Source organism: Colwellia demingiae (genome assembly GCF_007954275.1).
GTDB classification, from domain to species: Bacteria; Pseudomonadota; Gammaproteobacteria; order Enterobacterales; family Alteromonadaceae; genus Colwellia; species Colwellia demingiae.
Map to the genome: position 1 here is coordinate 1 of NZ_VOLT01000017.1, position 50,169 is coordinate 50,169.

41 protein-coding genes, 2 rRNA genes and 1 pseudogene are annotated in these 50,169 nt (G+C 39.2%); 22 read left to right on the forward strand and 22 right to left on the reverse strand.

The window, feature by feature from the left end:
• The 7 genes from ESZ36_RS21440 to nrdD all read left to right on the forward strand — a co-directional run.
• The coding region (locus tag ESZ36_RS21440; RefSeq protein ID WP_146791683.1) for an aldehyde dehydrogenase family protein at nucleotides 1-890 on the forward strand (890 nt) is incomplete at its 5' end.
• 87 nt (nucleotides 891-977) lie between these two features.
• Nucleotides 978-1,760, forward strand: coding sequence for a cupin domain-containing protein (locus ESZ36_RS21445; protein ID WP_146791685.1), 783 nt, complete (start codon nucleotides 978-980; stop codon nucleotides 1,758-1,760).
• A gap of 56 nt (nucleotides 1,761-1,816) precedes the next feature.
• Entirely contained in the window at nucleotides 1,817-3,292 is a 1,476-nt protein-coding gene (locus ESZ36_RS21450; RefSeq protein WP_146791687.1) for an aldehyde dehydrogenase family protein, read from the forward strand.
• A 57-nt stretch (nucleotides 3,293-3,349) separates the two neighbouring features.
• Nucleotides 3,350-4,759: an NAD(P)/FAD-dependent oxidoreductase gene (locus ESZ36_RS21455; protein WP_246129209.1), complete on the forward strand. Its 1,410-nt coding sequence runs from the start codon at nucleotides 3,350-3,352 to the stop codon at nucleotides 4,757-4,759.
• A 70-nt stretch (nucleotides 4,760-4,829) separates the two neighbouring features.
• Nucleotides 4,830-5,798, forward strand: coding sequence for a DMT family transporter (locus ESZ36_RS21460; RefSeq protein ID WP_146791691.1), 969 nt, complete (start codon nucleotides 4,830-4,832; stop codon nucleotides 5,796-5,798).
• A 306-nt stretch (nucleotides 5,799-6,104) separates the two neighbouring features.
• Nucleotides 6,105-6,725, forward strand: a complete 621-nt coding sequence (gene nrdG, locus ESZ36_RS21465) for an anaerobic ribonucleoside-triphosphate reductase activating protein (RefSeq protein WP_146791693.1) — start codon at nucleotides 6,105-6,107, stop codon at nucleotides 6,723-6,725.
• On the forward strand, nucleotides 6,712-8,493 hold the full coding sequence (gene nrdD, locus ESZ36_RS21470; RefSeq protein WP_146791695.1) for an anaerobic ribonucleoside-triphosphate reductase: 1,782 nt from the start codon (nucleotides 6,712-6,714) through the stop codon (nucleotides 8,491-8,493). Before nrdG ends, nrdD begins: the two co-directional genes overlap by 14 nt.
• Before the next feature lie 190 nt (nucleotides 8,494-8,683).
• On the opposite strand, the gene ESZ36_RS21475 is transcribed toward nrdD, so the two are convergent.
• Nucleotides 8,684-9,301, reverse strand: coding sequence for a helix-turn-helix transcriptional regulator (locus ESZ36_RS21475; RefSeq protein ID WP_146791750.1), 618 nt, complete (start codon nucleotides 9,299-9,301; stop codon nucleotides 8,684-8,686).
• A 169-nt stretch (nucleotides 9,302-9,470) separates the two neighbouring features.
• Here ESZ36_RS21475 and ESZ36_RS21480 point away from each other — a divergent pair, with 169 nt between their 5' ends.
• The 5 genes from ESZ36_RS21480 (at nucleotide 9,471) to ESZ36_RS21500 (ending at nucleotide 15,900) form a co-directional block, all read left to right on the forward strand.
• Nucleotides 9,471-10,103 (forward strand): NAD(P)H-dependent oxidoreductase, encoded by a 633-nt coding sequence (locus ESZ36_RS21480; RefSeq protein WP_146791697.1) that lies wholly within the window; start codon nucleotides 9,471-9,473, stop codon nucleotides 10,101-10,103.
• Between the two features lie 39 nt (nucleotides 10,104-10,142).
• A complete protein-coding gene (locus tag ESZ36_RS21485) occupies nucleotides 10,143-10,553 on the forward strand; it encodes a VOC family protein (RefSeq protein WP_146791699.1) in 411 nt (136 codons plus the stop codon).
• Nucleotides 10,554-10,608: 55 nt separating this feature from the next.
• Entirely contained in the window at nucleotides 10,609-11,025 is a 417-nt protein-coding gene (locus ESZ36_RS21490; protein ID WP_146791701.1) for a VOC family protein, read from the forward strand.
• Nucleotides 11,026-11,142: 117 nt separating this feature from the next.
• Nucleotides 11,143-13,530, forward strand: a complete 2,388-nt coding sequence (locus ESZ36_RS21495; RefSeq protein WP_146791703.1) for a fatty acid cis/trans isomerase — start codon at nucleotides 11,143-11,145, stop codon at nucleotides 13,528-13,530.
• A 198-nt stretch (nucleotides 13,531-13,728) separates the two neighbouring features.
• On the forward strand, nucleotides 13,729-15,900 hold the full coding sequence (locus ESZ36_RS21500) for a prolyl oligopeptidase family serine peptidase (protein ID WP_146791705.1): 2,172 nt from the start codon (nucleotides 13,729-13,731) through the stop codon (nucleotides 15,898-15,900).
• A gap of 619 nt (nucleotides 15,901-16,519) precedes the next feature.
• Here ESZ36_RS21500 and recQ read toward each other — a convergent pair.
• Nucleotides 16,520-18,367: a DNA helicase RecQ gene (gene recQ / locus ESZ36_RS21505; protein ID WP_211357843.1), complete on the reverse strand. Its 1,848-nt coding sequence runs from the start codon at nucleotides 18,365-18,367 to the stop codon at nucleotides 16,520-16,522.
• Nucleotides 18,368-18,649: 282 nt separating this feature from the next.
• On the opposite strand from recQ, the gene rarD reads away from it, so the two are divergent.
• The gene (rarD, locus tag ESZ36_RS21510; protein ID WP_146791707.1) at nucleotides 18,650-19,552 is read left to right on the forward strand and encodes an EamA family transporter RarD; all 903 of its coding nucleotides are present in this window, start codon (nucleotides 18,650-18,652) and stop codon (nucleotides 19,550-19,552) included.
• Between the two features lie 118 nt (nucleotides 19,553-19,670).
• Here the strand turns inward: rarD and ESZ36_RS21515 are convergent, their stop codons facing one another.
• From ESZ36_RS21515 to lptM, 6 genes are all read right to left on the reverse strand, one after another.
• Complete coding sequence (locus ESZ36_RS21515) at nucleotides 19,671-20,933, reverse strand: diguanylate cyclase (RefSeq protein ID WP_246129206.1); 1,263 nt, start codon at nucleotides 20,931-20,933, stop codon at nucleotides 19,671-19,673.
• 97 nt (nucleotides 20,934-21,030) lie between these two features.
• A complete protein-coding gene (gene uvrD, locus ESZ36_RS21520) occupies nucleotides 21,031-23,205 on the reverse strand; it encodes a DNA helicase II (RefSeq protein WP_146791709.1) in 2,175 nt (724 codons plus the stop codon).
• A gap of 158 nt (nucleotides 23,206-23,363) precedes the next feature.
• Nucleotides 23,364-24,137, reverse strand: coding sequence for an HAD-IA family hydrolase (locus ESZ36_RS21525; protein WP_146791711.1), 774 nt, complete (start codon nucleotides 24,135-24,137; stop codon nucleotides 23,364-23,366).
• Nucleotides 24,138-24,237: 100 nt separating this feature from the next.
• Nucleotides 24,238-24,951: a DUF484 family protein gene (locus tag ESZ36_RS21530; protein ID WP_246129207.1), complete on the reverse strand. Its 714-nt coding sequence runs from the start codon at nucleotides 24,949-24,951 to the stop codon at nucleotides 24,238-24,240.
• Nucleotides 24,952-24,995: 44 nt separating this feature from the next.
• Nucleotides 24,996-25,826: a diaminopimelate epimerase gene (dapF, locus tag ESZ36_RS21535; protein WP_146791713.1), complete on the reverse strand. Its 831-nt coding sequence runs from the start codon at nucleotides 25,824-25,826 to the stop codon at nucleotides 24,996-24,998.
• Nucleotides 25,826-26,164: an LPS translocon maturation chaperone LptM gene (gene lptM / locus ESZ36_RS21540; protein ID WP_146791715.1), complete on the reverse strand. Its 339-nt coding sequence runs from the start codon at nucleotides 26,162-26,164 to the stop codon at nucleotides 25,826-25,828. Before lptM ends, dapF begins: the two co-directional genes overlap by 1 nt.
• Nucleotides 26,165-26,318: 154 nt before the next feature.
• Here lptM and cyaY point away from each other — a divergent pair, with 154 nt between their 5' ends.
• From cyaY to ESZ36_RS21565, 5 genes are all read left to right on the forward strand, one after another.
• Nucleotides 26,319-26,639, forward strand: coding sequence for an iron donor protein CyaY (gene cyaY, locus ESZ36_RS21545; RefSeq protein WP_146791717.1), 321 nt, complete (start codon nucleotides 26,319-26,321; stop codon nucleotides 26,637-26,639).
• 97 nt (nucleotides 26,640-26,736) lie between these two features.
• The gene (hemC, locus tag ESZ36_RS21550) at nucleotides 26,737-27,690 is read left to right on the forward strand and encodes a hydroxymethylbilane synthase (protein ID WP_146791719.1); all 954 of its coding nucleotides are present in this window, start codon (nucleotides 26,737-26,739) and stop codon (nucleotides 27,688-27,690) included.
• The gene (locus ESZ36_RS21555; RefSeq protein ID WP_246129208.1) at nucleotides 27,671-28,516 is read left to right on the forward strand and encodes a uroporphyrinogen-III synthase; all 846 of its coding nucleotides are present in this window, start codon (nucleotides 27,671-27,673) and stop codon (nucleotides 28,514-28,516) included. Before hemC ends, ESZ36_RS21555 begins: the two co-directional genes overlap by 20 nt.
• A gap of 23 nt (nucleotides 28,517-28,539) precedes the next feature.
• Complete coding sequence (locus ESZ36_RS21560) at nucleotides 28,540-29,958, forward strand: uroporphyrinogen-III C-methyltransferase (protein ID WP_146791721.1); 1,419 nt, start codon at nucleotides 28,540-28,542, stop codon at nucleotides 29,956-29,958.
• The gene (locus tag ESZ36_RS21565; RefSeq protein WP_146791723.1) at nucleotides 29,955-31,166 is read left to right on the forward strand and encodes a heme biosynthesis protein HemY; all 1,212 of its coding nucleotides are present in this window, start codon (nucleotides 29,955-29,957) and stop codon (nucleotides 31,164-31,166) included. The genes ESZ36_RS21560 and ESZ36_RS21565 overlap by 4 nt, the downstream gene beginning before the upstream one ends.
• A 59-nt stretch (nucleotides 31,167-31,225) precedes the next feature.
• Here ESZ36_RS21565 and ESZ36_RS21570 read toward each other — a convergent pair whose 3' ends face one another.
• From ESZ36_RS21570 to ESZ36_RS23230, 3 genes and pseudogenes are all read right to left on the reverse strand, one after another.
• Entirely contained in the window at nucleotides 31,226-31,432 is a 207-nt protein-coding gene (locus ESZ36_RS21570) for a DUF3565 domain-containing protein (RefSeq protein WP_146791724.1), read from the reverse strand.
• Nucleotides 31,433-31,467: 35 nt separating this feature from the next.
• Nucleotides 31,468-33,003: an FG-GAP repeat domain-containing protein gene (locus ESZ36_RS21575; RefSeq protein WP_146791726.1), complete on the reverse strand. Its 1,536-nt coding sequence runs from the start codon at nucleotides 33,001-33,003 to the stop codon at nucleotides 31,468-31,470.
• Between the two features lie 340 nt (nucleotides 33,004-33,343).
• A pseudogene (locus ESZ36_RS23230) lies at nucleotides 33,344-36,814 on the reverse strand (hybrid sensor histidine kinase/response regulator).
• Nucleotides 36,815-37,426: 612 nt separating this feature from the next.
• Here ESZ36_RS23230 and ESZ36_RS21585 point away from each other — a divergent pair.
• From ESZ36_RS21585 to ESZ36_RS21600, 4 genes are all read left to right on the forward strand, one after another.
• Entirely contained in the window at nucleotides 37,427-39,580 is a 2,154-nt protein-coding gene (locus ESZ36_RS21585; RefSeq protein WP_146791728.1) for a TonB-dependent receptor, read from the forward strand.
• Between the two features lie 63 nt (nucleotides 39,581-39,643).
• Nucleotides 39,644-39,910, forward strand: a complete 267-nt coding sequence (locus ESZ36_RS21590) for a hypothetical protein (RefSeq protein ID WP_146791730.1) — start codon at nucleotides 39,644-39,646, stop codon at nucleotides 39,908-39,910.
• Nucleotides 39,910-40,563 carry a nicotinamide riboside transporter PnuC gene (gene pnuC / locus ESZ36_RS21595; RefSeq protein WP_146791732.1) on the forward strand — a complete coding sequence of 218 codons (654 nt, stop codon included), beginning with the start codon at nucleotides 39,910-39,912 and terminating at the stop codon, nucleotides 40,561-40,563. The genes ESZ36_RS21590 and pnuC overlap by 1 nt, the downstream gene beginning before the upstream one ends.
• A 4-nt stretch (nucleotides 40,564-40,567) precedes the next feature.
• A complete protein-coding gene (locus tag ESZ36_RS21600; protein WP_146791734.1) occupies nucleotides 40,568-41,479 on the forward strand; it encodes a phosphotransferase in 912 nt (303 codons plus the stop codon).
• 200 nt (nucleotides 41,480-41,679) lie between these two features.
• Here ESZ36_RS21600 and ESZ36_RS21605 read toward each other — a convergent pair whose 3' ends face one another.
• The 11 genes from ESZ36_RS21605 to ESZ36_RS21655 form a co-directional block, all read right to left on the reverse strand.
• Nucleotides 41,680-42,102, reverse strand: a complete 423-nt coding sequence (locus ESZ36_RS21605) for a F0F1 ATP synthase subunit epsilon (RefSeq protein WP_146791736.1) — start codon at nucleotides 42,100-42,102, stop codon at nucleotides 41,680-41,682.
• Nucleotides 42,103-42,160: 58 nt separating this feature from the next.
• Complete coding sequence (gene atpD, locus ESZ36_RS21610; RefSeq protein ID WP_146791738.1) at nucleotides 42,161-43,546, reverse strand: F0F1 ATP synthase subunit beta; 1,386 nt, start codon at nucleotides 43,544-43,546, stop codon at nucleotides 42,161-42,163.
• Nucleotides 43,547-43,648: 102 nt separating this feature from the next.
• Nucleotides 43,649-44,512, reverse strand: coding sequence for a F0F1 ATP synthase subunit gamma (gene atpG, locus ESZ36_RS21615; protein ID WP_146791740.1), 864 nt, complete (start codon nucleotides 44,510-44,512; stop codon nucleotides 43,649-43,651).
• A 37-nt stretch (nucleotides 44,513-44,549) separates the two neighbouring features.
• Nucleotides 44,550-46,091, reverse strand: a complete 1,542-nt coding sequence (gene atpA, locus ESZ36_RS21620) for a F0F1 ATP synthase subunit alpha (RefSeq protein ID WP_146791742.1) — start codon at nucleotides 46,089-46,091, stop codon at nucleotides 44,550-44,552.
• 15 nt (nucleotides 46,092-46,106) lie between these two features.
• Entirely contained in the window at nucleotides 46,107-46,640 is a 534-nt protein-coding gene (gene atpH / locus ESZ36_RS21625) for a F0F1 ATP synthase subunit delta (protein WP_146791744.1), read from the reverse strand.
• 12 nt (nucleotides 46,641-46,652) lie between these two features.
• Nucleotides 46,653-47,123, reverse strand: a complete 471-nt coding sequence (atpF, locus tag ESZ36_RS21630; protein WP_146791746.1) for a F0F1 ATP synthase subunit B — start codon at nucleotides 47,121-47,123, stop codon at nucleotides 46,653-46,655.
• Between the two features lie 47 nt (nucleotides 47,124-47,170).
• Entirely contained in the window at nucleotides 47,171-47,407 is a 237-nt protein-coding gene (gene atpE / locus ESZ36_RS21635) for a F0F1 ATP synthase subunit C (RefSeq protein WP_011040932.1), read from the reverse strand.
• 98 nt (nucleotides 47,408-47,505) lie between these two features.
• Nucleotides 47,506-48,291 carry a F0F1 ATP synthase subunit A gene (atpB, locus tag ESZ36_RS21640; RefSeq protein ID WP_011040931.1) on the reverse strand — a complete coding sequence of 262 codons (786 nt, stop codon included), beginning with the start codon at nucleotides 48,289-48,291 and terminating at the stop codon, nucleotides 47,506-47,508.
• A 43-nt stretch (nucleotides 48,292-48,334) separates the two neighbouring features.
• Complete coding sequence (locus ESZ36_RS21645; protein WP_146791748.1) at nucleotides 48,335-48,721, reverse strand: ATP synthase subunit I; 387 nt, start codon at nucleotides 48,719-48,721, stop codon at nucleotides 48,335-48,337.
• Between the two features lie 1,080 nt (nucleotides 48,722-49,801).
• Nucleotides 49,802-49,916, reverse strand: a 5S ribosomal RNA gene (rrf, locus tag ESZ36_RS21650).
• 150 nt (nucleotides 49,917-50,066) lie between these two features.
• Nucleotides 50,067-50,169: ribosomal RNA gene (locus tag ESZ36_RS21655) — 23S ribosomal RNA — on the reverse strand; the annotation flags it as partial.

Genomic DNA, 50,169 nt, shown 5'->3' on the forward strand with positions numbered 1-50,169 from the left:
TCGTTAACGGTGATAAAGAAGCGGTTGATGTGTTATTAAGTGACGAACGCATTAAAGCGGTTAGTTTTGTTGGCTCAACACCGATTGCTGAGTACATTTACACCACAGCGAATGCGAATGGCAAACGCTGTCAGGCACTGGGCGGCGCGAAAAATCACGCCATCATTATGCCTGATGCAGACATGGACAACGCGGTAAATCAATTGTTGGGTGCAGCCTTTGGCTCCTCTGGAGAGCGTTGTATGGCGTTATCTGTCGCTGTTGCTGTAGGCGACGAAGCGGCGGATGCCTTAGTGGAAAAAATGACGGTAGCGATGAAAAACCTCAGTGTTGGCGCTCATGACGATGCCAGTAATGATTTTGGCCCCGTCATTACACAAGCACACAAAGAAAAAGTAGAAGGTTACATCACCAGCGCGCAAAATCAGGGAGCAACAATTGTTGTCGATGGTCGCCAGCCACACGTTAAGGGTTATGAAAACGGCTTCTTTGTTGGCGCAACCTTAATTGATGGTGTTACGCCTGAAATGGACAGTTACGTTGCTGAAATCTTTGGTCCAGTATTGCAAGTCATGCGCGTTAAAACCATGCAAGAAGCAATGCAGTTAATTAACGACCATGAGTACGGCAATGGTACCTGTATCTTTACCCGTGATGGTGAAGCGGCGCGTTATTTCTCTGATAACATTCAAGTGGGTATGGTTGGCATTAATGTACCACTACCTGTGCCTGTTGCTTATCATAGCTTTGGTGGCTGGAAGCGTTCATTATTTGGCGATTTACATGCTTATGGTCCTGATGGCGTTCGTTTTTACACCAAGCGTAAAACCATCACCCAACGCTGGCCTTCAAGCGGTGTGCGTGAAGGAGCAAGCTTCGCGTTTGCTTAGTTAACTTGGCGGAAGCAATATAAAACAAAGAGCGGCGGAATATTTCAGCGCCGCCCTTTGCAACTCACCAACAAGAGAATACAAGTTATGTCGAACCAAAAAGTTACTAGATTAAGTCCTAATCCTCAAGGCTTTGGCCATGTTCGTGACGAATTAGATCCCCAAATGTTCGCTTCAGCATTACCGGTTCAGCATACTCATGTTTATTATGAAGACGATAAGCTAGGTCTTTATATTGGTGTATGGGATACCTCAACAATGGTCGAAGCCGCTGGCCCCTATCCTTGTGACGAATTTATGTATTTACTTGAGGGTGAAGTAGAGATAAAGAATAGTAAAACGGGTACGATGGAAAAAGTACAAGCAGGCGAAGCTTTTGTTATTCCTAAAGGTTACGATTGTCAGTGGCATCAGACTGGTTATCTGCGCAAATTTTTCGTAATTTCAGAGCATCCAAAAGAAGAAATCCCCGCTACACCCGTTGTTGAGTGCATCATTAAGCCTCAAGTTAATAGTTCTACTCAGACAATCATTCAGAATAGTGCTGGGATTGAGATTGAAGAAACGGAAATACCTTTTGTGATCAAAGGAAACGAACCAGTGCAAAAATATCTGCCTTATTATAAAGATCATACTGGAAAATTCATTGCTGGCAGCTGGCAGAGTGAAGCATTCGAGACTGAAATTCAGCCCTTCCCACGCAATGAGTTTGTTTATTTACAATCAGGCTCAATAGTCATTACTGAACAAGAAGGTGATGAGCAGGAGTTTAAAGCTGGCGATGCTTTTTTTGTCCCTCAGGGCGTTTTATGCAGCTGGAAAGCAACAGGTGACGTGCGTACATTTTATGCGATTTTACAATCAATCTAAAAGCAATCGGACTTATCACATATTAAAAATATTTAGCATCAAGGTGTATTTCAACAATGAATAATAAACATTATATCAATGGGACATGGGTTTCACAGGCTTCAAGTGAAACATTTTCGGTGATTAACCCTGCCACTGAAGCACTAATTGCTGAGATTCCAGCAGGGAACAGCGTTGATATTGATGCCGCTGTGAAAGCTGCTCGAACAGCATTCGATCAGGGGCCATGGCCTCGTTTAAGTGGCGCTGAACGCGCAGTATATCTCAGAAAAATTGCTAATATTATTACCAGACGTTTAGATGAGTTAGCCAAACTAGAAGTACTCGATAATGGTAAGCCCTATCCTGAAGCCAAATGGGATATTGAGGATACCGCCGCTACCTTTGAATTTTACGCTGGTTTAGCCGAACAACTCGATAACACATCAGAGCAAACCATTGAATTACCAGTGTCGGGCTTTAGCTCAAAAGCAATAAAAGAGCCGCTTGGCGTGGCAGGAGCTATCATTCCTTGGAATTTCCCAATGTTGATGGCGGCATGGAAAGTTGCTCCTGCACTGGCAGCAGGTTGTTCCATCATCCTAAAACCCTCTGAAATAACGCCGCTCACAGCATTAGCGCTGGCAGAGATTGCTGATGAAGCTCAGCTCCCTGCTGGTGTGTTAAACATAGTAACAGGTTTGGGTAAAGATGCCGGACAGGCGTTAGTTGAGCACCCTGACGTTGATAAGTTGGCCTTTACCGGTTCGATACCAACAGGATCAAAAATTATGGCTACGGCCGCCAGAGATATCAAAAATATCAGTCTAGAACTTGGCGGAAAATCCCCTTTTGTTATTTTTGAAGATAGTGATATTGAAAAAGCCGTAGAATGGATCATGTTCGGTATTTTCTGGAACCAGGGCCAGGTTTGCTCAGCAACATCGCGTGTTTTAGTGGCAAAAGAAATATATCCAGCGCTGCTTGAGCGCTTGGTTGAAGAAACGAAAAAAATCACTATCGGCCCGGGGGATCAAGATGGCGTATTACTGGGGCCTCTGGTAAATAGCGATCAATACGAAAAGGTAATAGCAGCAATTGAGCGGGGCGTTAGCGATGGAGCAACGCTAGTGACAGGCGGTCGAAGACCTCCAGGGCTAAATGTTGGTTATTATCTTGAACCAACAATATTGACCGATATCGATGAAAATAGCTGGGTATGGAACGAAGAAATATTTGGTCCTGTTGTATGTATAAAACCATTTAACTCTGAAAGCGAAGCTATTCGTTTAGCCAATGATTCACGTTTTGGACTCGCTGCTGCGGTGATGTCTAAAGATGAAGAACGCTGTGAGCGAGTGGCCAGAGCCTTTCGCGCTGGAATAGTTTGGGTTAACTGTTCACAACCTACCTTTGTTGAAGCGCCATGGGGTGGCTACAAACAATCAGGTATCGGTCGAGAACTCGGTCAATGGGGATTAAATAACTACCTTGAAACCAAACAAATTACCCGCTTTGACAGCAGAGAACCCTGGGGATGGTATATCAAATAATACTATGATTTGACGTACAGACTCCAAAATATAACAAAATTCTTATGAGAGTGAATGATGAAACAGCACCTTGATGCATTAAAAGATTCGAAATATTGTCCCCTTTGGCATGATCAGGATATTCGACCAGAAACTTTACCAGCCTTGTCAGCAGATACAAGCTGCGAGCTATTAATTGTTGGTGGTGGTTTTACCGGTCTGTGGGCCGCCCTTCAAGCCAAAGAACGCCAGCCCGACGCAAATATTATCTTGATCGAGAAAACAACAATATCCGACGGTGCTTCCGGACGGAACGGTGGGTTTTTAAGTTCGAGCCTGGCCCACGGAGAAACCAATACCGACCATCAATTCCCCGGCGAGGCGGATAAACTACATCAATTGGGACAACAAAATCTCAAAGAATTTATCGAGACACTTGAACGTTATAATATTGATGCCCGTTATGAAAAAGTTGGTGAGACTTCAGTTGCAACTGACCAACCATCAGTAGATGCACTGCGTGCAACTTACGAGTCAGAAAAAGAGAAAGGCGAGGATGTTGTCTGGTTTAACCAAGATGAAATGCAGGCACAGGTAAATTCACCAACCTATTTAGCCGGTTTATGGTATCGCGGAGGACAAGACGGCGTAGTAGACCCTGCCCGTTTATGTTGGGGATTAAAGCGAGTTATCCTAGAGCTTGGCGTGCGTATTTATGAAGAAACACCACTAACAAGCCTTAAAAAACTGGGCCGAGATAAAATGGAAGTCACCTGCTCTGACGTCGTGATTGTTAGCGATAAAGTGTTGATGGCGACCAATGCTTACCGTAACCCAATAGGTCAAGCTCGTCGGTCAATCATTCCAGTATGGGATTACCAAATTGCAACCCAGCCACTAAGCCAAGAACAGCTGGACTCTATTGGCTGGCACAAGTCTCGCCATGCAATCTCTAATCATGCCAACATGTTCCACTATTATCGATTCACTAAAGATAATCGTATTACCTGGGGTGGAGGTGGCGCTGTTCGATATTATTTTAATAACGGCATAGACCAAAGTTATGCTGACGTTCCTGAACGTTTTGCGCAATTGTCCCAAGAGTTCTTTGAAACTTTCCCTCAACTTAAAGGCGTTAAATTTACTCATCGCTGGAGCGGTATTATTGCAACCTCCACTCGTTTTTGTGTGGTGCCTGGGGTAGCTTATGATGGGCGCGTTGCATGGGCTATCGGTTACACCGGTTTGGGGGTTGGCGCTTCTCGATTTGGTGCCAGAATAGGTATCGAACTACTGGGCTATAAGCCAAGTGAAATCCTCGATATGCAATTTGTGAAAAAGAAACCAATACCATGGGCACCAGAGCCACTTCGTTGGATTGGTGTATACCTGACTCATAAGGCGCTAGAAAAAGCTGATGCTAATGGTGGTAAACGTGGATTATGGCTTAAACTTTTAGATATGCTTAACCTAGGCTTCACTTGTTAAATGCCCAATTTTGTATAATATACGGCCCTCAATTTATATGCTCCTAAGTGGGAGCAAAAAGAGCTTATCTATGACAGTTATATCACCTCGTATTGCAACCCTGTTGCTGCTTATAGTCTGCTTTATTTGGGGGGTAGAATTTGTCCCCATTGATCTCGCTATTGAAGTTATGCCAACGAATACCTTCAATGCTATCCGTTTTGCTGTTGCGACACTTTCGATGCTACCTCTGCTTTGGTTTGTGCAAAAGAAAGGTAAAGGTACTGATAAGCCTATCGACTATGTCCTATTAATAAGATCGGGTATGTTGCTGGGATTTTTTCTCTTTATTGGTTTCTATACCCAGACTGAAGGAATGCGTTTTACCACGGTGACTAATGCTGGTTTTATTACCGGTCTGTGTGTGCCTCTTGTTCCTGTATTAGGTTTTTTAATATTTCGAAATGTTGTTCCTAAGTCGGTATGGATAGGCGTTGTTACCGCAACGGCGGGTCTCTATATGTTAACCGTTGGAGACAAGTTGGTCTTTAATAAAGGCGATATTCTAGTGTTGATCTGCGCCTTTGGTTTTGCCGGGCACATCATTATGACCGATCGCTTCGTCGATAACTTACCCATCATTCCATTAAGTATTGTACAAATTTTTGCGGTATCACTTTATAGTACGATAGCTATATTTATTGGCCCTGATCCTGCTTTTTATTATCAAAATGCCGAACCCGTTAGTTGGCATCAGCAATTGTTTACCCCCTTGATGATGTTTGCCATTTTAGTTTCTGGGATCTTGGGTACTGCTTACGCTTTCTGGGCTCAATCGGTAAGCCAGAGATTGCTCAAACCCCATAAAGTAGCGCTTATCTTTGCTGCAGAACCCGTCTTCGCTTGCATTGCCGCTTGGGTATTTTTGGACGAAGTTCTTGGTGAAAAAGGCATGATTGGTGCGGGGTTAATTCTTGCTGGAATGCTTGTCTCAGAGTTAGGTGATCGGAAAAAACAACCAGAACTCAGACCGCTTGATCAGACAGCGGCACTGAAATAGAAAAATCTAAAATCTAAAATCTAAAATCTAAAATCAATGGGTACTAAAGATACTATTTTTTATGCCCATTAATTTCCCTTACTTCTGATAATAACTCTGACCTTTATTCACTAATCATTAGCTGAATCTGCACTGTAAACCTGTCACCAATAACTATATATTGATCTAACACCTAAAAAAAACACTACATATTGTGCTTAATTATTTCAGTACCACAAGTTATTGTGATCTAAATCAACAAAGCCACCCCCTGAAATACTATATATTGTGTTTATTAAAACAATAACATCTATATATAGGTGACCCATGAATTTTAACTGTATTACTCCGAGTGTGGTCTTCCAAGAAGTGCCTAATGAAATTAGCCTGTGCTTTAGTATTACTGGTTGTAAGGTCGGCTGCAAAGGCTGCCACAGTACTGAGTTATGGCATGAAGATAATGGCATGTCGCTCACCAACACTAACTTCATCCAGTGGCTTAAAAAGTATCAAGGCTTAATCAGTTGCGTGGTTTTTTTTGGTGGCGAATGGCAACCCAACGCTTTAATTGAAAAGCTGATCATCGCTAAAAATCATGGTCTTAAAACTTGCCTCTACTCAGGTGAAAAACATATTGATATAAAGATTTCTCAACACCTTAATTTTTTAAAAACGGGTGCTTGGCATGAAGCTTTAGGTGGCCTAAATAGCCCGATAACCAATCAAGTTTTTCGTGATGTCATTTCAGCAGAGAAATTAAACCATTTATTTATCAAAGATATCGATGCGAATACCTTCAATGCTAACACCGTCGATGCTGATCATTCCCAAACTACTATTTTAGAGAGTAATCCTTTAAAGGCTAATGCTTTAGAGATTAGTGCTTTTGAAATTAGTACTTTCAAACCTTATCAATTTAATCAAGGAGCTAACAATGTTGCGGCTTAACGAAGAACAAATCACTAATAAAAAAGATTTTATCAAACAATATTTTTCAGCAAAAAATGCAGCTGACGGCTCAAAAATGGATGCCAATGCCAACGTCAGTCATAAAAACATTGCGACGTTAGAAGCTGAGTTATTAAAAGATTGTTTTGTACAAATTAATCGCGCGTTAGTACATGACAAAATACGTGATACTTTTGATGCTGATTTGGCCAAAGAGTATTTACGCCAAATTGAAGATCATGAAATTTATGTGCACGATGAGACCAGTTTAAAGCCATATTGCACCTCAATTAGCATGTATCCCTTTTTATTAGACGGATTAACTAAGCTAGGCGGTGAGTCTAAAGCACCTAAGCATTTAGAATCTTTCTGCGGTTCTTTTGTTAATTTGATTTTTGCTATATCGGCTCAATTTGCCGGTGCCGTTGCAACTGTTGAGTTTCTCACCTATTTTGATTACTTTGCCCGCCTTGAATACGGTAATGACTATCTAAGTACGCATAAATCTGAGATAGAAAATCACTTACAACATGTGGTCTATGCTATTAACCAACCAGCGGCTGCTCGTGGATACCAGAGTGTATTTTGGAATATTTCACTATTTGATCAACATTACTTTGCTTCAATGTTTGGTGAATTTGTTTTCCCTGATTTTAGTAAGCCTAATTGGCAGACCGTTGACCAGTTACAACAATTTTTCCTCGGTTGGATCAATAAAGAGCGTGAACAAGCAGTACTTACCTTCCCCGTAGTTACCGCTGCAATGCTAACTGCAAATGGCCAATGTAAAGACTTGGATTTTGCTCGAAAGCTCGCTCAACAAAAAGCTGAGGGCAATTCCTTTTTTATCTACTTATCTGATAGTGCAGATTCACTAGCCTCATGTTGTCGATTACGTAATGAAATTTCTGATAATACTTTTTCTTATACCTTGGGCGCTGGTGGTGTAGCCACTGGCTCGATTAATGTAATCACGGTTAATATGAACCGTTTAGTGCAAGACGGTCGAGACTTGAAAACAGAAATTGAAAAAGTGCAAAAATACCAAGTAGCCTATCGAAAGCTTATGGAAGACTATCAAGCACAAGGAGCATTATCCGTTTACGACGCAGGGTTTATCTCACTTGATAAGCAATTTCTTACCATAGGTATTAATGGTATGGCTGAAGCTGCTGAGTTTGCCCAAATTAAAGTCGGCAATAATGAAGAATATAAGCAGTTTGTTAGTAAACAATTAAAAGTCATTTACCAAGCTAACCAAGCCGCTAAGAAAGAATTTGGTTATATGTTTAATACCGAATTTGTGCCTGCTGAAAATCTCGGCATTAAAAATGCGAAATGGGATAAGAAAGACGGTTACCAAGTAAGCCGCGAGTGTTATAACTCTTATTTTTATGTCGTGGAAGACGAAGAAACTAACCATATCGATAAGTTTGTCATGCACGGTCAAGAAATGACGCAATACCTTGATGGTGGTTCAGCACTGCATTTAAATTTAGATGAATCGCTTTCTACTGATGCATACCTGAAACTATTCAATGTAGCTGCAGCTACAGGGTGTAATTATTTTTGTATCAATGTGAAGATTACGATTTGTAATGAATGTGACAAAATCGATAAGCGCACTTTACATCTCTGTTCGAGTTGCGGCAGTGAAAACATTGATCACGGAACGCGCGTTATTGGTTATTTAAAACGAGTTACGGCCTTTAGTCAGGGCCGCCAAAAGGAACATGCTCTGCGTCACTATCATAAAGAAAGTGCTTAATAAGCAGAGTTTTTTTAAGTACGAAATAACTCCCATTATTTCGTACTTTGTTTATTCTTACATCCTGTTCAAGTAGCTTAAAGCTTTAAGCTGTATGCCTCAATGAAAAGGAAAAAGCACGGAGTTGATGACTATCAATGAATACTTTTGACGAATTCATTGAGATTTACCGCGACAAGGTTTATTGCTACTAAACAGGCATGACTTTATAAGCGCAACGCCTTGCTCCATCAATAATATGCTCTTCTCTGCTCACTTCAGCAATGTCCTTCATTAGTGTTTGAAACATTTGTAATTCTGAACGACAAAAACTCAAACATTTACTTGCTGCAGCACAGATTGGGCAATGATTTTCCATTAACCAAAAAATGCCATCATGCTCTTCAACGCTTGCCATGTAACCTTCATCACTACGCAATTTAGCTAAGGTTTGTAGTTTTTCTTCCACACCATAACGATCGGCTAACGCTAAGGTATAGTTTGTCATCGCTGTTTCTTCTCGGTGACTGATCAGCTTTTCCATACCATCGTCACCAAAGAGTGTGATAACAGAGTCGAGTAGCTGCACGGTTAATTCATCGTGACGATCAGCAAAACGGCTATTGCCTTTATCAGTTAATGACCAATATCGGGTAGGTCTGCCTCGAGCCGCTTTTTCATCTTTAAAAACCACATCTCCAGAATCTTCCAGCCCTTGTACATGCTGGCGAATTCCCATTGTCGTTAGACCCAATTCACTTGCCAGTATTTTTGCTGTTAAAGGCCCTTGAGTCTTTAATAACTGAATTATTTTTTCATGTGTCTTCATTAAATCTCCGGCAGGAAAAAGGGGTATACCCTTATTATTACGCATTTTTATCGCTGAGACTAATATTTAGTAAAGTTTTTTGTTTATATTTAACTTGACCTTATTAAGTAAAGCATTTACCTTACTTAATAAGTAAAACGCTTTACTAAAGAAAACGACGGGAAATATTATGAATTTACTCATTATCAGTGCTAGTCAACGAACCGAATCACAAAGTGCAAAAGTCGCTGACTACTTGGCTAACAGCAGTAGTCAATTTAGTAAAACTAGTCATATTGAATTATGTAAACAGCGATTACCACTATGGGACGGCGATGATAGTAGTAAGCAAAATGACAATAGTGACTGGTTGGCCATCAATACCCAATTACAAACAATGGATGCATTAATACTTATCACCCCAGAATGGGGCGGGACCGCTTCGCCATTATTGAAAAATTTATTAATGATGTCTGAGGCTGCCGATATTGGTCACAAACCCGTGTTATTAGTTTCTGTAGTCAATGGCATTAGCGGTGCTTATCCCATTGCAGAATTAAGAATGAATGCCTTTTCAAATAACAAATTAGTCGCTATACCCGATCACCTTATTATTAGAAATGTTGAAGAGATTCTAAATACAGCCAATGAGAACAACCTCCAGCATGATAATGCCATAACTCGTCGTGATAAACGCATTCGTCATCGCATTGGTTATAGCTTACATACCTTATTGCATTATGGCCAAGCGATGAAATCTTTACGTGAAACCTTGCAGGTCAGCACGTATAACAATGAACACTTATATCAATACGGTATGTAAGCACACTGCAGACCTAAGTTAAGTAAACGAGGCAATATTATGAATTTAAATCAAGTCACCCTTACCGTCATTAACATGGATGAAAGTACCGATTTTTATCGTCGTTTAGGTTTTTTACAGATTGTAGATACGCCACATTATGCACGCTTCGCCTGTCCTGATGAGGGCGCTACTTTTTCATTAAGCTTAGCTGAAACTGAATCGCTAACTAATACACAAAATAAACTGAGATCTGGCACAACCATCTATTTTGAGCATGAAAAACTAGATGACTGGGTAAAAACAGTCCAAAGCCGTGGTATTGAATTTGAACAGCTGCCTATTTCACAATCTTACCTATGGCGTGAAGCAATATTAACGGACCCTAGCGGCAACAAAATAAAACTCTATTGGGCTGGAGAGAATCGCTTAAATCCACCTTGGCGAGTTGAGAAAAAATACCACGAGTAAAAAAGACTACACTACTATTGATAGATACGTTTTTAAAACGTACAGGAGAGCACTTATGATTACTTTAGAACACATTAATTTAGTCGTTAAAGACATAGAAAAAAGCTTAGAATTTTACCGCGCAGCTTTTCCACATTGGCATGTACGAGGCGGTGATAAAGGTGAATGGTCTGGAAAACCGAGAAATTGGTTACACTTTGGTGATGATTATCAATATATCGCCTTTGCCGATAATGGCGTCGGTGACAATAGAGATTTAACTGGTCATCAAGTAGGTTTGGCGCATTTTGCTTATGTTACCAGCGATCTTAAAGGCACTATAGCCCGTATAACACAAGCAGGCTTCGCTATTCACAAAGAGGGTATGCCAGATAAGTATAGAGATAATATCTATTTTCTTGATGCTGATGGTTATGAAGTGGAATTTGTTCAGTACCACACTGACTTGCCTGAACTAAGAAATCGATATTAATTATCAATGATAGCCACTTCAATGTTGAAGAAAACTGGGTAAGAACGCATGGTAACTTTACAGTATTCATCAACATAGCTTAAACTTAGCGGGCTATCCCCCAATTTAAGGACTCTCATGGTTAAGTTTCAATGGCTATTTATTTTTCTATTTCTCTCAGGTTGTGCCACGTTAGGGGTTATGGAATTCGACAAGCTTTATGGTCCAAGCAATGTTGAAAATAGATTAGCTCAAGTTAAAGCGACTACAGCAGAAGCCATTCATTTTAATAGACAGATACAACCAATTATTGAAAACCGCTGTGTTGTTTGTCACGGTTGTTACGATGCCCCTTGCCAGTTGAAAATGGAAAGTCGCGCAGGTATTGAACGTGGTGCTAATAAAACCATGGTTTACAATGGTGAGCGCCTACTTACTGCTAATATCAGTGCAAGCCTTAGCAAATTAACTGAATTGAAACGGGATAACTTAGAGCCACTTCGCCAGCAAGGATATTTTCCGGTACTTAATGAGCGCCAGCAAACAGAGCAAGCCAATACCCAGAGCAGCTTGTTCTATCAAATGTTACAACTCAAAAAGCAACACCCTTTACCCAGTGAGCCAATACTTAATGAGAGTTTTGATGTCGCACTCGATAGAAGCCAACAATGCCCAACAATAGAAGAGTTTGAGCAATATAAGGATAAGTACCCTCTTGGGGGCATGCCCTATGCACTGCCGGCACTCTCAACAACTGAGCATGATCAATTAACTGATTGGATAGCCCAGGGTGCAATCATGCCCGATGCCTTACCACCCAATGCTAAAGAACAACAAATGATCACCCGTTGGGAAAAGTTACTTAATGGTAGCTCTGCTAAAGAACAGTTGATTGCCCGTTATTTATTTGAACACTTATACTTAGCCAATTTATATTTTGATAAAGCACGATCTAGTTACTTTAAATTGGTGCGTTCGAGCACGCCTAGTGGTGAAAAAATAGCGGTGATTACTACCCGTCGTCCTTTTGATTCACCTTATGCAGATGGCAGCACTGATGCCATTGTCGATAAGCCGCAAGTGTACTATCGATTAATTAAGCACAACGACACCATTATTGCCAAGCGCCATATGCCCTACCCGTTTGGTGAAGCTAAATTGGCGCGTATTTCAGCGCTTTTCTATCAACCTGATTACACAGTAACTACCTTGCCTGATTACCAATTAGCAAACGCCTCTAATCCCTTTAAGACTTTTCAGGCGATTCCAGATAAAGCACGCTATCAGTTTTTATTAGACCAAGCGCAGTTCTCTATTATGAACTTTATTAAAGGTCCTGTTTGTCGAGGTCAAATTGCGCTGAATGTGATTGAAGATAATTTTTGGGTATTTTTCCTCAGTCCTGATAATTTTGATCATTACCCCAGTGAAAAATTCATTAAAGCTAATGCAGAATTATTACAATTACCGGCTGGAACGAGTGATAAAACCCTATCATTACTTTACTGGCGACAATATGCGAAAAGTCAGCAAGAATACGTAAAAAATAAATTAGCTTATGTGGAGGAGCTTAACTTACAGCCCAATCAACTAAACCTTGATTTGATTTGGTCGGGTAAAGGAAACCCAAATGCTAGCCTTACCGTATTCAGACACTTTGATAGTGCTTCTGTATTGCAAGGTTTTGTTGGTCCTACTCCTAAAACAGCATGGTTAATTAGCTATCCATTATTAGAACGAATTCATTACTTATTAGTGGCTGGTTTTGATGTTTATGGCAGTGTGGGTCATCAATTAAAAACACGTTTATATATGGATTTTTTACGGATGGAAGCCGAAAGTAATTTCATTAGCTTTTTACCTAAAGATGAACGAAAAGCAATACACGAGTATTGGTATCGTGATACCAGTGACGACATTAAAGATTATATTTTCTCTGATGATTTTTATCAGTTACCCGAAACAGGTATTAACTATCAAAGCAGTAATCATCAAGAGGAACTGTTTCAATTGGTTGGCCAACATACCAAAAATACCAATGTTAGCCAGTTTAACCTCAATTCATTAGCACAAAACAGTGCCGACAAAGTCATTGCAAACATCAGCCAGTTACCTAATGAAAGCGTCACTCTGTTACCACAAGTGAGTTATATCATGGTATCAAATGGCGATAAAAACCAAGTCTATAGCTTAATTAACAACTCCGCACACAGTAATGTTGCCCATTTATTTTCAGAAGCAAATAGACGCCTCCCCAAAGAAGATGATTTAGCCATTTTACGCGGAGTCGTGGGTACTTACCCCAATGCCTTTTTTAAAGTAGATCAAGCGCAACTCAGTGAGTTTGTCAGTAGCTTGAACGCAATAAAAACCGAGCAAGATTACCGTAAACTTAAAGACCGGTTTGCCATTCGCCGCACAAATCCTAAATTCTGGACTTTTGCAGATGAATTACACGCTTGGTATAAAACCAATCAACCTAAATCAGCGGGCTTACTTGATTTTAATCGCTTGGAAAATCGTTAGACTCTTAACTGAATAGCGATTGGTAATACCCTGTAACAAAATACTGCCGCTTACCTCAATACTCAATGAGGTAAGCCATAGTCTTGCTAAACCCTCTTCTGATACACTGCAGAACGATTTGTAAAATAAATGTAAATACTTAGTACGAATCTAAATGAATTCACTAACCTAATAGTCACTTCAACAAGCGAGACTCAAATGAAGAAACAAAGCCTTTTCTTGACCAGTATCTTGGTCACTAGCGTATTAGCCGGTTGTACTGGTAATAGTGTTGAGCAAACATCAGAACCTATGGCTTCAGCTCAACAGCAAGCACAAAAAATCAATTATCCTGTGACAGCAAAAGGTGACGTAGTTGATAATTTCTTTGGTACTGATGTTGCGGACCCTTACCGTTGGTTAGAAGATGATCGCAGTGAAGAAACAGGCGCTTGGGTTAAGGCAGAAAACAAGGTGACATTCGATTACTTGTCACAAATTCCGTATCGTGGACAACTTAAGTCGCGTCTAGCCGAATTATGGAACTACGAAAAAGTAGGCGCGCCTTTTAAAGAGGGTGATTATTCCTACTTTTACAAAAATGATGGTCTACAAAATCAATATGTTGTTTATCGTCAAAAAGAAGGCGGCACTGCTGAGTTGTTTTTAGATCCAAATACCTTTAGTGAAGATGGCACCACCTCAATGGGACAGCTAAGCTTCTCAAAAGATGGCTCTATTGCCGCTTATGCTATTTCTGAAGGTGGTAGTGATTGGCGTAAAATCATCATCATCGATGTAGAAACTAAGAAAGTATTAGAGACACCTCTAGTAGATGTTAAATTCTCAGGTATTTCTTGGTTTAAAAATGAAGGGTTTTACTACTCAAGTTATGACAAACCAGAGGGCAGTGAGTTATCGGCTAAGACTGACCAACATAAACTTTATTACCATGTATTAGGTCAACCACAAAAAGACGATAAAATTATTTTTGGTAATATCGCCGAGCAAAAACGTCGTTATGTAGGAGGTAATGTCACTGAAGATAATCGTTTCTTGCTTATTTCTGGCGCCATTTCAACATCAGGTAATGATCTTTATTTAAAAGATTTAACTAAACCAAATAGCCCACTTATAACAATTACTGATAACTTCGATGCTGATACCTACGTTATTGAAAATGAAGGTGACAAGTTATTTTTAGTGACAAACTTAAATGCGCCAAATAAGAAAATTGTCACGGTAAATGCTAAAGCACCAGCCAGTAAAAACTGGACTGACTTTATTGCAGAAACGGATTATGTGTTAAGCGCTTCAACGGGTGGCGGCTTCTTCTTTACTGAGTATATGGTTGATGCCATTTCTAAAGTTTATCAATATGATTATCAAGGTAAACAAGTACGTGAAATCAACTTACCAGGTGTCGGTAGTTCTTCAGCCCTAGAAGGCGATAAAGACGAAAGTACGTTATATTACTCATTTAGCAACTACAAAACGCCAGGTACTATCTATAGCTACAACATAGATAAAGGTAATAGTGACGTTTACCGTAAGTCAGGCGCTAAATTCGATAGCGATGCTTATGAATCAAAACAAGTATTCTATCCTTCAAAAGATGGTACCAAAGTACCTATGATCATTACCTATAAAAAAGGTATTGAGCTTAATGGTAAAAATCCAACTATTTTATATGGTTACGGTGGCTTCAATATTAGCTTAACACCAAGATTTAGTGTCTCGCGTGCAGTATGGTTAGAACAAGGTGGTATTTATGCTGTTGCTAACTTACGTGGTGGCGGTGAATACGGTAAAACATGGCACAAAGCGGGTACTCAATTAGATAAACAAAATGTTTTTGATGACTTTATTGCTGCCGGTGAATACTTAATTAAGCAAGATTATACTTCTAGTGACTACTTAGCGATTAATGGTGGTTCTAACGGTGGTTTATTAGTAGGCGCAGTTATGACTCAGCGTCCTGATCTTATGCAAGTTGCCTTACCCGCTGTTGGTGTATTAGACATGCTTAGATATCACACCTTCACTGCTGGTGCAGGTTGGGCTTACGATTATGGTACAGCTGAGCAAAGTGAAGAAATGTTCACTTACTTAAAGGGTTATTCACCTGTTCACAATGTTAAAGCCGGTGTTAGTTATCCAGCGACTATGGTTACTACAGGCGATCATGATGACCGTGTTGTGCCAGCACATTCATTTAAGTTTGCTGCTGAGTTACAAGCTAAACAAGCAGGTAACGCTCCAACATTAATTCGTATTGAAACCAATGCAGGTCACGGTGCAGGTACGCCTGTTTCTAAAACTATTGAACAGTACGCTGACATCTATGCCTTTACCTTGTTTAACATGGGTTTTACTTCCTTACCGAAGTAAAACAGTAAAACAACGCGCTAGTTATTTTTGATGTTAACTGAAAAAAGCTGATCTTGATCAAGTACTTGAGTAAATTACTCAGGTACTATTTCAACAAGTTTAATGAATTCAATTTAAATATCTGGAGTAATTTATGGGTTGTTGTGGTGGTTGTGGTGGCGAAGGTCACGATGAGAAAAAAGAGCAAGAACAAGCTCAAGATAAATCTACTGAACAAACTGAAGCTGCTGAAAAAGAGTAATTGATACCAAACGGATTAATTTATTGGTCAGCTTAGAGCTACATTAGCGAGCTTAAAACAAGCAAAATGAGTTAAACATAGTTACTCTATATTTCATTCATTTTGTGATGTTATCAGTTTGCTAATGAGCTCCCGATGGGCGAGTTTAAAAGGTTTACATGCGGCGTTATTGATTTTGACAAGGGAATAACCATTCTCTTCAATCAATGCCTTGCCTCTAAACCTTTTAATTCTCGCTAAGTGATCAATAAATTAGTCCGATTGGTATTACTCTCTATCAACTGTAGTTTGTACAAATGCCGGTCAACTATCCTAGTTAGTTAATCGGCATTTTTTTATGCAAATATTTATTAATTAGTGAGATAACAAACGAACTAATTACTTATGCTCTTTGATTAACGCGAGAAAGGGTTGTCCGTAACGGGATAACTTCACATCTCCGATACCACTAATGCTCAGCATCTCACGCGATGTTTTCGGCTTTACACGTGCCAGCTCAGATAAGGTGGCATCATTGAAGACAATAAAAGGAGCAATGTCTTCACCATCAGCAATGGCTTTACGAAGTTCGCGTAATTTTGCAAATAAAACACGATCATAGCTTTTTTGAGGGCTTTTTTCTTGCCAGTAACTGGCTTTTTGCAGACGAGGGCTAGCTAACATCAAAGGCTCTTGCGCTTTTAATACCACGCCCGACGCCTGTGTTAAGCATAAAATAGATTGTTGTTCGATATCTTGCTGTAAATAACCTAAATGAATTAGCTGTCCAATAATTGAGAACCAGTAACCCACCGTTTTTCCTTTACCGATACCAAAGGTAGAGACTTTATCATGCGCTAGCTGTTTAACTTTTTCAGTAAGTTCACCGCGCAATACGGCAATAACATGATTAATATCACCTTGTTGCTCAATACGATACACGCATGACAATACTTTTTGTGCTTCTATGGTGCCATCAAACTGACTTGGTGGGTCTAAGCAAATATCGCAATTTCCACAGCCTTTTTCGGTATATTCGGCAAAGTAATTCAGTACTACCTGCCGACGACAAGTTTGTGCATCAATAAAAGCATCCATGGCAGCAAAACGTTGCATTTCAACATTCACTCGCTGCGGATTATCGCCTTCACTAATGCGCTTCTTAATACGATTAACATCTTTCTCATCAACCAAAAATAAGGCTTCTGCATTTAAGCCATCTCGACCAGCGCGACCAATTTCTTGATAATAAGACTCTAAAGTACGTGGTGGCTCAAAATGTATGACATAACGCACATTAGGTTTATTGATTCCTAAACCAAAAGCAACAGTAGCAATCACTATTTGAATATTATCTTTGGTGAAACCCTCTTGTACTAGGGAACGAATTTCGTTCTCTAACCCCGCATGGTAAGCAGCACAGTTGATGCCGCTAGCGGCTAAATACTTAGCCAATTTTTCCACTTGCCAACGACTGTTACAATAAATAATACCGCTGTCTTCACCCTTCTTTTTGATATACCCCAACAACTGCTTTTCGCCATTATATTTAGGCGCTAAGGTAAAACGAATATTGGGTCGGTCAAAACTATCAAGGTGAATATAAGGATTTGGTAACGCAAGTTGGTTCAAAATATCTTTACGAGTCGTCACATCTGCCGTCGCAGTTAACGCCATAACGGGCACTGTGGGGAAATTTTGTTTTAAGCATTGTAGCTTGGTGTACGCAGGTCTGAAATCATGGCCCCATTGAGAAATACAGTGCGCTTCATCAATAGCAAATAAGCTTAATGGCAGTTGGTTCAAGCTTTGTAAGAAGTAATAATTAGTTAGGCGTTCAGGGGCAACATAAAGCAGTTTAATTTCACCTCGCCCTAACCGAGCGAAAATATCGCTGATTTCGCTTTGTTCCAAACTTGAATTAATAAAGGCAGCTGAGATTCCTTGCCTAGTTAAGCCATCGACTTGGTCTTTCATTAAGGCAATCAACGGAGATACAACAACCGTAACACCAGGTAACAGTACCGCGGGTAACTGATAACATAAAGATTTACCACCACCCGTAGGCATTAAGACCAATGAGTCTTGCCCTTGTAACAAGCTATTGATAATTTTAGCTTGTCCCTCACGAAAGCTATCATAGCCAAAATAGTGCTTTAAAGTATCGAGCAGTAAGGCATTATTTTCAGTACTGAGTTCTGTACTAATTTCGGCACTGTTTTGGTCATTGGCAACGGAAGAATTCAAGAAGGTGTCGACTAATTTTCTTATGAGTAATACCGCTATTTTAACTCAGCGCAGCCGTGAAAACCTAGTACATAAAAATATATTTATAACTCACCTAAAATCATGTGCTTGTTCAGAGGTAAACGCATTATACCAATCGGACTAATTTATTGATCCGTTTGGTATTAGTACTAACAAGTTTACGCTGTGAAGAATCACCACTTAGCTTTAAATACTTGAACCGCTTCATGTCGTGTTATTATCCTCGCTCTTTTTATACCTTATAACTATGACTAAATACTCATGAGTGCATCTGCTACAAATCAACTTGAAGAAAACAGCAACCGCAATGGTGCACTAAGTGCGCTAAGTGCATATCTGCTCTGGGGTTTTGCGCCAATATATTTTAAATTACTCACCGCAATTGAGCCCGGTGAAATAATGATGCACAGAGTGATTTGGTCAACAGTATTTTTGTTGGTGATGATCATAGTCATGAAGAAGTGGTCACAGCTAGTGGCTATTTTTAAGCAACCTAAAATATTATTGCAATTGTCTTTATCGGCTAGCTTTCTTGCAGTGAACTGGTTTCTATTTATCTGGGCGGTAAACAACAATCATTTACTTGATGCCAGTTTAGGTTATTACATTAACCCCTTGTTTAATGTAATTCTCGGCATGATATTTTTCCATGAGCGTTTGCGTCGTAACCAATTAATCGCGGTTGGTTTAGCGCTTGTTGGAGTATTGGTGCAACTCATTGCTTTAGGTACTTTACCAATCATCTCACTTGCTTTAGCAACTACCTTTGCAATTTACGGATTAATTAGAAAAAAACTCCCTATTAACTCGTTCATCGGATTATTCATTGAGTCACTGTTGATGCTACCTATAGCCCTCATTTATTGGTTTTTCTTTGTCGAAAGCAGTACCAGTAATATGGCGATAAATGCCGCCAGCTTAAACTTTACGTTGATCATGGCAGGCATAGTGACAACGGCACCGTTATTGTTTTTTACTATCGCGGCTAAGAGGTTAGCACTGTCGACCCTAGGTTTTTTTCAATACTTGGGGCCAAGTATTATGTTTTTATTGGCGACATTTTATTATCAAGAAACCATGAAAAGTGCTGAGTTAATCACCTTTATATTTATTTGGGCAGCATTAGCGCTTTATAGCCTAGACTCATTTAAAAAGCGTGCTTAAATCGGCTATCCATGACGTAAAAAAATAGCGCTTTATAAAAGCGCTATTTTTTTATTCACTGTCTTATACCAACCAGACTAATTTATTGATCCAATTGGTATTATTCGTCCGAGACTAGCTAATCGTCTAGTTCCGCACCAAAGACGACTATCTGATTGCGACCATTTTCTTTTGCTGCGTATAACGCATTATCTGCTTCATTCATTTGCTTAGAGAATTCATCTAGGCTATCAAAAACCACGCCTAAACTTAACGTAATTGATATTGACGTATCTCCAGCAGGAATAGCCGATACCGCAATTTCTCGTCTAAAATCATCTAATTTATTATGCAAATAGTCTGTATCTAACCCATGTAACAGTACTGCAAACTCTTCACCGCCCAAACGAGCGGTAAGTCCTGCGCCAAAATGTTTACGCATATAAAGAGCAATAACTTTTAATACTTGATCACCAATATCATGGCCGTAGGTATCATTTACCTTCTTAAAGAAGTCGACATCTATCATAGCTAAGCAATAGGGTACTTTTTTATTGATATATTCTTTGATGCGAGATTCAGCACTACGGAAAAAAGCACGGCGATTAGCGAGGTCGGTTAAATAATCGGTGTTAGCTGCATGCTGAATTTTAGCAATGTTATTTAAACTCTCGATATTTTGAGTAATACGACAATAGAATTCTTCAGGGCAAAAAGGTTTACGTAAAAAGTCATCGGCACCATTTTTTATAAAGCGCGCTGAATGAATACCACTACTCGCGCCTGAAATACCTATTACGGCTAATTGCTCACGGGTATAAACACGACGAATTTCATTGGTCAGCTCAATACCGTCCATTGCCGGCATTTCTAAATCGGTGATGACCATTTTAATATTTTTATGCTGCGCCAGTTTTTCTAAAGCCTGCACACCATTATTAGCGGTAATCACATTAAAATTACGGCGTTTTAATAACTCGACAATATGGTTTCGCGCAGAAGATGAGTCATCAACCACCAAAATGGTATTTTTATTATTAGTTTGTTGCCAATGTAAAACACGCTTTAAATAGAGGAAGGCTTGACTATTTTCTTTTGGAATATAATCAATAACTGGCTGTGATAATATTTTCTGCCGAGTTTCATCATCCATTTTTCCGGTCATAACGATGCTAGGAATACCATGGGATAAGACACAAGCTATCGCCTCGCCATCAAGCGCATCAGGTAAGGCATAATCAATAGTCGCTGCAAAAAAATCAGTATCTGTTGATAAGATATTTTCCACCTGCGCTAAATCAGTAGCAATGACCACATCAAATTTTAACGAACGTGCTATCTGTTTGATTACAGTCGCTATAGGTTTACTGTCTTCTACTATTAATAATCTTTGAGACATCATGCCACCTTCTGATTTTAAAAATACCAATCGGACTAATTTTTGGCTGATAGATCCAATATTCTACAAGTTCTCAAATAAACGAGTACTCTCTCAACAGTTAAACCGCTTGTAAATTAGCGTATTCCACCACGAGCCACTTGCTACCAACATCGGCAAAATTCACCTGAATACGTGATTGAGCACCACTACCTTCATAGTTAAGTACCACACCCTCACCAAACTTAGCATGTTTAACCTGCTGCCCCAACTTAAAGCCTGTATTTTCAAAGGTTTCAAGTGTAAAGGTATTTGAAAACTTTCCCACTTTACTGGGTCGTTTTACTTGAGACTGCATGCGAATTTCTTCGATACAATCTTCAGGTAATTCTCGTAAAAACCGACTAGCTTTGTGGAATTTTTCTTGTCCATATAAACGGCGACTTTCGGCGTGGCATAAATAGAGTTTTCTCATCGCTCTGGTCATGCCGACATAACACAAGCGGCGTTCTTCTTCTAAGCGGCCAATTTCTTCAACCGACTGTTGCGAAGGGAACATGCCTTCTTCAAGACCCGCAATAAAGACTAAAGGAAATTCTAACCCTTTGGCTGAGTGCATTGTCATTAACTGTACTGCGGCTTCAAATTCGTCTGCTTGAGATTCACCTGACTCTAATGCCGCGTGCGTTAAAAATGCCGTTAATGGGGTTTGCTCTTCCGCTAATTCAGGATCGCTTTCAAAGGTTTGACATGCCGTGACTAGCTCGTTTAAGTTTTCAATACGCTGTGCGGCACGTTCACCTTTTTCGGCCTGATACATAGCCTTTAAACCACTGTGGCTGATAATAAAATTCGCCTGCTGATCTAAATCTAAGTTGGTTGTATCATCTTCTAATTGTTCGATAAGTTGAATAAACGCAGTAATCGTTTTAGCGCCCCTACCCTTCAATTGCTCTGCTTGTAACATTTGCTTGCAAGCTTGCCACATTGTTACTTCCGAACCCCTTGCTGCGTCTCTCACTAGTGATAATGTTTGATTACCAATGCCACGCGTAGGTGTATTGATAACACGTTCAAAGGCTGCATCATCATCACGATTATTAATTAGACGCATGTAAGCAAGCGCATCTTTTATTTCTTGTCGTTCAAAAAATCGTTGACCACCATAAATTCGATAAGGTAATTGTCCTTGCAATAACGCTTCTTCAAGTAAACGTGATTGTGCATTTGAGCGATACAATATGGCTATTTCATCAAGTTTACCGCCATCATCACGCCATTGTTTTATGCGGCCAGCGATAAAGCGTGCTTCATCAATTTCATTAAAAGCCGTATAAATTGAGATTTTTTCGCCCGCTTCTCCATCAGTCCAGAGCTCTTTACCCATGCGATTATTGTTATTGCAGATTAATTGGTTAGCTGATTTCAAAATGTTTGCAGTTGAACGATAGTTTTGCTCAAGACGAATAGTTTTCGCGTCATCATATTCTTTTAAAAAACGTTCGATATTCTCAATTTTAGCGCCACGCCAGCCATAGATTGATTGGTCGTCATCACCGACAATCATGACCTTGCTGCGAGCTTTACCCAGCATAGTAAGCCAAGCATATTGAATGGCGTTGGTATCTTGAAACTCATCCACCAAAATATGGCCAAAACGCTGCTGATAGTGATCTAATAAGGCAGGATTTTTTAACCACAACTCATGTGCACGTAATAATAACTCGGCGAAATCAACTAAACCGGATCTATCACAGGTTTCTTGGTAGGCTTTATAAACTTTAACAAACAACTCTTCAGTCGGATCGAACTGAGCATCAATATGTTGAGGACGCAAACCTTCATCTTTCTTACCATTGATGTACCAAACAAATTGTTTAGGAGGCCATTTTTTCTCATCAAGTTCTAGTGACCTAACGATTCTTTTGATTAGGCGTAATTGATCATCGCTATCTAATACTTGAAAGCTTTGCGGTAAATTGGCTTCTTGAAAGTGCATTCTTAATAAACGATGCGCCAAACCATGAAAGGTACCAATCCACATACCGTGAGTATTACCATTGGTCACCTGTTCTACACGAGCACGCATCTCTGCTGCTGCTTTATTGGTAAAGGTTACTGCCAAAATACTGTGCGAAGAGACGCCTTCAACTTGCATTAACCAGGCGATACGTTGCACTAACACTCGAGTTTTACCACTACCTGCGCCAGCTAAAATAAGCATATTTTGTTTTGGGGCTGCAACAACATCACGCTGTTTATCATTAAGAGAGTCGAGTAATTCTGAAACGTCCATAGGAATAACCTTTATTTAGGTGGCGAAGTTGAGGTGGCGTAATTTATTGAAGGAGATAGCAGTACATAAAAAGCAAAAGTATATCACCATTTATGAGCAGGCGTTCATTTTACTGTTTATTATTACAGTACCCACTCATTTGGTAACCTATCTAATACTTAAGCTTTTCGAATGAGTTGTGACAGGTCGCTTACTAGGCTTAATTCAATATGAGGTATTTGCTGTAAATTTTTACCCACACCGTATTGCGGTAACCAAGCAGTTTGGCAACCGGCATTTAATGCGCCATGAATATCGGCAAAACCACAATCACCAACATGCAATAACTGTTCAGGTAAAATATCGAGTTGCTGACAAACTAAAGAAAACATATCTGCTTCAGGCTTTTGTTTTAGCAAATGTTCACTTTCATCATGACAATTACCTATTTGAAAACCGGCATGATAAATATGTTTAAAATAATGATCAATGCCCAAGGCTTTGGTATCTACATTGCCATTACTGATTGAAACCAACGGAAACACTTTGCTTAAACTCGCTAAGAGTTCATGGCTTGCTTTGGGTACGGTAAAATCACTTCGTAAGTTAATAAAATAATCTAAACCTGCCTGTGCTTCTTTTCTCGCTTCTTCTGCAGAGAGGTTATGCGCCAGCAAACCTAAACGATAACTTTCAAAACGCAGTCTTACCACATCGTGAGAAATATCCTGATGTGCTTTTATCGCTTGTTGTCGATATGGAGCCCAAAAACGTCGATTAAAGACCTGCTTTGGCTCAAGTAGTAGCTTGGGAGCCCAAATGGCAAACTTTTCAGTAAAGTAATCCGCCATTTGCTGTTCAACCGACTGCATTATTGGTCGGTTATTATATAAGGTGTCATCTAAATCAAAACTGATGGCTTTAATCGCGGTTAAACGTCGGTAAAATTGCATAGTCTCACATAATCCTTAGAATTCTTACATTGCTAACCGTCGAGGTATTAACTTAGCTAATTGGAGACGGTCGTTTAAACTGGCTGAATCAGCAAAGTATTTATAGTGCTAACTGTTGATGTAATAACTTAGCAACTAAGCGCTTGAACTGAGTAAGTAACAAAGTATCCATACGTGGGTCAAAGTGATGAGCGTCTTCACTACCAATCGCTAAAAACCCAACAGCTTGCTCATCATGAGTCAGCTTAATCAACACTACTGAGCCTGAACATGGTTTGGAGAAAATCAGGGTTTGTTCACTTTCTTGTAAGCGGCCAAAATAGTACTCGTCGTTAGTTAAGCGATTTTGCATAACACCAGCACAGTCATTAGTCGACAAACTATGGTGAGCAACCTCGGTGTTATCACTTGGAACTAACCACAATTTAAACGAAGATAAAGATAACAATTCTGTTGTCGCTTGATGTAAACAATCGAGTAATTCTTCCGCTGATTGACAATCCAGTAAGCGTAAATACAGATCACTATAAAGCACAAATAACTGCTCATTATGGTTAGCTACTGACATTAACTGAGTAATCTCATCTTCTAGACCATAGACTTTTTGACGAAGTTGCTGTTGCTGACGTTCCACTAAAGAAACAGTACCACGTTGCTCATCATTGAGCCGTAAGCTAGTCATTAAGCTGTTATTGCGATTAAAGAATTCAGGGTTATCTTGTAAGTAACTTACCACTAACTCGTCCGTTAATGGGATATCATCGCTATTAATAGCTTGTTGTACATCATTCATCTTGCTAGGTTCTTCTTTCATTATATGCGGTCGCTAATAGAATTGGGAAAAGTAGCCGCTTAGGCTTAAATGGATATTTGACCATCAAATACGTGTGTTGCTGGCCCAGACATTTTCACTGGATGACCCGGTCCTTGCCAAAAGATACGTAGTTTTCCACCTGGCAGTTCTACGGTAACTTGTTTCGCTAGCTTTTTCTGCATATAACCAATAACAACAGCCGCACACGCACCGCTACCACAAGCTAAAGTTTCTGCTGCGCCACGCTCATACACTCTTAATTTAATATAATTAGGACTAACAATTTCCATAAAACCGACATTAGCATCTTCAGGGAAACGCTCATGTATAGATAATTCTTGCCCAAGTGATTCAACATCAGCTTCTGCAACACTATCGACAGTCACCACACAATGGGGATTTCCCATGGATACAGCGCCACATAATACAGTTTCACTTTCACTACGCAGAATATACGTGCCTTCTGTTTTTTGTGCCGTGAAAGGGATCTTTTTGGGTTCAAATTGTGGCACTGGCATAGTGACTGAAATATTACCATCACGCTCTATATGTAAATTCATTTTACCTGTGCTGGTAGAAACTTTTATCTTATGTTTATTACATAAACCTTTCATACGGACAAACTTTGCGAAACAGCGAGCGCCATTTCCACACTGTCCCACTTCACTACCATCTGCATTATAAATACGGTAATGAAAGTCTAAATCAGGATCATAAGGAGGCTCAACCACTAATAGTTGGTCAAAGCCTACACCAAAGTTTCTGTTGGCAAACTTAGTGATTTGTTCTGGCGATAAAAAAACATTTTGTGTGACATTATCAAGCACTAAAAAGTCATTACCTAAACCATGCATTTTAGAAAAATTGACTAACATTATTGTTGCTCTTTAACTTGAACTGTTGACTGGTTAGTAGCTTGTTCTATTGGCTCAATTGGCTGTTGAACTGCTTGTTGTTGCTGTGATTCATCAAGCGTAGTCACTGATTGCTCTTGCGACTCAACGCTTTTACTTATACTTTTTTCTTGGCTTTCATCACTTTGCGCTACGGTTTCAGCTTTTGGAGCAACAGCTTGCTCAGGTGTTTGGTACAAGTCACCTTTAATGCCACACGCAGATAATAAAGTGACAGCAATAAAGGTCAGTAAAATTGATTTAAGCTTTACTTTTTGATGTGGCTTTTGATGTAAGTAATGAAGTCTATTGGTACGCATGATGCTTTTTTGCCATGAAAGTCGTTTAAATCAAGCTTTTTAGCGTAACTTAACCGCTCTGTATCTATATTTATTTTGTCTGATTGCTATTATACTCACATGCTTATCAACAATTATACTCACTTAGACAAATAATGTATTTAAAGGATAAGCAATGAACGATAGCCAATACAACTTGATCGCCGAAGCACTTCTTCTCGCTATAGAAGAGGCGATTGAAGACTCTGGTGTCGACATAGATTACGAAGGAGTTGGCGGATTATTAACGCTGACTTTTAAAAATAACACTAAAGTGATAATAAACAAGCAAGCACCCTTGCATGAAATATGGGTAGCAACAAAATTCAATGGTCACCATTTTGTCCTTAATAATGATAGTTGGACAGACAAACGCAGTGGTGAAGAGTTTTGGCAGTTTTTATCAAATGCCGTAAGCACACAAGCTGAAACTGAATTAACGCTTTCAGCACAGTAATACCATTGAGATTAATTAAGGGGTCAAATTTAGACCATTTAAATAGATCAGTAAGTTAATTTTATTGGTATAAATATTATATATTTGGATAAATCGAATGAATAACACTACAGTACGAATTGCCACGCGTAAAAGCGCCCTCGCCTTATGGCAAGCAGAATATGTTAAAGCGCAACTTGAGCACTTTCATGACGGTATTAATGTTGAATTAGTGCCTATGACAACGAAAGGCGATATCATTTTAGACACGCCTTTAGCCAAGGTCGGCGGTAAAGGTTTATTTGTTAAAGAACTTGAAGTAGCAATGCTTGAAGATCGTGCTGATATTGCGGTTCATTCAATGAAAGATGTTCCTGTCGATTTTCCAGAGGGCTTAGGATTAGAAGTTATTTGTCCTCGTGAAGATCCCCGTGATGCTTTTGTTTCTAATACCATCAAATCATTAAGTGATTTACCAAAAGGCGCTATTGTTGGCACATCAAGCTTACGCCGCCAGTGTCAATTAAAAGCAAGCCGCCCTGATTTAGATATTCGTGATTTACGTGGCAATGTAAACACTCGCCTAAGAAAATTAGATGAAGGTCAGTACGACGCCATCATCTTAGCTGCTGCAGGTCTAATTCGCTTAAAAATGAAAGAGCGTATTGCACAATTTATCGAACCAGAAGAAATGCTTCCTGCAAATGGCCAAGGTGCTGTTGGCATTGAGTGTCGTAATGATGATGCAAAAATCAAAGCATTATTAGCGCCATTAGAATGTGCGACTACTCGTATTCGTGTTCTAGCAGAACGTGCGATGAATAAAGCGCTTGAAGGTGGTTGTCAGGTACCAATTGGTAGTTATGGTGTGATTTCGGCTGATGGCAAAAATATCCACCTACGTGGATTAGTTGGCGCTGTCGATGGTAGTGAAATGATCGAAAGTGAAATCACCGGCCCTGTTGAAGAAGGTGAAGCGCTCGGCAATAAACTCGCGCAAGAGTTACTAAGCCGAGGTGCAGATAAAATCTTACAGCAAGTTTATTCAGAAAATGATATCAAAAACAGCTAAATCTGCTAAAAAAACGTCTCAAGTGATACCACTTGAGACTCCTATAAATGAGCAGGCTTTACTTATGCCAGGTAAACCCCTTAAGGTCTTAATTACTAGGCCTAAAGCTAAAGCTCAGCAACTTGCCTTGTTACTTAATCAACAAGGCATAGTTAATACCAGCCAAGCTCTATTTGATTATCAAAAAAACGCCAGCGCTCACGACATAGCTACAGCGCTAGAAAACGCAGATATACTGATCTTTGTTAGTGTTGCTGCCGTTGAATTTGCTCACGCCAGCTATCCTCTGCCTAACAACTTATCTCAAACCATTTTTGCTGTTGGTAATGCCACCAAAAAAGCATTACAAGCAATAGGTATTACCACCACTTTATCGCCATCCCCTCAACAAGAGCACAGTGAAGGTTTACTTAAACTGCCACAATTGTCTAAAGTTATAGGTAAAAGGATAATAATCTTTCGTGGCAATGGTGGACGAGAGCACATTGCTAACAGCTTAACGCTACGAGGTGCTGAGGTTCGATATATCGAAAGTTACCAACGTGTATGGCGAACATTACCAATAATTATTGCTGAGCAATGGCGGGCACAAAAAATTAACTGTATTGTCGTTACCAGTAACGATATATTATTAGCATTACTAAAGTACTTAGCCAGTACAACAAATAGCACAGATAATTATTGGCAATCTCAATGTTTGTGGGTCGTGGTCAGTGATCGTATTGAAAAAAATGCCAAAGCGTTAGGCTTAACACGGATCATTAATACCCATGGCGCTAGCTCTCAAATACTCTGTAATACGTTGCAAGCTCTCTCTTGTTCGTAAGCCTATTTATAAAGTAAATAACGATGGAATATAGAATTATGTCGGATAATGAAATCCCTAAAAACAAACTATCGGATAATAGCGACACCGAGAAAAAAGAAACCGATACACTATCATCTGGTAGTAATACCAATAAAACTTCAGCAACAGAGAATGATAACGTTGATACTAAAAAAGCTACGCTTTCAAAGCCTGATCCGAAAAAATCAGCAGCAAGCACTGGTACAAGGAAATCTTCCCCTTCAAACACACAAGTAGCAGCTGATAAGCCTTCTAATAAAATCGCAACTATTGCATTGGTGATTGCCTCAGTAAGTATTTTCGTTTCTATTGGCCATTATGTTTGGCAACAGCAGCAAAATAGCGCGCAATTTTTAACGCTGAATCAACAAAACCAGCAAGCTATACAACAAAGCCAAGTACAGTTGAAAAATAGCTTAACAGCGGAATTTAGCCGACAGTTACAGCAACAGCATAGAAACACTAGTCAATCACAAGAGAGTGCTAAAAAAGCACATCTTGATAGTGATACTCAACTACAACAGCTAACTACTCAAATAAGGCAGTTAGAGCAGCAAGTGAGCCTGCGCCAACCTAATGACTGGCTAATACATGAAGCAGAATACCTAGTTCGCGTAGCGGCGCGCACCATGTGGTTAGAGCGTGACACTAAAGCGGCTATCAACTTACTGCGTGATGCAGATAATCGCCTTAGAGAATTGGACCAACCTAAATTTTTGCCTGTACGAGCATTAATTAATGAAGATATTGAAAGCTTAGCCTTGATGCCTACACTGAAAAATCAAGAAGCTATTTTAACCTTGATGGCACTTAACAAACAGGTGCCAACCTTAATGCTAGCCGGTGTAAACTTGGCTGAAGCACTCGATCAAACGACAGAAGATCTTGCTCTGTCTGATAATATCGGGGATTGGCAAGAAAATTTAGCCAAAACCTGGCATAAATTCCTCAACGATTTTATCACTGTTCGCAGAAGAACAGGCATGGTTGAGCCATTAATGGCTCCTGAGCAACAACAACACTTAAAGCAAAATTTAAGTCTAAAAATACAACTTGTGCAATGGGCCGCTAGTGAACAAAAAGAAGAAATTTACCAACAAACTCTGCTTGATATTCAGCAATGGTTAAATGAATTCTTTGATATGAACTTGCCTGTAAACAAAAGCTTCTATGAATCGATAGAGCAACTCAAACAACAAACCATTCATTATGACTACCCAAGTGATTTGCGTTCATTGGCGGCAATAAAACGTTTGTTACAAGATTCCAAGCAAGTAACAAAACCGCAAACGTCCAAGTCAGAAAGTGTAAAAGTTGAACAAGCGGAAAAACAGGTTATTGAACAAATTGCTGAGCCCATATCAGTACCAAAAGACAGCCCTAAACCTGAAAGTGAAAAAGCGAGTGGAGGTCAGTTATGATCCGCATTATCATTGCCTTAATCATCTTTTTCAGTGTGATGGCAATAAGCCCTTTTTTAATTGATGAAAAAGGTTACATTCTTATTGCTATGGGTAACACCACCATTGAGTTAACCGTATTATCCGCGGGTATTATGTTAACGCTACTCTTTATTGCGCTAGTTATTAGTTTAAAACTATTACGCGGAGGTTTAAATTTTAGCTTTGGTACCTGGAATAAGCTTGCTTTCGCCGGACAACGTCGCGGTATTGCCAACTTCAATAAAGGCCTTGCTGCTTATATGTTAGAGGATTATAGCCAAGCTGAAGCATTATTCGCTAAAAGTGCTATTCCATCAAAAAGAAAACAAAGCGCTTACCTACTTGCTGCCTCGGCATCTGCAAAGCTAGACCTAAACAGTAATACCAACCACTATTTAACATTACTTGAAAAAGAAACCGTTAAACTCAAAGACGTTGGTTTAGAAAGTGTCATTGTTAATATTAAACTGTTAATGAACCAAGATAAGACTGAAACCTACGCGAAAGCCCGTACGCTCATTGATGAAAATCATAAACAAATTGGCCATGACGCCCGCTTATTGGCACTTGAAATAGATTTATGCATCATTGAGCAACGCTTTTCACAAGCCGTACAGTACATAGCAGCAGCGCGTAAAGAGAAGACAATTATCGATGAGGCTGTTCAAGCTTGGGAGCGACTCGCCTATTATGGTAGTTTTAATGAAAGTATCAAACAGCATGATAGTGAGGCATTGCACGATAATTGGAATGGTTTGAGCCGTAAGGTTAAACAACGAGAAGCCGTGTTATTTGCTTACTGTAAAGTATTAGCCGAAAACGAAATCATCGAACCGTTAAATAAGTTATTGGTACCGCTTTTTAAAAAATCACCAAGTAGCGACTTTTTAAAGCAAATCCGTAACTTACCTATTAAGCGCGCCGATGAGTTAATTGCGATAGTTCAAAAGCAACTCCATAAGAATATCCATAGTGGTAAATGGCTTAGTTGTTTAGGCCATTTAGCTATGAAAAGTGAACAATACTCTATGGCAGAGAAAGCTTTTGGTAGCCTATTAAAGCTAGAAGATCAGGAGTATGGTGCGCAATATGACCGTCAGGATTTACAAACGTTTGCACAAGTCCATAGTAAACAAGGGCAATTTCAAGCAGCTGATTCCATGTGGTCAAAAGCAAACTCTTTATAAACAACCTCAGGTTATTGTTGCGTTGTTACTAACCAAGTAAACACTCAACAATAACCTACTTAAAGCTTATCCTTAGGGGCTGCTTCATCACACTTTTTACATTTTAACAGGTGGCCCAGCATACCCTGACGTCCATTTTTTGAAATCACCCAAGGACGGTTAGTAAAGGGTGGATTGTGTCTAACATGTTGAAAGTGTCCACAGGCAAGTTGTGCCACCCAATGGTGTTCTTCATCTTGATGGTAACCACAAATTGCTTGTTTCATTATGAGTTCACTACGTTAATACTACGGGTTTGGTATTATTTAGAAAAAAGCACTTTAAACTGCTTAGCTTTATCTTCACCGTCAAGACGAGAGAACTTCATTAGTAAATCATCTTTGCCGTCACCATTTAAATCTTCAACCATAACCAGATTGCCATCTTTTGGTAATTGAGTACTGTAACTAACACTGCGTTTTTTAAATGATTTCTTCTTTTTACTAATTTTTCTACCTAGATATATCCTCAATTCATCGTCATCATCCGACAAAATAAGCTCTTTTAAGCCATCACCATTTAAGTCTGCTAACTTAACAATCGCACTACCACTTTGCCCAGAAGTTAAGCTAAAGGTGAGTTCTACACCTTTTTTAATCGCCGGCCTGGTTGGGAATTTATCTTCTTTATTCATTTTGAAGACGTAGACATCTTGGTCAATACCACCAGTCACTAACGCACCAATAATTTGCGATAGGCCAATGTCAAAGCCCGCAAGTAATACCTCAAGCTTGTCATCATTATCAATATCAACAAACTCTAAACCTGTTAACGTACCTTCGGCGTGAATCACGCTGTCAGCCTCTTGTGCATAGCTCAACATCCCTTGATTTTTTTTACCAAAGAAAATTTCATAATCATTCACGCGGTCAAGAACACCTGAAGCCTTGGTATAGCGCACTACCATATCGGTAATACCGTCAGCATTAACATCACGCAGTTCTTCTAACTTCCGATATTCCAAATTACTTTGATCTAATTGTTCACCACTTTCATCACGTTCATTCCACCAGTCAGTTCCAGTGATGGCTTCATTGATCGGTAGACGGGTTGCTTTTGTAGCAAAGTTACTATGTCCATATTGTGGGTAAATAACCATTTCACCATCACCCATCAATAAAATATCTGTTTTTTCATCAAAATTAACATCACTAAAATATAGTTTACTTTCGAGGTAACTTGCTCCTGCGGATAAAATACTTACATTGGGTTTTATGGGCAGTGTTTGTTTAGCAAAAGTGTTCAATCCTTGTCCCATAAAAACATGAGTCTTATTAAAATCAGCAATGATGACATCATCAAAAGCATCATTATTTAAGTCTTGAATAAAATCGCCTCGGCTAATAAAGTCTGCCTGTTCTTGTATATAGAGCGACTCTATCTTTGCCAACCGCTTAAATTTATTTTTTTGATAAAGGAATAAAGAATCAGTAGAAAGGAAATAAATACTTTGTTGTTTCTCGTGCTTTTGTTTACTTAAATCAAAGCGATAAAATGCTTTAGGCACGATAATTTTTTCCGCGACAACATATTGATTCGCGGTATGGTCTAACTGATAAATGATTAACCAACGATTACTCTGTTCATCTACAGAAAAAGTAACGAGCTCTTTACCCTTACTTGGCAGTACATCTGCTGCAATAATTTCTTGGATGAGCTTATAAGGCGAATTAATAACAACTTCATTAAATTCGACGGCTTTTGACTTGCTTGCTAACGCTGGCGAAGAAGTCACACAACTAAGGGTAACAAGTAGGCCATAGAAGATTCTGTAGTTAAACAGTAAAGGTTTTTTCATAGTGTAAGCTTCATTTAGTGAGTTCCATATCGTAAGTCATGACTATTTTCTAAGAAATACATACCCATTCAAGATCCATATTTCAGAGTGCTTGGGTTATTCAATACAAGGTACAACAACGTAGTGATGTGTTTAGAACATTAAAAACAAATAGAGTTCCTTAACTAAATACGTTTATAACTTCGATTTAATCCTGCATCCTAATCAGTGACTGGTATGTATAACATAGCCAAGTGCTACGGCAATAAAAAAGCTGTTACATAATATGTAGCAGCTTTATTTAATGCTTTTGCGCTTACTTAAATCACGGTAAGCATCCTAAACTATTTACTATACAGAGCTAACTATAACCGACGTAATCCGCTTGTAGTTTCTTAGCAAGCATGGCACTCATCATCGCCCTTAACGCTGCTGGTTTCACTAACTTACGCATATACCCTACATCTAAACTTCTGGCTTTATCTTCAATGCCAGGCTCAGTTGTTGCCGTGATTAATATTGCGGGTAATGAATGATGACATTGGCTGCGTAAATCACTAATTAAGGTTAAACCATCAACTTGTTTGCCTTGAGGATCATCAGTTTGATAACCCAATTGATAATCTACCAATAATATATCAATTTCATTACTGTGATTAGCAAACTCTTCCAAAGCTGTTTCTCTAGAATCCGCCGCAAGGATATTACATTGCCATGCCGAAAGTAGTTCAACCATACCACTGAGTACATCAGGATCATTATCAATACATAAGACGGTAATGTCTTTTAAAGCAACAATAAAGCTTGGGTTATTAACAATACGACTTTGCACTACCGCTTCAGCTTGTTCTACTTGCACAGAAAATTTACAGCCTTGCATCGCTTTTGATTGTAAACTTAAGGTGTGTCCCAATAACTGCGCCAAACTTTGCGTGATATTCAGCCCTAAACCTAACCCTCTGCCCGCATGATTAGTTGGGGTATTAAGTTGAGTGAACTGCTCGAATACCACTACCTGCTTTTCAACTGGAATACCTGGTCCATTATCTAAAATTTGTATGATTACTTGATTATTGAAGACTCGGGCGCCCAATAAAACTTTGCCTGGGCTGGCATACCTAAATGCATTACCAACAAGGTTTTGAATGATACGTCTTAATAAGTGCCTATCTGACTTGACCCAGACTTTACTCACCGCCAAGCGAAATTCTACTGACTTCTCGATTGCAAGGGCTGAGAACTCTTGAGCTAAATCTTCAAATAATTCATTCAGTGCGAATGCTTGAATATTGGCTTTGATATTGCCACTTTCTAATCGCGCAATTTCAGCTAAATCGGCTAATAAATCATTAGCCGCTTTAAGGGATCGATCGATATTATCTACTTGCCTTTGCTGAACCGTGGTTAAATTATTTTGTTCTGACAGTGCTGAAGTAAATAATCTTGCGGCTTCAAGCGGCTGCATTAGATCATGGCTACAAGCGTTCAGGTACTGACTCTTTTTCAAATGCGCTTGCTCTGCTTTCTCATGTGCCTTTGCTAGCGCTTCATTCGTTTTAGCTAAGGTTAGCGTACGTTCATAAACGCGGGTTTCAAGATCAAGGTTTGCTTCTTTGAGAACTTGCTCCGCTTGTCGATATGCAGTGATATCAGAAAACAACATTACAAAGCCGCCACCGGGAAGCGGATTACCTTCAATGCGAATAGTTTGGCCACTCACTTGTTGACGCTCCGAGCTATGTGGGCTGCCTTTACGTAAGAAGTCTAAACGACGTTCTACCTGTGACTCTATATCGCCAGAGCCGCACAAACCTCGTTGAACATTATGACGAATGAGTGCAGATATAGGGCTGCCCATATAGATCAACTCTGAGGGATACTCAAATAAGTCTAAATATTTTTTATTCCAAGCAACTAAGCGCAACTCATCATCAACAATAGAAATGCCCTCACTCGCATTCTCAATAGCACTTTGCAGTAAATGTTGCGAAAACTCTTGCTGTTGACTCGAGGCATCTTCAACAAGTACCGCCAGTTCTTCAAGTGCAATATCACGACCATCCAATGCAGAAGAGAGCACTAGTCGCGCGGAAGATGAGCCCATAACCGTTGCTAAGGTATTTTCGGTATGTTGAATTAATTGTTGATTATAAATGACATTACCCAGTTCCTTTTTATCATGCGACGATAAAAAGGAATTAAAGTTAGCGTGCGCTTTTTCCAAGCCAACAAAACGCGAAGCTAATAATTCTAACTCTTGTACATCGAGCTGTCTTTTTTTCTCTACTTTTAATAACTTAGGTGACTTCCATTCTAAAAACAAAGAAGCTTGCACCCGCTCTTGTACACTTTGTCTACTGATTTGAGACATGGCCCACATCACAATAATATTAGCGCCTAAACTAAATAAGGTTGCCGTACTTTTAACCGGTAAAAAACCTTCCGCAAAAGGTGATGCATATAAACCAAACTGGGGTAAAAAGTTAAGGGTAAACCACAGAATAAAACCAACTAATATTCCCGCATAAACGCCCATTAAACTCGCGCGACGCCAATAAAAGGCGGCAATTAGGGCGGGTGTTAATTGTGCGAAAGCGCCAAAGGCCACTTATCCTAATGAAGAGAGTGTATCAGGCGAGGCCATGAGAAAAACACCATAACCTAACAAAATAACAAACAATGCTAAGAACTTTCTAATATTTAACAATCGCTTACGAAAATTATCATAATCAGTTTGTGCTACTTTTTGATGTCGATAAAGTAGTGGAAAGAGAATTTCATTACTTAACATGGTACTTAAAGCAATAGAAGAGATAATTACCATAGAACTTGCTGCTGAGACTGCCCCTAAAAAGGCAAATAAGGTTAACCATGTTTGATTAGTAACATCAGGAAGAAACAATACATAAGTATCTGAAGGCACGGTATTACCAAGAAGCATTTGACCAGCTAAACCCAACGGCGCTGCAAAAAAGGCAAAAACCAGTAGGTATAGCGGGAAAACCCGACGACTTAACCAAGTATCTTTTTGTTCCTTTAGTTCAACAACCATGACTTGAAATTGTCTCGGCAATGACAAGAAACCGGCCATCACAATTACCAGCATGGCAAACATTGACGTGACATTGTCTAGGGTAAATTGCTGTTCTAGTAAATCATTAGCATTAGCCTGTTGCCAAATATCTGCTGGTGAATCATACAACACAAAACAAACAAAGATGCCTACCGCTAAAAAGGCAAATAACTTCACTAAAGACTCAAAGGCAATTGCGAGCATGACGCCAGGGTGACGTTCAGTAACATCAATATGTCTAATACCAAATAAAACGGTAAACACGGCTAAAACTAGACTGACAACTAAACCGATGTGCCAACTATTTAAGCTTTGATCAATTTGAAGTTGCTGAAAAGAATACACCATCGCTTTAAGCTGTAGAGCGATATAAGGCATGGTACCAAATAGCGCAACAATTGTGACCATGATAGCGAGATTGTGCGACTTACCAAATCTAGCTGCCAGTAGATCAGCTATTGAGGTTAAATGAAGCTTTAAACTAACGCGAATAATACGTTGGATAAATGGCCAAGCAAAGACGAATAAGAGAATGGGCCCTAAATAAATAGGTAAGTGAGACAGTAAACTGGTCGATGCTTGCCCTGTTGTACCTAAGAAACTCCAAGAGGTACAGTAAACACCCAAGGTCAGTGCATAAATAATGCTCTGTCCCTTTCTAGCCAACTGGTGTCGGTATCGGTCACCTAGAAAAGCAATTAAAAATAATAGGCCAATATAAGCCAAACTTAACAGCACTAATTGCCAATTAGGAAACATAAACACTCGCTACGTTGGATTTATACCAAGTGGACGAAAAATGAGTCCAATCGGCATTATAAGAAGTTACCACAATGTGGATTCCCCAATATACCTAAGGTGCCTAACAATAAAAAGATTATAGTGTATTTATTTGCTAGAATAGCGTTGAACCAAGGGGTGCGCTGTCATTTAATCTTTTTTAACTGATTTGTCGCTGAGAAATATACTCTTTGAACCTGGGCAGAAAATTAGTTTATTTAATTTTTTGGCATAGGGATGGTGGATACCAAGTCCATTTATATATGACTTAGTCAGAGCTACGCTAGGGAAGTTAGAACAAATAGAATTTGTGAAAGTTTAGTCATTCTAAATCAAATAAATTCGTGCCGTTATCGCTTTCCTAACTAGCTCCCAAAGGCGAGTACCTAATAAAAGGTAAAGGCTTATATGCAGCGTTATTGATTGCGACAAGGGAATACCATTCTCTGCAATCAATGCCTTGCCTAATAAACCTTTTAATTCTCGCTGAATAGTTAATATATTAATGGAATTGGTATTGTAGATAAATCTAAAAAATTCATCAAAATTATCCTCTTTGCACACGCTCCTACTTTTTTTTGATGAGATTTTATGACGTTCTCCAAATCTGCTACTTGTTTAGCTATCACTGCAAGTATATTTAACTTTACTGCTATAGCTGAACAGAAAACTAGTAATGACACAGGCAATCCTGAAACCATCACTGTCACCAGTGATTTTCGCCAGCAAAACTTACAAAATACTCCTGCTTCGTTATCGGTTTTAACCGATATTGAAATTAAACAACGAAATGCTCGTCATCTCGAAGAATTAGTTGCCGTTAGCCCTAACGTTAACTTTGCCAGTGGCTCACAGCGCGCACGTTATTATCAAATTCGTGGCATTGGTGAACGCAGCCAATTTCAGGAGCCGATTAATCCTTCTGTAGGTATGATTATTGACGATATCGACTTTACTGGTATTGGAAGCATCGCTAACTTATTTGATGTGAAGCAAGCTGAAATTTTTCGAGGTCCTCAAGGTACACGTTTTGGTGCTAACGCGATTGCTGGCATGATAAATATTACCACCAATGAACCCACCGAAGATTTTGAAGGAGCCCTACAGTTTGGCGCTGGCAATTATAATAGCTATGATCTGGGTGTTGCTTTAGCGGGACCTGCTAGTGATTCAGTGAATTACCGTTTAGCCGTCAACCAACATAACAGTGACGGTTTTACCGAAAACATCCATTTACAACGCGATGATACCAACAACCGTGATGAATTAAGCATACGTGGAAAGTTAGCCATAGAAGCAAGTAATGATCTAACCATTGACCTTGCTGGGTTCTATTTCGATTTTGATAATGGTTATGATGTATTTTCTTTAGATAACACCAGAGAAACCTATTCAGATCAACCTGGTTTTGACCAACAAGAAACAGCCGCCTTTTCGGCAAAATTTACCTATAAAGGTTTTGAAAGCGCCACCCTATTAGCCATTGTTAGCCATTCAGATACAGATTTAGGCTATGGTTACGATGAAGATTGGGCCTTTGGCGAATATGAATGGCGTAGTGATGACCCGGTTTATACTCCTGACCCTTGTATTACACCATCAGGTTGTTTAGCTGACTTTGATGGCTATGCATCGACTGATCATTATTACCGTGATAAAGCCGTATTAACAACTGAGTTACGTGCAGTATCTAACCAAGGCCAAGAAATTTTTAATGGCAGTACTGCCTGGGTTGCGGGTGTTTACTTTAAACAAGACGATGAAGACCTTTTACGCCAATACACTTATGCCAGTGGTGACTTTACTTCAATTAACGAAAGCACGAGTGTAGCGCTATATGGCCAATTAGATACTCAACTAGCGGAAAAATGGTCATTAATGTCAGGTTTACGCATTGAAAATCGCAGTGCTGACTATAATAATTCAGATTTATTTGATGACAGTATTGACGATACAATGGTGGGTGGTAAGTTAGTGCTTAGTTACCAGCAAACTCAAGAAAGTATGTGGTACGGATCAATTAACCGAGGTTATAAAGCGGGTGGGCATAATACTGATGGTACTTTACCTGAAGATTTACGTACCTTTGATCCTGAGTATTTATTGAATTATGAAATCGGCTACAAAGTTTCTTTACTCGAGAACAGTGCATATGTTCGAACTTCGGTTTTCTATATGGATCGCGAAGACATGCAAGTTAAGAGTTCTAAAACCATAGTACGTGAAGATGGTAGTTCTGAGTTTATTAGCTACTTAGGTAATGCCGCTACAGGTAGTAACTATGGTATTGAAATTGAAAGTGCTTGGCATATAAATGACTTAATAAACGTGTACGGGTCACTCGGTTTACTTGAGACAGAGTTCAATGATTTTGTTAATGCTGATGGTGTTTCATTAAGTGGGCGTGAACAGGCCCATGCGCCTAATTACCAATTTAACGTCGGTATGAATATTCAACCAACTGACCATTGGTTAATTAATTTGTCAGTTGATGGTAAAGATAGTTTTTACTTTTCCGATAGTCATGACGAACAATCTGAAGCCGTTGCACTATTAAATGCCTCAGTTACATATTTACAAGATAATTGGCAGATAAAAATTTGGGGCCGAAACTTAGCAAATGAAGACTATGCAAATCGTGGTTTTTACTTTGGTAATGACCCTCGTGATGGTTATACTGCGAAACAATACACGCAGCTTTCAGAACCCTTAGTCTTTGGCGCTACGCTAGATTATCAATTCTAATCACTACTGATATTAAACGTGGAAGTGACTAACCTCACTTCCAAAAACCTTGAAAGGTAACTTATGAAAATATCCATCGAACTGAGCTTATACCCACTAGCAGAAGAACAGTATAAAACTGAAATTTGGGCGTTTATAAAACGACTGAGAGGTGTAGAAGGCTTACAAGTAGTAACCAATGGTATGAGTACGCAAGTATTTGGTGATTATGATCTTGCTGTAAACCATGTAATGGCTGAAATTAAGCACGTTCATAAAACAACGGGAGCTGCTGTTTTTGTCTGTAAATTTATTAATGGTGATCGTTCACAAGTTGAAGCTGAAAGTTAATGACTGAATTATTGAACAGTGTATCAGCCTACTTTCAACAGCTGCCATGGCTTGAGCTAGTTGCTATGCTGCTTTCTATAGCATATGTGATTCTTGCCGCTAAAGGCTCGCGATGGTGTTGGCCAGCAGCCTTTATAAGTACAGCGTTATACACTGTTATCTTTTATGATGTTTTATTATTAATGGATAGTGCTTTGAACGCCTATTACCTGTTGATGGCTGTTTATGGTTATTGGCAATGGTCTATAAAATCTGATAAAAGCCAAAATGAAAATAGCCAACTAACGATCGTTAGCTGGCAACTAAGTTGGCATATTAAGGTTTGTGTTGCCTTGGCACTGCTAGCCCTTGGGTTAGGCTACCTTATGGATAATTTTTCCCCCGCCCACTTCCCATACTTAGACACTTTCACCACAGTGTATGCGGTCTTTGCTACCTATTTGGTGGCTAAAAAAGTGTTAGAGAACTGGCTTTATTGGATTGTTATTGATTTAGCTTCTATCTATTTATACATTGAAAAAGACTTAATTCCGACGACGGTTTTATTCATTGTATTCGTTGTAGTTGCTGGTTACGGCTATCATAAGTGGTTAAAAATTTATCAGAAGTCTTCAATAAATTTACAACCTTCTGCGATGGCTAACCCTAGATAATTTAATGTCGCTTACTTCTTCAGAACTTAACGCACTCAGATCTCTACCTTGTTTTGAAAAGGTAGTAGATATTTTATTGTTGATTGATGGGATGAGTCATACCTGCATTAAAGTCACGACCGCTTTACAGACTTTCTTTGTAAAAAAATTAAATAGTGAAACAGCTAGAGAAGAAGTTTTATCTAGCAGATATACGGCTGAACATGGCCTAAGCCCGAGGGTTATCTACCATGACAACTATTGGTTAGTCACTGACTATATTGTCGGTATAACACTGGATAAAACGGTATTTACTGGTAGTCAATGTATTGATACTGCCCTATCTCTCATGGCTAAATTACATCAGTTAATGCCACAACCGAATAATGAAACTATCCCCGATTTAGAGACTTCAAAGTCAGTACAGCGCTTGTTCACTAATCCTAGCTCGATACCATCACAACAAAGACTTTTCTTAGCAGATATCACTAAGACGCTGACTTTAAAGATTGATGCCGAACAGAAGCGCTTGAATACTCCTAATATTCTTTGCCACGGTGATATAAATTACAGCAACATCCTTATTGATGAAGCTCAACAGCCTTGGTTAATTGATTTTGAATGTAGCCACTTAGCACCGGTAGAATTCGACTTATCAATGTTCATTGCCGTCAATAATATTTCACCTCGTCACATAAGTGATATTGTTAATAGCTATACGGTATTAAACTCAAGTTATATGCCTAATAATACGTTATTAACTTACTACCTTCTTTATAGCTACTTTATTAATGGCTTATGGTATTTAGATAATACAAATGATTCAAAAGTTAACAGTCATTTGAAGTCACTAGCTATTGATCAATGGTCAGCTTTTGATAATTTCGCAGTCAAAAATCACATAGATATACCCAAATTAATGCTGTTAATAAGTTAATCCCTTCCTAATCTAATTTTAATTCCTTTCATGCAAAGCATTCAATTTTACTACAGGCACAAAAAAGCCACTTTACTAAAATAGTAAAGTGGCTTTTATAATCAGTATCTGTATTTACTTCTTAACTCTTACTTTTAAGAATAAGAAGTCACTAAACCTGAAGGTACTTATCTAATTTAACTCGCTAGTTAAATTAGATATTAGCTATTTTTGCTAGTCGCTTGAATAACGCGTAATTGCGCTACTGCACGAGCTAGCTCAGCGGCAACTGCGGCAAAGTCAACATCAGCGCCATGGGCGTTCATGTTATCTTCTGCACGTTGCTTAGCTTCAAGAGCTGCTTGCTCATCCAAATCCGCAGCACGTATAGCAATATCAGCTAGCACGGTAACGTTATTTGGTTGAACTTCTAACATACCACCAGAAAGATAGATAACTTCTTCGCTACCATCTTGCTTGGTGATTAGTGCCATACCAGGCTTTAGTGAGGTCAGTAAAGGTGCGTGACCAGGCATAATGCCTAACTCACCTTCACTACCTGTGATCTGTAATGATTTAATGCTACCAGAAAATAAACTTTCTTCTGCACTTACTACATTCAGATTTACAGTTAATAATGCCATTTGACTCGACCTCTTTTACTGTAAGTACTTACACTAAGTATAAGTACTTACTAGATGATTACATCTTACTGGCTTTCTCTACGGCTTCTTCAATAGAACCTACCATATAGAATGCTTGCTCAGGCATATCATCAAAATCACCCGCTAAAATGCCTTTAAAGCCTGCGATGGTGTCTTTTAATGAAACATACTTACCTGGAGAACCTGTAAATACTTCAGCAACGAAGAACGGCTGAGATAAGAAACGCTGTATTTTACGTGCACGGAATACAGTTTGCTTATCGTCTTCAGATAACTCATCCATACCTAAGATGGCGATGATATCTTTAAGTTCTTTGTAGCGTTGTAATACTGTTTGTACACCACGAGCAGTTTCATAATGTTCAGTACCAACTACTAATGGATCTAGTTGACGTGAAGATGAATCTAGTGGGTCAATCGCAGGATAAATACCTTGCGAAGCAATATCACGACTTAATACAACAGTTGCATCTAAGTGAGCAAAAGTAGTTGCAGGGCTAGGGTCAGTTAAATCATCCGCAGGTACGTATACCGCTTGAATTGAAGTGATTGAACCTTTGTTCGTTGAAGTAATACGCTCTTGTAATATACCCATTTCTTCAGCAAGTGTTGGTTGGTAACCAACGGCTGATGGCATACGACCAAGTAGTGCTGATACTTCAGTTCCTGCAAGAGTATAACGGTAAATGTTATCTACGAAGAATAATACGTCACGACCTTCGTCACGGAATTTTTCAGCCATAGTCAAACCAGTAAAGGCAACACGTAAACGGTTTCCTGGAGGCTCGTTCATTTGACCGTAAACTAATGATACTTTATCAAGTACATTAGAATCGTTCATTTCGTGATAGAAATCGTTACCTTCACGTGTACGCTCACCAACACCAGCAAATACTGAGTAACCACTGTGCTCGATTGCGATGTTACGGATAAGTTCCATCATGTTTACTGTTTTACCAACACCAGCACCACCGAAAAGACCAACTTTACCACCCTTAGCGAATGGACAAACTAAATCGATTACTTTGATACCAGTTTCTAACAATTCGTTAGACATTGATTGTTCAGCGTAAGCAGGTGCTTCGCGGTGAATAGACCAACGGTCTTTTTCGCCGATAGGACCAGCTTCATCAATTGGCTCACCAAGTACGTTCATGATGCGACCTAAAGTCTCAACACCAACAGGAACTTGAATACCTTGACCTGTGTTTTCTACATTCAGTCCACGACGCAAACCGTCTGAAGAACCCATTGCGATAGTACGTACAACGCCGCCACCAAGCTGCTGTTGAACTTCAAGTACTAAACCTTCAAGGTCACCTTCGGTTACTTTTACTGCGTCATATACCTGAGGTACGGCATCTTGTGGAAATTCAACATCCACAACTGCGCCAATTATTTGGACGACTTTACCTGTACTCATGTTTATTCCTCTTAATTTAAGTTAGCTAAGCTTCGCTTTAGCTAACTTTTCGTTAAATTACGAAAATTGTTATCAGATTACTTCGTTACCGAAATATTCTGCTTACCCTACCGCAGCTGCACCTGCAACAATCTCACCCAATTCTTGAGTGATTGCTGCTTGACGCGCTTTGTTGTATACCAATTGTAGGTCGTCGATTAAATCACCCGCATTATCTGTTGCGGCTTTCATCGAAACCATACGAGATGCTTGTTCACAAGCAATGTTTTCAACAACACCTTGGTATACTTGAGATTCAATATAACGAACTAATAATTGATCTAACAAAGAGTTAGCATCAGGTTCGTAGATATAATCCCAACGATGACTAATTGCTTTGTCATCTGATTTAGGTAAAGGTAACAATTGATCAATTGTCGGTTCTTGCGTCATAGTATTAACAAATTTGTTATACACAACGTGTAGCCTATCAATTTCACCGTTATCATAAGCTTTAAGCATTACCGCGACACTACCAACTAAGTCAGTTAGTGAAGGGGAATCACCTAAGCCCGATATCTGTGCAGATACTTTAGCGCCCATATTGTTGAAAAAGGTAGTAGCTTTTGAGCCAATTACACAAAATTCAACTTCAGCACCTGATGCTTGCTTTTCAGAAGCATCAGCAAGTACTTTCTTAAATAAATTAATATTTAAGCCACCACACAAACCACGGTCACTTGAGACGACAATGTAGCCAACACGCTTAGCTTCACGTTCTTCCATATAAGGATGACGATATTCTAAGTTACCAAGCGCGATATGACCGATCACATTTCGTATATTTGTTGCATATGGACGAGAGGCTGCCATACCATCCTGCGCTTTGCGCATTTTACTAGCGGCAACCATTTCCATAGCGCTTGTGATCTTTTGAGTGCCTTTAACACTCGCAATCTTGGTTTTTATTTCTTTACCAACGGCCATGACTCTTCTCCGAAAACGTTACTTAATTAAAGACTGATTACCAAGTTTGCGTAGACTTGAATAACTCAAGTGTTTTATTCAAACTAGCTTCGATATCTTTATTGTAGTCACCCTTTTCGTTGATAGTAGCCATCAACTCAGCATGCTCATTGTTTACATATGCATGTAACGCTGCTTCACAATCAACAATTTTGTTAATTGCAACATCAGTTAAATAGCCTTTTTCTGCGGCAAATAATGATACTGCTGTTTCAGCGATTGACAATGGGCTGTATTGCTTTTGCTTCATCAATTCAGTAACGCGTTGACCATGCTCTAATTGAGCGCGAGTCGCGTCATCTAAATCTGATGCAAATTGAGCAAATGCTGCTAATTCAGCATATTGGGCTAAAGCTAAACGAATACCGCCACCAAGTTTCTTGATGATCTTCGTTTGCGCAGCACCACCAACACGAGATACTGAAATACCAGCGTTAACTGCAGGGCGAATGCCCGAGTTAAACAAGTTAGATTCTAAGAAAATCTGACCATCGGTAATTGAGATTACGTTTGTTGGTACGAAAGCAGATACATCACCCGCTTGCGTTTCAATAATTGGTAATGCAGTTAAAGAACCTGTTTTACCTTTAACTTCACCGTTAGTGAATTTTTCAACGTATGCTTCGTTTACACGAGCAGCACGTTCTAATAAACGACTATGAAGATAGAAAACATCACCTGGGTATGCTTCACGACCTGGCGGACGACGTAAAAGTAATGAAATTTGACGGTAAGCAACTGCTTGCTTAGACAAATCATCATATACGATTAGTGCATCTTCACCGCGGTCACGGAAGTATTCACCCATAGAACAACCAGCGTATGGTGCTAGGTATTGTAATGCTGCAGCTTCAGAAGCTGATGCAACAACTACAATTGTATTTGATAGCGCGCCATGCTCTTCTAAGTTACGAACAAGGTTCGCTACTGTAGAAGCTTTCTGACCGATAGCTACGTAAACACATTTAATACCAGTGTCTTTTTGGTTGATGATAGCGTCAATTGCAATCGCTGATTTACCGATTTGACGGTCACCAATGATTAATTCACGTTGGCCACGACCAATTGGAATCATAGAATCGATAGACTTGATACCAGTTTGAACTGGTTGGTCTACTGATTTACGTTCGATAACACCCGGTGCAACAACTTCTACAGGAGAGAAGCCATCATTTTCAACTGGGCCTTTGCCATCAATTGGTTCACCAAGAGTGTTTACTACGCGGCCTAATAAACCACGGCCTACTGGTACTTCTAAAATACGACCAGTACCTTTAACTTTTTGGCCTTCCGCTAAATCAGCGTAAGGACCCATTACTACCGCACCTACCGAATCACGGTCTAGGTTTAACGCGATAGCAAAACGGCTACCAGGAAGTTCGATCATTTCACCTTGCATTACATCGGCAAGGCCATTTATACGAATAATACCATCTGTTACAGAAACGATAGTACCTTCGTTACGAGCTTCGCTGACAACGTTAAACTGTTCAATTCTATTCTTGATCAGTTCAGCGATTTCAGTGGAATTCAGTTGCATGCTCTGTTCCCTTATCTAAGATTGTAGTGTTGTTGCTAAGCGGTTCAGTTTACCTTTGATTGAACCATCTATTACCATGTCACCAGCTTTAATTACTAAACCGGAAACGATACTCGCATCAACAAAACAATTAAGCTTTACTTTACGTGCCAAGCGCTTTTCAAGCGCGGCGCTTAATGTTGTTTTTTGCTCTGCAGTTACTTCTACAGCAGAGGTTACATCCACAGAAACTTCTTGATCAAAATCAGCTTTTAACGCTATAAATTGTTCAAGAACCTGTGGTAGCACCAACAAACGTTCGTTACTTGCCATTACTTTTAAAAAGTTTTGGCATTTGCTGTCTACTTGTTCACCACAAACATTTAAAAATAATATTTGTGCTTGCTCTGCTGAAGCGCCGCCAGAGATATAACCTTTAATGGTTGTATCTTTGGCTACTTCAGCTGCAAATGTTAACTGGGTTAACCAGCTATCAATTGCTTTAGCTTCAACAGCAAAATCGAACGCTGCTTTAGCGTAAGGACGAGCGACAGTTGTCAATTCAGACATAGCTCTTTCCTCTTAAAGTTCAGCGACGAGTTTATCTAAGATGTCGCTGTGTGCAGCGCCATCAATTGAACGCTCAAGAATCTTCTCGGCACCGGCAACAGCAAGGATTGCAACTTCTTTGCGCAATTCTTCTCTAGCTCGGTTACGTTCAGTTTCAATTTCCGCATGACCAGTGGCTAAGATTCTTTCTTTCTCAGCTTGTGCTTTACCGGCAGTTTCCTCAACAATTTTAGCTTCATGTTTTTTAGCAGCATCAACGATAGATGCAGCTTGAACTTTAGCTTCTTTTAATTGAGCTGTAGCTTTTTCTTGAGCAAGCTCAAGATCTTTCGCAGCACGGTCAGAAGCAGCAAGTCCGTCAGCAATAGTTGCTTGACGTTCTTCGATGGCACCAATAATTGGTGGCCATACATACTTCATACAGAATATTACAAATACGACAAACGCAATTAATTGGCCAACTAGGGTCATATTAATATCCATTGTGCGTACCTCCTATCAATTATTCGTTTAAAAAAAAAGTGGTAAAATTAACCAATTTTAACGAATAAGATGTATAAACCAATAGCAACACCGATCATAGCGATAGCATCGATTAGACCAGCTACGATGAACATTTTAACTTGTAGTTGTGGTGCTAGTTCTGGTTGACGAGCAGCAGATTCTAAGAATTTGCCACCTAAAAGACCAAAACCGATAGCAGTACCAAGAGCACCTAAACCAATTAGTAAAGCCGCTGCAATATACATTAAGCCAAAGTTTTCCATTTTTATCTCCGATTGTTTAAAGTTAAAGTTTTAAAAATTTCTGTTTTGATGAAGAAAGTTATTTACCCACTTGGGCCTTATAACTTTCTTCGACAAATTTAGTGATCTTCATGCGCTAGACTAAGATATACAATAGTTAACATCATGAAAATAAACGCTTGTAATGGGATTACCAACAAGTGGAAAGCTGCCCATAAAAAGTGTACTGGCAATTGGAATACACCAATTGTTGCGATAAGTAAGAAAATCAACTCACCTGCATATAAGTTACCGAATAAACGTAAAGCTAGTGATAATGGTCGAGCTAGCATAGTTACCGTTTCAAGGATAAAGTTTACTGGGTATAAAGACCAGTGACCAAAAGGCTGTGTAGTAAGTTCCTTCATGAAACCACCGACGCCTTTTACTTTGATTGAATAGTAGATGATTAGGATAAATACACCTAACGCAAGACCAAAAGTGATGTTTGGATCAGCTGTTGGAACAGGTTTCATATAGATATCACCTAAAGGCATACCTGTAACCCAATGAATCAAGTGTGGTAAAAGATCAACTGGAACCCAATCCATAGAGTTCATCAATAGAATCCATACGAAAATGGTTAAACTTAATGGTGCAATTAACGCGTTTTTGCCATGGAAAGTACTTTTAACACTATCATCAACAAATCCAACAACCATCTCTACTGCACATTGCAGTTTACCTGGTACGCCAGAAGTTGCTTTTTTAGCAACGGAACGAAAGATCGTTAAAAAGACCAAACCCAAGAATACAGACCATCCTAATGAATCTAAGTGAACAGCCCAGAAGCCCTCACCCACTTTCAAATTAGATAAATGGTGCGTAATATATTCTTGGCTGGTTAACACAGCGCCTGATGACATATTAATTTCCCAATAATTAAAGTTTAAAAAATAAAAAAGTAAATTACCGCTGCTGCTTAATAATAAACGGAGTTATTATTGGCAAAGCCATAACTAAACAAAACATGCTAAAAAATGGTAGAGGGCTTATCACTACAAATTTGATTGTTAAACCAAGTAGTAACGCCATTAACGCCATTTTTTGCTTTACGCCACTAAAGAATGATTCAACAACCATCTTTGACGCTCTCGCTCCAGCAAATCTAAATGCTTTATATGCGAAAAATAAATTGGGCAGTATCCCAATTATGCCACCTAAAGCAGCTGATTTTGCGGATTCAAATCCCCAAATAAAATATATTAACAGTGTAAAAATGAGTGTAATTAGCGTTATCAAAGCACTCTGTTGATAGGCAAATTTACGGCCTGGCTTTGTCAGTTCATTTCTCATATTTTTTAAGTTTTCTTATACGACGTTATTCGTATGACACACTGATTTTTTAAAGTAAAAACTTTAACTTTAAAAAGTTTGCGCAAGTATACTTAACTTGTCTTTTTTTGCAAGATATAAGGGCAATACGCGCACTATATTTGTGCGAATATCTCATATTCACCAAAGAAATACTGTTTTATATAATTATAATTTGAAACGATCAAAATAAGCCTCTAGTTGATGAATAAGGCGATCAAAGTTAATTAATATAGCCTATGCATTGTTTATTATTTTTTAGCTTTAAAATGCTACTACAACAAAGCAGGAGCCAACCACAACAATAGTAAGTTTGAATTTCAATTGTTTATATATTGTCGACAATAAAGAATAAAACTGATCCATTCTTCATAAGAAGAAAATTAAGTGTTATTTTTTACATTTTATAGATTATTTATCTCGATTTAAAAATACTTTATGCTTTTAATATACTGACAAAAACTAGTGACCCACACCATAATAATAAATCTAGTGCTATATTTTCATTAATTGTCGACAATTAATGAAAATATAATTTATTCACTCGATGATAGAAGGGTTCTTTCGCTAAATTTAAAATCTTCCAGACAATTAGTCCCAATCTTAAAAAATTTAAAACCTTAACTGAGTTCAGTATTTATAAACAATTACACAATAGTTATATCTAAAGTATGGAATCGGTAGTGGCCTAACGTGCAATGAGTATATTTATATGAATACTATAAGGTGAAGGCTTAACAAGGCTAGGACCATGACGACCGTCGCACTTTTGAAGGGAGTAGCCATTAATGGTAAGCACTTATCAAGTCTAAAGTAGCCATTCATCGGCGGAATTGTATTTATTTATGTAATGGCAACGCTTTTTAAATGTCAGACAGCAAAAAGCCCGTTACTTTCGTAACGGGCTTCTCGTGTGCCGCAGCACAAATTAGAAGTGGATAATATCCTACGCCCACATGGGCTTTACTTCGATATGAGTCACACTACCATCGGTGCTGTTACGTTTCAAATCCCAGACAGCAAAAAACCCGTAGCGTTAGCTACGGGTTTCTTTAATTAGAAGTCTAGCAATGTCCTACTCTCACATGGGAACTCCCACACTACCATCGGCGCAACTGCGTTTCACTTCTGAGTTCGGAAAGGGATCAGGTGGGACCACAGCGCTATTGTCGCTAAACAAAAAAGGGACAATCTTAGAAAGCTTTGCTCTATGAGCTATAAATATCGTTTTTTAGTTTCAAGTAACACGTAAGTACGTGATGTTTTCTGTCAGTCTTTATACAAATCACTCAGCGTTCACTTCTCAGCAAAACTACTTGGGTGTTGTATGGTTAAGCCTCACGGGTAATTAGTATCAGTTAGCTCAATGCCTCGCAGCACTTACACACCTGACCTATCAACGTTGTAGTCTCCAACGACCCTTTAGGGGA

What these genes read in the sequence shown, in the direction of transcription:
- ESZ36_RS21530 (WP_246129207.1), bottom strand. Translation starts at nt 24,951, where the DNA reads ATGAAAGAAGAACCTAGCAAGATGAATGATGTACAACAAGCTATTAAT.
- ESZ36_RS21560 (WP_146791721.1), top strand. Translation starts at nt 28,540, where the DNA reads ATGGAATATAGAATTATGTCGGATAATGAAATCCCTAAAAACAAACTA.
- ESZ36_RS21515 (WP_246129206.1), bottom strand. Translation starts at nt 20,933, where the DNA reads ATGATGTCTCAAAGATTATTAATAGTAGAAGACAGTAAACCTATAGCG.
- cyaY (WP_146791717.1), top strand. Translation starts at nt 26,319, where the DNA reads ATGAACGATAGCCAATACAACTTGATCGCCGAAGCACTTCTTCTCGCT.
- ESZ36_RS21575 (WP_146791726.1), bottom strand. Translation starts at nt 33,003, where the DNA reads ATGAAAAAACCTTTACTGTTTAACTACAGAATCTTCTATGGCCTACTT.
- ESZ36_RS21500 (WP_146791705.1), top strand. Translation starts at nt 13,729, where the DNA reads ATGAAGAAACAAAGCCTTTTCTTGACCAGTATCTTGGTCACTAGCGTA.
- ESZ36_RS21600 (WP_146791734.1), top strand. Translation starts at nt 40,568, where the DNA reads ATGTCGCTTACTTCTTCAGAACTTAACGCACTCAGATCTCTACCTTGT.
- ESZ36_RS21590 (WP_146791730.1), top strand. Translation starts at nt 39,644, where the DNA reads ATGAAAATATCCATCGAACTGAGCTTATACCCACTAGCAGAAGAACAG.
- ESZ36_RS21485 (WP_146791699.1), top strand. Translation starts at nt 10,143, where the DNA reads ATGAATTTAAATCAAGTCACCCTTACCGTCATTAACATGGATGAAAGT.
- atpD (WP_146791738.1), bottom strand. Translation starts at nt 43,546, where the DNA reads ATGAGTACAGGTAAAGTCGTCCAAATAATTGGCGCAGTTGTGGATGTT.
- nrdG (WP_146791693.1), top strand. Translation starts at nt 6,105, where the DNA reads ATGAATTTTAACTGTATTACTCCGAGTGTGGTCTTCCAAGAAGTGCCT.
- ESZ36_RS21565 (WP_146791723.1), top strand. Translation starts at nt 29,955, where the DNA reads ATGATCCGCATTATCATTGCCTTAATCATCTTTTTCAGTGTGATGGCA.
- dapF (WP_146791713.1), bottom strand. Translation starts at nt 25,826, where the DNA reads ATGTTAGTCAATTTTTCTAAAATGCATGGTTTAGGTAATGACTTTTTA.
- ESZ36_RS21605 (WP_146791736.1), bottom strand. Translation starts at nt 42,102, where the DNA reads ATGGCATTATTAACTGTAAATCTGAATGTAGTAAGTGCAGAAGAAAGT.
- ESZ36_RS21455 (WP_246129209.1), top strand. Translation starts at nt 3,350, where the DNA reads ATGAAACAGCACCTTGATGCATTAAAAGATTCGAAATATTGTCCCCTT.
- ESZ36_RS21445 (WP_146791685.1), top strand. Translation starts at nt 978, where the DNA reads ATGTCGAACCAAAAAGTTACTAGATTAAGTCCTAATCCTCAAGGCTTT.
- ESZ36_RS21555 (WP_246129208.1), top strand. Translation starts at nt 27,671, where the DNA reads ATGATATCAAAAACAGCTAAATCTGCTAAAAAAACGTCTCAAGTGATA.
- ESZ36_RS21585 (WP_146791728.1), top strand. Translation starts at nt 37,427, where the DNA reads ATGACGTTCTCCAAATCTGCTACTTGTTTAGCTATCACTGCAAGTATA.
- atpG (WP_146791740.1), bottom strand. Translation starts at nt 44,512, where the DNA reads ATGGCCGTTGGTAAAGAAATAAAAACCAAGATTGCGAGTGTTAAAGGC.
- ESZ36_RS21570 (WP_146791724.1), bottom strand. Translation starts at nt 31,432, where the DNA reads ATGAAACAAGCAATTTGTGGTTACCATCAAGATGAAGAACACCATTGG.
- ESZ36_RS21495 (WP_146791703.1), top strand. Translation starts at nt 11,143, where the DNA reads ATGGTTAAGTTTCAATGGCTATTTATTTTTCTATTTCTCTCAGGTTGT.
- ESZ36_RS21450 (WP_146791687.1), top strand. Translation starts at nt 1,817, where the DNA reads ATGAATAATAAACATTATATCAATGGGACATGGGTTTCACAGGCTTCA.
- atpH (WP_146791744.1), bottom strand. Translation starts at nt 46,640, where the DNA reads ATGTCTGAATTGACAACTGTCGCTCGTCCTTACGCTAAAGCAGCGTTC.
- rarD (WP_146791707.1), top strand. Translation starts at nt 18,650, where the DNA reads ATGAGTGCATCTGCTACAAATCAACTTGAAGAAAACAGCAACCGCAAT.
- ESZ36_RS21525 (WP_146791711.1), bottom strand. Translation starts at nt 24,137, where the DNA reads ATGCAATTTTACCGACGTTTAACCGCGATTAAAGCCATCAGTTTTGAT.
- pnuC (WP_146791732.1), top strand. Translation starts at nt 39,910, where the DNA reads ATGACTGAATTATTGAACAGTGTATCAGCCTACTTTCAACAGCTGCCA.
- atpE (WP_011040932.1), bottom strand. Translation starts at nt 47,407, where the DNA reads ATGGAAAACTTTGGCTTAATGTATATTGCAGCGGCTTTACTAATTGGT.
- ESZ36_RS21645 (WP_146791748.1), bottom strand. Translation starts at nt 48,721, where the DNA reads ATGAGAAATGAACTGACAAAGCCAGGCCGTAAATTTGCCTATCAACAG.
- hemC (WP_146791719.1), top strand. Translation starts at nt 26,737, where the DNA reads ATGAATAACACTACAGTACGAATTGCCACGCGTAAAAGCGCCCTCGCC.
- atpB (WP_011040931.1), bottom strand. Translation starts at nt 48,291, where the DNA reads ATGTCATCAGGCGCTGTGTTAACCAGCCAAGAATATATTACGCACCAT.
- ESZ36_RS21475 (WP_146791750.1), bottom strand. Translation starts at nt 9,301, where the DNA reads ATGAAGACACATGAAAAAATAATTCAGTTATTAAAGACTCAAGGGCCT.
- ESZ36_RS21460 (WP_146791691.1), top strand. Translation starts at nt 4,830, where the DNA reads ATGACAGTTATATCACCTCGTATTGCAACCCTGTTGCTGCTTATAGTC.
- ESZ36_RS21480 (WP_146791697.1), top strand. Translation starts at nt 9,471, where the DNA reads ATGAATTTACTCATTATCAGTGCTAGTCAACGAACCGAATCACAAAGT.
- atpF (WP_146791746.1), bottom strand. Translation starts at nt 47,123, where the DNA reads ATGGATATTAATATGACCCTAGTTGGCCAATTAATTGCGTTTGTCGTA.
- nrdD (WP_146791695.1), top strand. Translation starts at nt 6,712, where the DNA reads ATGTTGCGGCTTAACGAAGAACAAATCACTAATAAAAAAGATTTTATC.
- ESZ36_RS21490 (WP_146791701.1), top strand. Translation starts at nt 10,609, where the DNA reads ATGATTACTTTAGAACACATTAATTTAGTCGTTAAAGACATAGAAAAA.
- atpA (WP_146791742.1), bottom strand. Translation starts at nt 46,091, where the DNA reads ATGCAACTGAATTCCACTGAAATCGCTGAACTGATCAAGAATAGAATT.
- uvrD (WP_146791709.1), bottom strand. Translation starts at nt 23,205, where the DNA reads ATGGACGTTTCAGAATTACTCGACTCTCTTAATGATAAACAGCGTGAT.
- lptM (WP_146791715.1), bottom strand. Translation starts at nt 26,164, where the DNA reads ATGCGTACCAATAGACTTCATTACTTACATCAAAAGCCACATCAAAAA.